This is a genomic window from Arthrobacter sp. TmT3-37 (genome assembly GCF_054510835.1).
In genome coordinates, this window is the sequence record NZ_JBTNDU010000001.1 from 505,743 (window position 1) to 560,385 (window position 54,643).

The 54,643-nt window shown below is 69.9% G+C and carries 52 protein-coding genes and 1 pseudogene (1 of these 53 running past the window's edge); 17 read left to right on the forward strand and 36 right to left on the reverse strand.

Features of this window, described 5'->3' with window-relative positions:
• The 4 genes from ACX80U_RS02405 to ACX80U_RS02420 all read right to left on the reverse strand — a co-directional run.
• Positions 1–748: the 5' portion of a carbohydrate ABC transporter permease gene (locus tag ACX80U_RS02405; RefSeq protein ID WP_459267279.1), read on the reverse strand. Its footprint begins 182 nt before the window's first position; the window shows 748 of its 930 coding nt (coding positions 1–748); its start codon is at positions 746–748; the stop codon falls past the left edge of the window.
• Between the two features lie 3 nt (positions 749–751).
• Positions 752–1,702 carry a carbohydrate ABC transporter permease gene (locus tag ACX80U_RS02410; RefSeq protein ID WP_459267280.1) on the reverse strand — a complete coding sequence of 317 codons (951 nt, stop codon included), beginning with the start codon at positions 1,700–1,702 and terminating at the stop codon, positions 752–754.
• A 105-nt stretch (positions 1,703–1,807) separates the two neighbouring features.
• Positions 1,808–3,157 carry an ABC transporter substrate-binding protein gene (locus ACX80U_RS02415; protein ID WP_208740284.1) on the reverse strand — a complete coding sequence of 450 codons (1,350 nt, stop codon included), beginning with the start codon at positions 3,155–3,157 and terminating at the stop codon, positions 1,808–1,810.
• Between the two features lie 287 nt (positions 3,158–3,444).
• The gene (locus tag ACX80U_RS02420) at positions 3,445–4,461 is read right to left on the reverse strand and encodes a LacI family DNA-binding transcriptional regulator (protein WP_133081117.1); all 1,017 of its coding nucleotides are present in this window, start codon (positions 4,459–4,461) and stop codon (positions 3,445–3,447) included.
• Positions 4,462–4,604: 143 nt separating this feature from the next.
• Between ACX80U_RS02420 and ACX80U_RS02425 the strand changes: the two genes are divergently transcribed.
• The gene (locus ACX80U_RS02425) at positions 4,605–5,879 is read left to right on the forward strand and encodes an FAD-binding protein (protein WP_459267281.1); all 1,275 of its coding nucleotides are present in this window, start codon (positions 4,605–4,607) and stop codon (positions 5,877–5,879) included.
• A 31-nt stretch (positions 5,880–5,910) separates the two neighbouring features.
• Here the strand turns inward: ACX80U_RS02425 and ACX80U_RS02430 are convergent, their stop codons facing one another.
• Together ACX80U_RS02430 and yczE are read right to left on the reverse strand one after the other, a co-directional pair.
• Entirely contained in the window at positions 5,911–6,774 is an 864-nt protein-coding gene (locus tag ACX80U_RS02430; protein ID WP_208740283.1) for an MBL fold metallo-hydrolase, read from the reverse strand.
• A gap of 90 nt (positions 6,775–6,864) precedes the next feature.
• Entirely contained in the window at positions 6,865–7,491 is a 627-nt protein-coding gene (gene yczE / locus ACX80U_RS02435) for a membrane protein YczE (protein ID WP_459267282.1), read from the reverse strand.
• A 61-nt stretch (positions 7,492–7,552) separates the two neighbouring features.
• Between yczE and yczR the strand changes: the two genes are divergently transcribed.
• Entirely contained in the window at positions 7,553–8,965 is a 1,413-nt protein-coding gene (gene yczR / locus ACX80U_RS02440; protein ID WP_459267283.1) for a MocR-like transcription factor YczR, read from the forward strand.
• A 16-nt stretch (positions 8,966–8,981) separates the two neighbouring features.
• Here the strand turns inward: yczR and ACX80U_RS02445 are convergent, their stop codons facing one another.
• A complete protein-coding gene (locus tag ACX80U_RS02445) occupies positions 8,982–11,510 on the reverse strand; it encodes an excinuclease ABC subunit UvrA (protein ID WP_459267346.1) in 2,529 nt (842 codons plus the stop codon).
• A gap of 162 nt (positions 11,511–11,672) precedes the next feature.
• Between ACX80U_RS02445 and ACX80U_RS02450 the strand changes: the two genes are divergently transcribed.
• Positions 11,673–11,948, forward strand: coding sequence for a hypothetical protein (locus ACX80U_RS02450; protein ID WP_459267284.1), 276 nt, complete (start codon positions 11,673–11,675; stop codon positions 11,946–11,948).
• 9 nt (positions 11,949–11,957) lie between these two features.
• Here the strand turns inward: ACX80U_RS02450 and ACX80U_RS02455 are convergent, their stop codons facing one another.
• Genes ACX80U_RS02455 through pdhA form a run of 3 tightly spaced genes read right to left on the reverse strand, consistent with a single transcriptional unit; the run spans position 11,958 to position 15,701 of the window.
• Positions 11,958–13,460 carry a dihydrolipoamide acetyltransferase family protein gene (locus ACX80U_RS02455; protein ID WP_459267285.1) on the reverse strand — a complete coding sequence of 501 codons (1,503 nt, stop codon included), beginning with the start codon at positions 13,458–13,460 and terminating at the stop codon, positions 11,958–11,960.
• Between the two features lies 1 nt (position 13,461).
• Positions 13,462–14,541: an alpha-ketoacid dehydrogenase subunit beta gene (locus ACX80U_RS02460; RefSeq protein ID WP_459267286.1), complete on the reverse strand. Its 1,080-nt coding sequence runs from the start codon at positions 14,539–14,541 to the stop codon at positions 13,462–13,464.
• A complete protein-coding gene (pdhA, locus tag ACX80U_RS02465; protein ID WP_459267347.1) occupies positions 14,538–15,701 on the reverse strand; it encodes a pyruvate dehydrogenase (acetyl-transferring) E1 component subunit alpha in 1,164 nt (387 codons plus the stop codon). The genes ACX80U_RS02460 and pdhA overlap by 4 nt, the downstream gene beginning before the upstream one ends.
• A 241-nt stretch (positions 15,702–15,942) precedes the next feature.
• Here pdhA and ACX80U_RS02470 point away from each other — a divergent pair, with 241 nt between their 5' ends.
• Entirely contained in the window at positions 15,943–16,386 is a 444-nt protein-coding gene (locus ACX80U_RS02470; RefSeq protein WP_459267287.1) for an Lrp/AsnC family transcriptional regulator, read from the forward strand.
• Between the two features lie 90 nt (positions 16,387–16,476).
• Here ACX80U_RS02470 and ACX80U_RS02475 read toward each other — a convergent pair whose 3' ends face one another.
• Positions 16,477–17,457, reverse strand: coding sequence for a GlxA family transcriptional regulator (locus tag ACX80U_RS02475; RefSeq protein ID WP_459267288.1), 981 nt, complete (start codon positions 17,455–17,457; stop codon positions 16,477–16,479).
• Positions 17,458–17,598: 141 nt separating this feature from the next.
• Between ACX80U_RS02475 and ACX80U_RS02480 the strand changes: the two genes are divergently transcribed.
• The gene (locus tag ACX80U_RS02480; protein WP_459267289.1) at positions 17,599–18,237 is read left to right on the forward strand and encodes an isochorismatase family protein; all 639 of its coding nucleotides are present in this window, start codon (positions 17,599–17,601) and stop codon (positions 18,235–18,237) included.
• Positions 18,238–18,300: 63 nt separating this feature from the next.
• On the opposite strand, the gene ACX80U_RS02485 is transcribed toward ACX80U_RS02480, so the two are convergent.
• A complete protein-coding gene (locus ACX80U_RS02485; protein WP_459267290.1) occupies positions 18,301–19,671 on the reverse strand; it encodes a HEPN domain-containing protein in 1,371 nt (456 codons plus the stop codon).
• Between the two features lie 122 nt (positions 19,672–19,793).
• The gene (locus ACX80U_RS02490) at positions 19,794–20,249 is read right to left on the reverse strand and encodes a hypothetical protein (RefSeq protein ID WP_459267291.1); all 456 of its coding nucleotides are present in this window, start codon (positions 20,247–20,249) and stop codon (positions 19,794–19,796) included.
• Between the two features lie 80 nt (positions 20,250–20,329).
• Here ACX80U_RS02490 and ACX80U_RS02495 point away from each other — a divergent pair.
• Positions 20,330–20,989: pseudogene (locus ACX80U_RS02495) on the forward strand (dihydrofolate reductase family protein).
• A gap of 406 nt (positions 20,990–21,395) precedes the next feature.
• On the opposite strand, the gene ACX80U_RS02500 reads toward ACX80U_RS02495, so the two are convergent.
• The 8 genes from ACX80U_RS02500 to ACX80U_RS02535 form a co-directional block, all read right to left on the reverse strand.
• A complete protein-coding gene (locus tag ACX80U_RS02500) occupies positions 21,396–22,175 on the reverse strand; it encodes an enoyl-CoA hydratase/isomerase family protein (RefSeq protein WP_459267348.1) in 780 nt (259 codons plus the stop codon).
• A gap of 53 nt (positions 22,176–22,228) precedes the next feature.
• The gene (gene paaE, locus ACX80U_RS02505; RefSeq protein ID WP_459267292.1) at positions 22,229–23,359 is read right to left on the reverse strand and encodes a 1,2-phenylacetyl-CoA epoxidase subunit PaaE; all 1,131 of its coding nucleotides are present in this window, start codon (positions 23,357–23,359) and stop codon (positions 22,229–22,231) included.
• Positions 23,359–23,868, reverse strand: coding sequence for a 1,2-phenylacetyl-CoA epoxidase subunit PaaD (gene paaD, locus ACX80U_RS02510; RefSeq protein WP_279628580.1), 510 nt, complete (start codon positions 23,866–23,868; stop codon positions 23,359–23,361). The genes paaE and paaD overlap by 1 nt, the downstream gene beginning before the upstream one ends.
• Entirely contained in the window at positions 23,862–24,686 is an 825-nt protein-coding gene (gene paaC, locus ACX80U_RS02515; RefSeq protein ID WP_133081133.1) for a 1,2-phenylacetyl-CoA epoxidase subunit PaaC, read from the reverse strand. The genes paaD and paaC overlap by 7 nt, the downstream gene beginning before the upstream one ends.
• The gene (paaB, locus tag ACX80U_RS02520) at positions 24,683–25,030 is read right to left on the reverse strand and encodes a 1,2-phenylacetyl-CoA epoxidase subunit PaaB (RefSeq protein WP_133081134.1); all 348 of its coding nucleotides are present in this window, start codon (positions 25,028–25,030) and stop codon (positions 24,683–24,685) included. The genes paaC and paaB overlap by 4 nt, the downstream gene beginning before the upstream one ends.
• Complete coding sequence (paaA, locus tag ACX80U_RS02525) at positions 25,031–25,996, reverse strand: 1,2-phenylacetyl-CoA epoxidase subunit PaaA (RefSeq protein ID WP_459267349.1); 966 nt, start codon at positions 25,994–25,996, stop codon at positions 25,031–25,033.
• Between the two features lie 94 nt (positions 25,997–26,090).
• On the reverse strand, positions 26,091–26,495 hold the full coding sequence (locus ACX80U_RS02530) for a DUF7793 family protein (protein ID WP_133081136.1): 405 nt from the start codon (positions 26,493–26,495) through the stop codon (positions 26,091–26,093).
• Positions 26,496–26,634: 139 nt separating this feature from the next.
• Positions 26,635–27,090, reverse strand: coding sequence for a helicase associated domain-containing protein (locus tag ACX80U_RS02535; protein WP_459267293.1), 456 nt, complete (start codon positions 27,088–27,090; stop codon positions 26,635–26,637).
• A 134-nt stretch (positions 27,091–27,224) separates the two neighbouring features.
• Between ACX80U_RS02535 and ACX80U_RS02540 the strand changes: the two genes are divergently transcribed.
• Both ACX80U_RS02540 and ACX80U_RS02545 read left to right on the forward strand, forming a co-directional pair.
• Positions 27,225–27,836: a TetR/AcrR family transcriptional regulator gene (locus ACX80U_RS02540; protein WP_133081138.1), complete on the forward strand. Its 612-nt coding sequence runs from the start codon at positions 27,225–27,227 to the stop codon at positions 27,834–27,836.
• A gap of 289 nt (positions 27,837–28,125) precedes the next feature.
• On the forward strand, positions 28,126–28,935 hold the full coding sequence (locus ACX80U_RS02545; protein ID WP_459267294.1) for a type IV toxin-antitoxin system AbiEi family antitoxin domain-containing protein: 810 nt from the start codon (positions 28,126–28,128) through the stop codon (positions 28,933–28,935).
• A 99-nt stretch (positions 28,936–29,034) separates the two neighbouring features.
• Here the strand turns inward: ACX80U_RS02545 and paaZ are convergent, their stop codons facing one another.
• Genes paaZ through ACX80U_RS02565 form a run of 4 tightly spaced genes read right to left on the reverse strand, consistent with a single transcriptional unit; the run spans position 29,035 to position 34,023 of the window.
• Positions 29,035–31,122, reverse strand: coding sequence for a phenylacetic acid degradation bifunctional protein PaaZ (gene paaZ / locus ACX80U_RS02550; protein ID WP_133081140.1), 2,088 nt, complete (start codon positions 31,120–31,122; stop codon positions 29,035–29,037).
• Between the two features lie 14 nt (positions 31,123–31,136).
• Positions 31,137–32,078 (reverse strand): 3-hydroxyacyl-CoA dehydrogenase family protein, encoded by a 942-nt coding sequence (locus tag ACX80U_RS02555; RefSeq protein WP_459267295.1) that lies wholly within the window; start codon positions 32,076–32,078, stop codon positions 31,137–31,139.
• Entirely contained in the window at positions 32,075–32,815 is a 741-nt protein-coding gene (locus ACX80U_RS02560; RefSeq protein ID WP_459267296.1) for an enoyl-CoA hydratase/isomerase family protein, read from the reverse strand. Before ACX80U_RS02560 ends, ACX80U_RS02555 begins: the two co-directional genes overlap by 4 nt.
• Complete coding sequence (locus ACX80U_RS02565; protein ID WP_459267297.1) at positions 32,815–34,023, reverse strand: acetyl-CoA C-acyltransferase; 1,209 nt, start codon at positions 34,021–34,023, stop codon at positions 32,815–32,817. Before ACX80U_RS02565 ends, ACX80U_RS02560 begins: the two co-directional genes overlap by 1 nt.
• A 208-nt stretch (positions 34,024–34,231) precedes the next feature.
• On the opposite strand from ACX80U_RS02565, the gene ACX80U_RS02570 reads away from it, so the two are divergent.
• A complete protein-coding gene (locus ACX80U_RS02570) occupies positions 34,232–36,436 on the forward strand; it encodes a S9 family peptidase (protein WP_459267298.1) in 2,205 nt (734 codons plus the stop codon).
• On the opposite strand, the gene ACX80U_RS02575 is transcribed toward ACX80U_RS02570, so the two are convergent.
• From ACX80U_RS02575 to ACX80U_RS02595, 5 genes are read right to left on the reverse strand one after another with little or no spacing between them, the layout of a single operon-like run.
• Positions 36,367–37,446 carry a LacI family DNA-binding transcriptional regulator gene (locus ACX80U_RS02575; protein ID WP_133081145.1) on the reverse strand — a complete coding sequence of 360 codons (1,080 nt, stop codon included), beginning with the start codon at positions 37,444–37,446 and terminating at the stop codon, positions 36,367–36,369. The genes ACX80U_RS02570 and ACX80U_RS02575 overlap by 70 nt on opposite strands.
• Entirely contained in the window at positions 37,446–38,915 is a 1,470-nt protein-coding gene (locus tag ACX80U_RS02580; RefSeq protein ID WP_459267299.1) for a GH1 family beta-glucosidase, read from the reverse strand. The genes ACX80U_RS02575 and ACX80U_RS02580 overlap by 1 nt, the downstream gene beginning before the upstream one ends.
• Entirely contained in the window at positions 38,912–39,826 is a 915-nt protein-coding gene (locus ACX80U_RS02585) for a carbohydrate ABC transporter permease (RefSeq protein WP_133081147.1), read from the reverse strand. The genes ACX80U_RS02580 and ACX80U_RS02585 overlap by 4 nt, the downstream gene beginning before the upstream one ends.
• Entirely contained in the window at positions 39,823–40,812 is a 990-nt protein-coding gene (locus ACX80U_RS02590; protein WP_459267300.1) for a carbohydrate ABC transporter permease, read from the reverse strand. The genes ACX80U_RS02585 and ACX80U_RS02590 overlap by 4 nt, the downstream gene beginning before the upstream one ends.
• A gap of 3 nt (positions 40,813–40,815) precedes the next feature.
• Positions 40,816–42,108, reverse strand: coding sequence for an ABC transporter substrate-binding protein (locus ACX80U_RS02595; RefSeq protein WP_133081149.1), 1,293 nt, complete (start codon positions 42,106–42,108; stop codon positions 40,816–40,818).
• Positions 42,109–42,555: 447 nt separating this feature from the next.
• Between ACX80U_RS02595 and ACX80U_RS02600 the strand changes: the two genes are divergently transcribed.
• From ACX80U_RS02600 to ACX80U_RS02625, 6 genes are all read left to right on the forward strand, one after another.
• Positions 42,556–42,987 carry a PaaI family thioesterase gene (locus ACX80U_RS02600; RefSeq protein WP_459267301.1) on the forward strand — a complete coding sequence of 144 codons (432 nt, stop codon included), beginning with the start codon at positions 42,556–42,558 and terminating at the stop codon, positions 42,985–42,987.
• Positions 42,984–43,850 (forward strand): SGNH/GDSL hydrolase family protein, encoded by an 867-nt coding sequence (locus ACX80U_RS02605; protein ID WP_459267302.1) that lies wholly within the window; start codon positions 42,984–42,986, stop codon positions 43,848–43,850. The genes ACX80U_RS02600 and ACX80U_RS02605 overlap by 4 nt, the downstream gene beginning before the upstream one ends.
• Positions 43,851–44,006: 156 nt before the next feature.
• The gene (locus tag ACX80U_RS02610; RefSeq protein WP_133081152.1) at positions 44,007–44,444 is read left to right on the forward strand and encodes a VOC family protein; all 438 of its coding nucleotides are present in this window, start codon (positions 44,007–44,009) and stop codon (positions 44,442–44,444) included.
• 61 nt (positions 44,445–44,505) lie between these two features.
• Complete coding sequence (locus tag ACX80U_RS02615) at positions 44,506–45,459, forward strand: 1,4-dihydroxy-2-naphthoyl-CoA synthase (protein WP_459267303.1); 954 nt, start codon at positions 44,506–44,508, stop codon at positions 45,457–45,459.
• A 7-nt stretch (positions 45,460–45,466) separates the two neighbouring features.
• Entirely contained in the window at positions 45,467–46,597 is a 1,131-nt protein-coding gene (locus ACX80U_RS02620; RefSeq protein WP_459267304.1) for an AMP-binding protein, read from the forward strand.
• 50 nt (positions 46,598–46,647) lie between these two features.
• Entirely contained in the window at positions 46,648–47,532 is an 885-nt protein-coding gene (locus ACX80U_RS02625; protein WP_133081155.1) for a 1,4-dihydroxy-2-naphthoate polyprenyltransferase, read from the forward strand.
• Positions 47,533–47,664: 132 nt separating this feature from the next.
• Here ACX80U_RS02625 and ACX80U_RS02630 read toward each other — a convergent pair whose 3' ends face one another.
• Positions 47,665–47,970: a DUF4229 domain-containing protein gene (locus tag ACX80U_RS02630; protein ID WP_133081156.1), complete on the reverse strand. Its 306-nt coding sequence runs from the start codon at positions 47,968–47,970 to the stop codon at positions 47,665–47,667.
• Positions 47,971–48,000: 30 nt separating this feature from the next.
• Here ACX80U_RS02630 and ACX80U_RS02635 point away from each other — a divergent pair, with 30 nt between their 5' ends.
• Positions 48,001–48,447 (forward strand): PLDc N-terminal domain-containing protein, encoded by a 447-nt coding sequence (locus ACX80U_RS02635; protein ID WP_133081157.1) that lies wholly within the window; start codon positions 48,001–48,003, stop codon positions 48,445–48,447.
• Positions 48,448–48,823: 376 nt separating this feature from the next.
• Here ACX80U_RS02635 and ccsB read toward each other — a convergent pair whose 3' ends face one another.
• The 5 genes from ccsB to ACX80U_RS02660 all read right to left on the reverse strand — a co-directional run bounded on the left by ccsB (position 48,824) and on the right by ACX80U_RS02660 (position 53,784).
• Complete coding sequence (gene ccsB, locus ACX80U_RS02640) at positions 48,824–49,855, reverse strand: c-type cytochrome biogenesis protein CcsB (protein WP_459267305.1); 1,032 nt, start codon at positions 49,853–49,855, stop codon at positions 48,824–48,826.
• Complete coding sequence (resB, locus tag ACX80U_RS02645) at positions 49,852–51,573, reverse strand: cytochrome c biogenesis protein ResB (protein ID WP_244185875.1); 1,722 nt, start codon at positions 51,571–51,573, stop codon at positions 49,852–49,854. Before resB ends, ccsB begins: the two co-directional genes overlap by 4 nt.
• A gap of 60 nt (positions 51,574–51,633) precedes the next feature.
• Entirely contained in the window at positions 51,634–52,413 is a 780-nt protein-coding gene (locus tag ACX80U_RS02650) for a cytochrome c biogenesis CcdA family protein (protein WP_459267306.1), read from the reverse strand.
• Between the two features lie 33 nt (positions 52,414–52,446).
• Entirely contained in the window at positions 52,447–53,016 is a 570-nt protein-coding gene (locus ACX80U_RS02655; protein ID WP_133081570.1) for a TlpA family protein disulfide reductase, read from the reverse strand.
• A gap of 90 nt (positions 53,017–53,106) precedes the next feature.
• Positions 53,107–53,784 carry a histidine phosphatase family protein gene (locus tag ACX80U_RS02660; protein WP_133081159.1) on the reverse strand — a complete coding sequence of 226 codons (678 nt, stop codon included), beginning with the start codon at positions 53,782–53,784 and terminating at the stop codon, positions 53,107–53,109.
• 159 nt (positions 53,785–53,943) lie between these two features.
• On the opposite strand from ACX80U_RS02660, the gene ACX80U_RS02665 reads away from it, so the two are divergent.
• Positions 53,944–54,501: a YceI family protein gene (locus ACX80U_RS02665; protein ID WP_133081160.1), complete on the forward strand. Its 558-nt coding sequence runs from the start codon at positions 53,944–53,946 to the stop codon at positions 54,499–54,501.
• Positions 54,502–54,643: the final 142 nt, after the last annotated feature.

Consider the following 54,643-nt stretch of genomic DNA (forward strand, 5'->3'; position numbering starts at 1 on the left):
GCAGCGGGTCGCTGAGCACCGCCAGCGGCAGGAAGAAGTTGTTCCAGGTCCCGACGACGGACAGCAGGAGCACCGTGACGATGGCCGGACGCAGCAGCGGGAGCGCGATCTGGAAGAACGTGCGGATCTCGCCCGCGCCGTCGATCCGTGCGGCGTCGAGGAGCTCATCGGGTACCGCCTCCTGGGCGAAGACCCGCATGAGGTAGACACCGAAGGGGCTGAGCAGCGACGGCAGGATGACGGCCCAGATGGTGTTCACCAGGCCCACCGAGCTCAGGAGGACGAACGTCGGGATGACGAGCGCCGTCAGGGGCACCATGACCGCACCGAGCAGGATGCCGAAGAAGGCGGCCCGGCCGCGGAAGTTGTACTTGGCGAAGCCGTAGCCGGCGAGGACCGCCAGGACGGTGGCACCCACGCCGCCGGAGATGGCGTAGAGGAACGAGTTGCCGAGCCAGCGCCAGTAGATGCCGTCCTGCCGTTCGAACAGGCCCTGGAGGTTGCTGAAGAAGTGGAATCCGTCGTCGAACCAGAGCGGGCCGCCGGATCCGCCGAACAGGCCTGCCGTGTCCTTGGTGCTCGCGACCGTCAGCCACCAGAGGGGGGTGATGAAGTAGATGACGAGCATCAGCAGGAAGATGTGCGAGCCGATGCGCGGGCCGCCGTTGCGGGCCCGGTTGCGGGCTGCCGTGCCGCGTGTCTTCCGGCCGGCGTCCTGCTGCTGGGGGGTGTCTGTGACGAGTGCCATGGCTTATTTCAGTCCGCTCTGCTTGCGGGTCAGGAAGAGGAAGATGAAGGAGAAGACGAACACGACGATCCCGAGCGCGAACGAGATGGCGGAGGCGTAGTTGAACTGGCTGTAGGAGAAGGCCAGCGTGAACGCATACATGTTCGGTGTGTACGACACCGGGATGGCTCCCTGCGCCACCCCCCTCAGGACCTGCGGTTCGGTGAAGAACTGGAGGGTGCCGATCAGGGCGAAGATGACCACCATGACCAGCGACGACGAGATCATGGGGACCTTGATGCGCAGGGCGATCTGCCGGTCGGAGGCGCCGTCGAGCACCGCCGCCTCGTAGATCCCGGGGTCGATACCTCGGAGTGCCGCGTAGATGATGATCATGTAGTAGCCGGCCCACTGCCAGGTGACGATGTTCACGAGGCTGCCGAAGATGTTGTCCTGTGCCAGGAATTCCGGCGCGGCGAGTCCGAAGAGGCCGAAGATGCTGCTGGCCGGACCGAACCGCGGGCTGTAGAGGAAGCCCCACATCAGGGCACCGATGACGACGGGGATCGCGTAGGGGATGAAGATCATCAGGCGGGAGAACTTCGAGGCCCAGGTGGCGAGGTTGTCGAGGACGAGGGCAGCGACGAGGGCCACGAGCATCTGGGCCGGGATCATGACCAGGGCGAACTTCGCCACTGTTCCGAGGCCCTCGAGGAAGATCGGGTCGGAGAACGCCTTGAGGTAGTTGTCTGCGCCGACGAACTTGTTGCCGGTCGCGAGGGTGCTGGTGAACAGGCTCATCCGGAACGCGAAGACCAGGGGCAGGATGAGGAAGGTCAGGAAGATGAGGGCGAAGGGCGCCACGAACAGCCATCCCCAGCGCTGCCTGCGCCGGTAGTTCCTGTCGGGACGGTGCTTGACCTGCTGGGGGGCCTCGGCGCGGTGGGACGACGTCGGCGCGGTGGTCGTAGCCATGAAATGTCTTTCCTCGGGCTGGCGGTTGTCACGGTGGATCGGTCCCCTCGGGAGCGGACCGGGCGGGGAGGTGCCCACGGTCTAGGTGGGCACCTCCCCGGACGGCTACTTCACGGTGAAGCCCTGCTCGGTCGCGTACTGCTCGAGCGATGCCTGGAGGTCGTCGAGCGCCTGGCCGGCGTCCTTCTCGCCCTGCACCATCGCGTAGAGCTGCTCGGTGAGCTGGTCGTAGGCGTAGTTCTGGAACGGGCTGAAGGTCGCTCCCTCGTAGCCTGCAGCAGCATCGAGGAACACGTCCTTGTTGATCTGCTGTCCGCCGAAGAACTCGTACTCCTTGTCGGCGAACTCCGGGGAGTCGAGGACCGGTGCGTAGGACGGGAAGAGTGCTCCCTTGTCCACACCGAGGTTCATGCCCTCCTCGTTGCCGAAGATGCCCATGGCGACCTTCGCAGCGAGCTCCTTGTCCTTCGCCTGTTCCGTCACGGCGAAGGTGGAGCCGCCCCAGTTCACCTGGACGGGGTTGGCAGCGTCCCACTGCGGGAGCGGTGCCGCGCGCCAGACGGCGGTCGGATCGGCGTCGGACAGCCCCTGCAGGTAGCCGGGACCCCAGGCCGCGGCGAGGTAGACGGCGTAGGAGCCGTCGACGAGCTTGGTGTTGTAGTCGGCGGTGAAGGCGTCGTCGGTCGCGACGAGGCCGTCCTTCACGAGGCCGTCCCAGTACTCCAGGACCTTCTTGGCACCGTCGTCGTTGACGTTGATGCCGATCTCCTGCGGGTTCGCGGAGTCGTACTCGAACGGCACGGACCCTGCCTGGGCGAAGAGCGCCTGGTTGAAGGCGCGGCCGTTGGTCGGGAAGTCGCCGATGACAGCGTCGCTGCCGGATTCCTTCAGCTTCCGGGCCGCTGCCTCGAACTCCTCCCACGTGGTGGGAACCGCGATGCCCGCGGCGTCGAAGAGATCCTGGCGGTAGATCATGCCCATGGGTCCGCCGTCGACGGGGATGGCGTAGACGGCGTCGCCGCTGCTCGCGTCTTCCCAGGCGCCCTCGGCGTAGTCCGCCTTGACGTCGTCGGCGCCGAATTCGGTGAGGTCCACGAGCGCATCGCGGATGGTGAAGCTGGAGAGCACCTCCGATTCGAGCTGGATGACGTCGGGGGCACCGGAACCGGACTCGATGGAGGTGGAGAACTTCGTGTACTCGTCGTTGCCCTGGCCCGCGTTGGTCCAGCAGATCTGGACGTCGTCGTTGGCGTTGTTGAACTGGTCGACGACCTCGTTGAACGCGGGGTACCAGGCCCAGACGGTGACCTGGGGCGCCTCGGCGTTGACGATGGTGTTGGTGCAGGAGGCTTCCTCGGAGCCGCCGCCGCCGCTTCCGCTTCCTCCGGAACAGCCGGTCAGTGCTACGGCAGTGGCGGCGACGATGCCGGCCGTTGCCAGGAACTTGGCTTTCATATCTCTTGCTTCCTCTCGCGGTGGGATTCCACCGTGGTCCGCCCCGAGGGGCGGCCGGTCCGGGTGCTGCAGGGAGGACGATCACCGGGGCACAGGTGCTGCGCCCGCTCGAATCTTCCTTGATCCGGGTCCGCCGTCCTGCAGTCCACCTCCCTGGGAGGGGGCTTCCGCAAGTGTCGGTTCCGTGGTTTACATCGTTGTAGGTAAACGATGTAGAAAAAAGCATGCAGAGTGGGGACGGTACCTGTCAAGCATCCGGCGGGATATTCTCGATTGCGGCAGGAGCGTCAGGCGGGAAGCGCCGAAGACTCCCGTTCGATGACCTGGAACCGGGCCTCGAACTCCCGGGGCGGCGTCTCTCCGTCCCGTCCGGAGATGCGCTCCTGCAGCACACGCACGGCCGTGTCCGCGATCTCGTCCCGGCCGGGGTCGATCGTGGAGAGGGTGGGCAGTGAATACCGACCCTCGTCGAGGTCGTCGAACCCGATGACGGCGACGTCATCGGGAATCCTCCTGCCCGCCTCCTGCAGGACGCGCATCGCCCCGAGGGCCAGGGTGTCGTTCATGCCGAACACGGCGTCGAACGCGACGCCGGCCTCGAGCAGTTCCCGCATGGACCGGGCACCGTTAGCCCGGTGCCAGAACGTCGTATAGGCCACGAGTTCGGGCTCGAACGCGATGCCCGCCTCCTCGAGGGCCTGCCGGTAGCCCTGCAGCCGAAGTCCCGCCGAGCCGATGACCTCGCCCTCGTGCGCACCGACGACGGCGATGCGGCGCCGCCCCTTGGAGAGCAGGTGCGCGGTCGCCGCCCGCGCCGACTCCACGTTGCTCATGGTGACGTGGTCGGTGGGGCCGCCGAAGATCCGCTCACCGAGGAGGACGAGCGGGAAGTTCACGTTCAGATGGTGGGCATCCTCGTTCGACATGCCGAGGGGGCTGAACAGCAGGCCGTCGGTCATCTGGAGCCGCGGGCTGGAAAGGATCTCGAGTTCGTGGGAGCGGTCCCCGCCCGTCTGCTCGATGAGGACCTTGAGTCCACGGCGCTCGGCAGCCTTGATGATCGAACCCGCGAGTTCGGCGAAGTAGCTCAGCGAGAGCTCCGGGACGGCGAGACCGATGACGCCGGTCCTGCCCGAGCGCAGGCTGCGCGCCGAGAGATTGGGGCTGTAGCCGAGCTCGGCGATGGCCTCCATGACCCGCTGCTTCGTGTCGGCGCGGATGTGCTGGTAGTCGTTGATGACATTGGAGACGGTCTTGATCGAGACACCGGCCGCCAGCGCAACGTCCTTCAGTGTGGCCGCCATGCCGCTCCCTCGATCCACCCGTGATGCCCTGTACGCCACGCGTGAGGTGAGTCTACAACGTTGTAGGATAGGCGGGCACCCTGTGCGGACGGAGTGCGCAGCACCTCTCCCATCGTCGCGACACCGGGCAGACAAGGACCACCATGATCGAGGAACAGGTACGGGACCGGCTCAACTGGGCGGGCAATTACGAGTACCGCGCCCGGACGATGGAGCACCCCACCTCCCTCGCGGAGCTGCAGCGTGCCGTAGCCGGAGCCGACCGCGTCAGGGCACTCGGCTCGCGCCACTCCTTCAACGACATCGCCGACACCCCGGGGACCCTCATCGCCCTGGACGTCCTCGATCCGGGGGTCGAGATCGACGCCGACGCGCTCACCGTCACGGTTGCGGCGGGCGTGCGCTACGGCGTCCTCGCGGAACACCTGCAGCGGCACGGCTTCGCGATCCACAACCTGGCCTCGCTCCCCCACATCTCGGTCGGCGGCGCCATCGCCACTGCCACCCACGGCTCCGGGAACGCCAACGGCAACCTCGCCACCGCCGTCGTCGGGCTCGAGCTCGTGACGGCGTCCGGCGACGTGCTCACCGTGGCCAAGGGTGACGCCGACTTCGACGGCATGGTGGTGGGCCTCGGTGCGCTCGGCGTCGTCCATCGCGTGACCCTGCGCATCGAACCGTCCTTCGACGTACGCCAGGACGTGTTCACCGAGGTGCCGTGGGACGCCGTCCTCGCGGACTACGACGCCGCGACCTCCTCCGCCTACAGCGTCAGCCTCTTCACGGACTGGTCCAGCGACACCATCGGGCAGGCCTGGCTCAAGACCAGGACGGACAGCGGTACACCGGTACCCGAGACGTTCTACGGGGGTGCGCCGGCGGACCGGGCATACCACCCGGTACCGGGCGTCGCCGCGGACCACTGCACGCAGCAGCTCGGCGTTCCCGGACCATGGTCGGACCGGCTCGCCCATTTCCGCCTCGCCTTCACACCCAGCAACGGCCAGGAACTGCAGACCGAGTACCTCGTGGGTCGCGAGCACGCCGTCGAGGCCATCGAGGCCATGCGTGCCCTCGCACCCAGGATCACGCCGCTGCTGCTGGTCTCGGAGGTGCGGTCGATGGCCGCGGACGAGCTCTGGATGAGCAACAACTACCAGCGGGACGGCATCGGCCTGCACTTCACGTGGAAGCCGCTGCAGCCGGAGGTCGAGGCGCTCCTGCCCGAGATCGAGGCCGCACTCGCACCGCTGTCGGTCCGCCCCCACTGGGGCAAGCTGTTCCTGGCCGGCGCGGACCAGCTCGCACCCGCCTATCCCCGGTTCGACGACTTCCGCAGGCTGGCCCTGCGCCTGGACCCCTCGGGTAAGTTCCGCAACGATTTCCTCGACCGGACGGTCTTCGGCACCTCCGCCTGAGGCCGCTCGGCGCGCCGTCGTGCGCGCGTGCCTAGTGCTTGCGCGCCAGCCACTTCCAGTGCGCCAGGGTCCGCAGGCGGATCAGCAGGGCCCGCGACTGCTCGGGGCCGTAGGGCAGGATCGGGATGGCCTTGGTCATGTCCACGGACGCCTCGTCCATGGCGAGGCGCGTCACGCGAACCGCGCTGCGCATCTTGTTCATCTGGGTGACCACCTCGGCCACGGAGACCGGCCGACCGTGCCCGGGTACGAACACGTCGTAGAGATCCTCCAGCGCCACCATCTTGCCGAGCGTCCGCACCCAGTCCGTGGGGAAGGAATCCTCGAAGGCCGGGTCGCCGCCCTCCTCGACGAGGTCGCCGGTGAAGAGGACGTTGCCCGCGCCGACCAGGAGGTCGTGGTCGGTGTGGCCCCGGCCCAGGTGGAACAGCGTCACGGACACGCCGCCGAGGTCCAGGTCCGCGGGCTTGCCCTCGACGAGCCGGTTGGCCGGCAGGAGATCGGTGGAGTCGCCGTCCGCCGCCCCCATCGCTGGCTCGACGGCGGCGACCAGCGCACGCTGCTCGTCCCCGTGCTCCGCCTGCACCGCGCTGCAGCGCGACGTCGCCCAGAACTCCTCGACACCCTGGGAGGCGAAGTAGCTGTTGCCGAAGAAGTGGTCCGCGTGGGCGTGGGTGTTCACCACGATCAGGGGCAGCGCGGTGACGTCCCGGATGTGCCGGAACACCTCCGCGGCGCCCAGGGGACCCGCACCGGTGTCGACGACGAGCGCCCGCTCCGTGCCGACGACGAGCCCCACGTTCAGTCCGAACCCGGCGGTGCGCAGCACGTGGATACCCTCTCCGAGTTCGCGCCAGGGGCTGCGGGTCTCGGTGCTGGGGACATCGGTGGTCATGGGATCCTCTCGGTGGCGGCAGGACTACCAGTCTAGGTCCGCGCCCGTCCTCCACCCGAGAGGCTCAGGCGCCGGAAAGGACGCCGGCGCTCAGGAGCCCGCGACCACGGCCTCGCGGGCCGGGCGGGGACGCTCGGGGATCCGGAAGAGCGGCAGTGCGACATTGACCAGCGGACCGATGAGGAGGGCGAACGCCACCGTGCCGAGACCCACGGACCCTCCGAGCAGCCAGCCGAGCAGGAGGACCGTACCCTCGATCGCCGTGCGGACGAGCCAGATCGGCAGCCCGAACCGCTGGTGGATACCGGTCATGAGGCCGTCGCGGGGGCCGGGGCCGAGGCGCGCGCCGATGTACAGGCCGGTCGCCACGGCGAGGAGCACCAGCCCGCCCGTGAAGAGCAGGACCCTGGCCCACAGCGCGTTCGGCTCGTCCAGGAGCGCCAGTCCCACCTCGGCGCTCGGACCGACGAGCAGGACGTTGAGGATGGTGCCGATGCCGGGACGCTGCCGTAGCGGTATCCAGAGCACCAGCACGATTCCGCCGATGATGTTGGTCATGAAACCGAACGGGATGCCGGTCTGCAGGGAGCCGCCCTGGCTCAGGACGTCCCAGGGCGACACCCCGAGCGTTGCCCGGATCATCATGGCGAGCGAGAAGCCGTAGAGGAACAGGCCGAGGAGGAGCTGCAGCCCGCGCCGGGCGCCGAGGAACGTCATGGTCCCAGTAGAGCCTCTGATTGGCCGTACATCAAGATGCCAATTGTGGGATGGTGGCCCCATGATGGTTCTCCCCGCCCGCCGCCTCGCCGCCGAACTCGGTTCCTGGCGGACCGTCGGCCCCGCCTACGCCGCCCTGGCGGACCGTATCCGGCTGCTCACCCTCGACGGGCGGATCCCGCTCGGCACCCGGCTGCCGGCGGAGCGTGAACTCGCGGCGCAGCTCACCGTCAGCAGGACCCTGGTCGCGGCGGCCTACGCACGGCTGAGATCGGCCGGATACCTCGAGAGCACGCGCGGCTCCGGAAGCGTCGTGACCATGCCGGGGCGCGGGGCTCCCCCGCAGGACGACGGCGGCGCCGCCGTCGTGCTCGACTTCAGCAAGGCGGCACTGCCGGCGGCACCGCAGGTCGGTGAGGCCGCGGCCAGGGCATCACGCGAGCTTCCCGCCTACCTCAACGGGAACGGTTACGACCCGCTCGGCCTGCCGCGGCTCCGGCAGGCCCTCGCGGACCGGTACTCCGCCCGGGGCCTGCCAACCCGGCCGGGGCAGATCATGGTCACCCTCGGCGCCCAGCACGCCATCTCCCTGCTCGCGCGCACCCTGATGGGGCGGTCCGACACGGCGCTCGTGGAGGCACCCAGCTACCCGCACGCCTACGAGGCCCTGAAGTCGGCCGGGCGCCGCCTCGTCCCCGTCGCGGTCGATGCGCACCGGGGCTGGGACGAGGACGGCCTCGAGCAGGCCTTCCGACGGACCCGGCCCGCGCTGGCGTACGTCATGCCCGACTTCCACAACCCCACCGGCGCGGTCATGCCGGCCGCGCAGCGCGCGCGTCTGATGGCCGCCGCCACGCGGGAGGGGACGGTGGTGATCGCGGACGAGACGATGGCGGAGCTGACCATCGACGGCCGGTCCGAACTCCCCCTCGCGGCGCATGGTCCGGCCGTGCTGACCGGTTCGATGGGCAAGACCGTCTGGGGCGGACTGCGCATCGGCTGGATCCGTGGCGAGGAGGACCTGATCCAGCGGCTCGTGCAGTTCCGGTACGCATCCGACCTGGGCACCCCCATCCTCGAACAGCTCATGGCCCTCGAGATGCTCGGGACGTACGACGAGCTCCTCCGGTTCCGCGCGACGCAGCTCGCCGCGGGCCGCGGGCACCTCGAATCGCTGCTGGCCGATCGGCTGCCCGGGTGGGAGGTCCCCCACGTGGCGGGCGGCCTGTGCACGTGGGTGAACCTCGGTGCACCGGTCAGCTCGCAGCTCGCCCTGGCCGCCCGGGACCGGGGCCTGCTCCTTGGGGCCGGTCCACGCTTCGGCATCGGCGGGGTCTTCGAGCGCTTCCTCCGCGTCCCCTTCAGCTATCCCCTCGAGGACACCCGGCGCGCCGTGGACATCCTCGCCTCCGCCTGGCAGTCCCTGGATCCGGCGGTCGAGGTGCAGGACGACTTCGCCCCGGCCCTGGTGTAGGAGACCGGTCCCGCCGTCACGACGCCCGCTGTCGTTCCCCGAGATGGGCCGCGAGGTAGGGCGCGGTGATGCTCGTGCCCGGGTCGAGGGCGGCGAGATCCCTCGGAGTACCGGTGGCGACGATCCTCCCTCCGGCCGAGCCTCCGCCCGGGCCGAGGTCGATCACCCAGTCGGCGGCCGCCACGACGGCCATCGTGTGCTCCACGACGACCACCGTGTTGCCGGCGTCCACGAGCTTCCGCAGCTGGGCGAGGAGCAGGACGACGTCAGCCGGATGCAGCCCCGTGGTGGGTTCGTCGAGCAGGTAGAGCGTGTGGCCGCGCCGAGCACGCTGCAGTTCGGTGGCCAGCTTGATGCGCTGGGCCTCTCCGCCGGACAGCTCGGTGGCCGGCTGGCCCAGCCGCAGGTACCCGAGCCCGACCTCGCGGAGCGTGGCGAGGGAGCGGGCCGCGCCCGGGACGGCGCCGAGGAAGACCGCCGCGTCGTCGACCGTCATCCCGAGGACGTCGGCGATGCTGCGTCCCTCGAGGGTGACCGCCAGGGTCTCCTCGTTGTAGCGGGCACCGTGGCACGTGGGGCAGGGCCCGTAGCTGCCGGGCAGGAAGAGCAGCTCGACCGACACGAAGCCCTCGCCCTGGCAGGTCTCGCACCGGCCGCCCTGCACGTTGAAGGAGAACCGGCCGGCTCCGAAGCCCCTCGCCGTCGCCTCGGGCGTCGCCGCGAAAGCCTTCCGCACGGCGTCGAAAAGGCCCGTGTAGGTGGCCAGGTTGGAACGCGGTGTCCTGCCGATCGGCTTCTGGTTCACGCTGACCAGCCGGTCGATGGATTCCAGCCCCCGGATGTTCCCGACCGCGGTGGAGGCATCACCGGCGTCGTCGCCCGCCTCGCCGTCCGCCGGCGTGTCGTTGCGGACGTGCCGTCCGACCGCGTCGGCGAGGACCGCGCTCACCAGGGTGGACTTGCCGGAACCGGAGACACCGGTGACGGCCGTCAGGACGCCCACCGGGATGTCGGCGTCGAGCCCCGCCAGGTTGTGGCGGTGGATTCCCTCCAGCCGCAGCCAGGCCGAGGGCGTCCGTGGCTCGGCCTGCGCGGCGTCGGACGGTGCTGTCCCGGACAGGAACGGGGCCGTCAGTGATTCCGGGACATCCGCGAGCCCGTGGACGGGACCGCTGTAGATGATGGTGCCGCCGCCCTCCCCGGCGAGCGGACCGACATCGACGATCCAGTCCGACCGCCGGACCACGTCCATGTTGTGCTCGACCACGAAGACGGTGTTCCCCGCGTCCTTCAGGGCTTCCAGCACGGCGAGGAGCGGCTCGACGTCGGCGGGGTGCAGTCCGGCCGACGGCTCGTCGAGCACGTAGACGACACCGAAGAGGCCGGACCGGAGCTGCGTGGCGATCCGCAGTCGCTGCATCTCGCCCGGGGAGAGGGTCGGCGTCGCCCGGTCGAGGCTGAGGTACCCGAGGCCGAGGTCGACCAGGACGTCCAGCCGCTGGACGAGGTCGCGACTGATGGTGGCGGACACCTCCGTGCCCTCCCCCGACGTGGAGGACCGGTGGGCGGCCGAGGGATGCTCGATCGTCGCCGCCGGCTCGAGGTGGGCGGCCAGATCGGCGAGCGGCAGGGCATTCGCGTCCGCGATCGTGAGTCCTCCGAACGTCACGGCGAGCGCTTCGGGACGCAGGCCGCTGCCCCCGCACAGCCCACAGGGCCCGGACACCATGAAGGGCAGGACGCGATCGCGCATCTGGGGGCTCTTGGAGTCGTGCAGCGTGTGCATGACGTAGCTCTTCGCACTCCAGAAGCGTCCCTTGTAGGGCTTCGCCACACGGTCACGCTGGGGCGTCACCTCGACAACGGGCTGCTCGTCGGTGAACAGGAGCCAGGTCCGCGCCGCCTCCGGCAGGTCCCGCCACGGCACGTCGATGTCGTGGCCGAGCTCACTGACGACGTCGCGGAGGTTCTTGCCCTGCCATGCACCGGGCCAGGCCGCGATCGCACCCTCACGGATGGACAGGGACGGGTCCGGGACGAGCGTCTGCTCCGTCACGTCGCGGGCTATGCCGAGCCCGTGGCAGCGGGGACAGGCTCCTGAGGCCGTGTTGGGTGAGAAGGCGTCCGACTCCAGCCGGACTGCTGCGGCCGCCGGGTACGTTCCGGCCCGTGAGTACAGCATGCGGAGGGAGTTCGAGATGGTGGTGAGGGTCCCCACGGTGGAGCGCACGCTCGGAGTGCCGCGGCGTTGCTGCAGGGCGACGGCGGGAGGAAGCCCGGTGATCGACCCGACGTGGGGGGTGTGCCCCTGCTGGATGAGCCTGCGCGCGTAGGGCGCGACGGATTCGAGGTAGCGGCGCTGCGCTTCCGCGTAGATGGTCCCGAACGCGAGCGAGGACTTCCCCGAGCCCGAGACGCCCGTGAAGGCGACGACGGCGTCCCGGGGGCAGTCGACGTCGATCCCGCGCAGGTTGTTCTCGCCGGCACCCCGCACCCGGACGAAGCCGTCCCGCGTGCTCGTCGTTCCGTCAGGGGCAGCATTCATCGACTCGATCACCAACCCCACCCTACGGTCGTCCGGGGACGCTGCCCGCCGGGGGACCCGCCGCCGACGGGCGGATCATAGGACGGCGGCCACCCGAGCGGAAGGCCGCTGCCCGGTATTCACGGCATCGACCCCGCGGGACCCGGCTCCTAGGGTGGAGTCATGGCTGACATCAATGAAGAGTTCCCGACGCTGGACGACCTCAACCCCGACAACGACGCCCTGCCTCGTCCGTCACGGGCGACGCACGGGAAGTCCGACGACCACGTGGACGACGACGCCCTGGCCCTGGCGACCGAGCGTGAGGAAGTGGCCCTGGGCCTGAAGGACTACGTCCCGGAGGATGTCCCGCCGGCCACGGATCCCCTGCCGGAGGAGTCCTCCCCCGAGGCAGACCTCGCCCAGCGCGGGCTGCTCGGGAACCCCGACGACGCCTGAGTCCGACCGCTACAGGTCGGCGAGCATCCCTCCCGGGTTCTCCAGGGCGTCCGCGACGAAGCGGAGGAACCCGCCCGCCGTACCGCCGTCACACACCCGGTGGTCGAAGGCCAGCGTCAGCTCGCTCACCTTCCGCACGGCGAGAGCGCCGTCGACCACCCAGGGTCGGTCGATGATCCTGCCCATGCCGAGGATGGCCGACTCCGGATGGTTGATGATGGCCGCGCTGCCGTCGACGCCGAACACCCCGTAGTTGTTGAGGGTGAACGTGCCGGAGGACAGGTCCGTCGGCGTCGCCCTCCCCTCGCGGGCCAGGGTAGCGAGGCGGCGGATCTCGGCGTCGAGCTCGCGTGCCGACAGGGTGTCCGCCCGGCGGACGCTGGGAACCATGAGCCCCCGGTCCGTCTGCGCGGCGATGCCGAGGTTGACTCCGTCCACGCGCACCACTTCCTGCGTGCCGTCGTCCGCGGTGGCGATCCGGCTGTTCAGCTCCGGATACCGGGCGAGGCCTGCGACCACGAAGCGTGCCACGAAGGCCAGGATGCCCGGGACGGCATCGGGCATGCGGCGCTTCATCGCCTCGCGCAGCTCGACGAGGGGCGTGACGTCGACGTCGACCCAGACGGTCGCCTCGGGGATCTCGCGCCGGCTGCGGGTCATCGCGTCCGCGATGGTGCGGCGTACTCCGCGCAGCGGGGTGCGCTCGAGGACGGTGAGCCCGGAGCGGGTATCGGGCGGGGAGGACGTCCGCCCGGGAGCGGCGTCGACGGCCGGCCCGGGCTCCGGGCTGCTGGGCGGTCCATCCGTTCGCGCCGCGATGGCCTGCTCGACGTCGCGGCGCAGGATGAGCCCTGCCTCCCCCGTTCCGCTGATGGCGTCGAGGCGCAGCCCACGGTCCCGGGCCAGCTTGCGGACCAGCGGGGACACGCAGATCGGAGCCCTGCCGCCGGCGGGTGCCGGGGATGGCACCGGTTCGGCCTGGACGGTCGTCGTTGTGGGGGCAGGTGGGGTTGCGGCAGCCCGGGCAACTGCCGCGGCTTGCTTGCGCGGACGCGTCCGCCCTCCGGCGAGACCGCCGGGGGTGCCGTAGCCGATCAGCACGTTCCCCGACCCGCCGGCATCGACGGGCGGAGCGTCGTTCCCGCTGGTGGCCGACGTCGGGACGCCCGCGTCCTCCCGCAGGGCGGCCGCGGCATCCGCGACGGCCTCCCCTCCGGCGGCGGCCGGATCGGGGACCGGCGTCTCGGAACCTTCCGGACGGACCGACAGGAAGGGCGCTCCGACGTCGAGCACCTCGCCCGGCCTGCCGTGCAGCACGGCCACGGTGCCGGCGAAGGGGGACGGGACCTCGACCACGGACTTGGCGGTCTCCACCTCGGCGACGGGCTGGTCGACGGCGACGGTATCGCCCTCCGCGACGAGCCAGGACACCAGCTCCGCCTCGGTCAGGCCCTCCCCGAGATCGGGGAGCGCGAAGACGAGGAGTTGCGGGCTGACGGTCGGTGCGCTCATGTCAGTCCTCCCACTGCAGGTCATCGACGGCGTCGAGGATGCGATCGACGCTCGGCAGGTAGAAGTGCTCGAGCTTCGGCGAGGGATACGGGATGTCGAACCCCGTGACCCGCAGCACGGGTGCGGCGAGCGAGTGGAAGCAGCGTTCCTGGACCCGCGCCACGATCTCCGAGGCCACGGACGCGAAGCCCGGGGCCTCGGCGACGACGACGGCCCGTCCGGTGCGGCGGACGCTCTCGCACACCGTCTCGTCGTCGAACGGGACGATCGAGCGGAGGTCGATGACCTCGATCGACCGGCCCTCCTCGGCGGCGGCCGCGGCGGCGGCGAGGGCCGTCGGGACGGACGGACCGTAGCTGATGAGGGTCGCATCGGTACCCTGGCGGGCGACGACGGCGCGGCCGATGCGCCGGGGTGCCTCCCCGTCGTCGAACGTCCGGCGGAGTTCGGCGAGGTCCACCTCCTCCTTGGACCAGTACAGCTTCTTCGGCTCGAGGAACACCACCGGGTCCGGGGAGGCGATGGCCTCCCGCAGCATCAGGTAGGCGTCGTGCACGGTCGCGGGAGCCAGGACGGTGAGGCCGGGTGTGTGGGCGTAGTAGGCCTCGGAGGAGTCGCAGTGGTGCTCGACGCCGCCGATGCCGCCGGCGTAGGGGATCCGGATGACGATGGGCAGGCGCACCTTCCCGCGGGTGCGGTTCGGCATCTTCGCGACGTGGCTGACCACCTGCTCGAACGCCGGGTAGGCGAACGCGTCGAACTGCATCTCGACGACCGGCTTCATGCCGTTCATCGCCATGCCGACGGCCATTCCCATGATGCCCGCCTCGGCGAGCGGCGTGTCGAAGCAGCGCTCCTCCCCGAATCTCGCCGTCAGGCCGTCGGTGATGCGGAAGACCCCGCCGAGGGTGCCCACGTCCTCGCCGAACATCAGCACCGCCGGATCCGCCTCCATGGCATCCGCGAGGGCGGCATTGAGGGCCCTGGCGAAGGTCGAGGTGGTCCTGGCCGGTGGTGTGGGGACGGATCCGGCGACGTGTCCGGCGCGGTCCGCGGCGGGAGCCTCCGTGGTCTGCGTCATCGCTGGCCCCCCTGGTCCCCGGCGCCGTCGGCGGGCGCATCCGGCGCCGCGCCGCGCGCCAGTTCCTCACGCAACTGCTCGGCCTGCTCGCGCAGCTGCGATGTCTTCTCCGTGTAGACGTATTCGAAGAGCTCTGCCGGGTTCACCTCTACCTCCGTGTTGAGTCCCGTGCGGATGGCGGCGGCGATCGCGTCGGCCTGGTCGGCGAACGCCTGCTCGCCCTCGTCCGTGAGCAGGTTCAGGGCCCGCAGGTAGGTACGCATCCGCAGGATCGGATCCCTGGGCACCCAGCGTTCCACGTCGTCGGCCGACCGGTAGCGCGTAGCGTCGTCGGCGTTGGTGTGGGCCTGCATGCGGTACGTGTGGGCCTCGATGAGGGAGGGACCACCGCCGTCGCGGGCGCGGTCGACGGCGGCTCCGAGCACCGCGAGCAGGGCGGCGAGATCGTTGCCGTCCACGCGCTCCCCCGGCATCCCGTAGCCGATGGCCTTGTGCGCGAGGGAGGGGGCCACCGTCTGGTTCTTGAGCGGCACGGAGATGGCGAACTCGTTGTTCTGGATGAAGAACACCACGGGGACGTGGAACACGGCGGCGAAGTTGAGGGCCTCGTGGAAGTCGCCCTCACTGGTGGCGCCGTCGCCGCACATCGCCAGGACCACGGTGGGCTCGCCGCGCAGCTTCGCCGCGTGGGCCACCCCGACGGCGTGCAGGAGCTGGGTGGCGAGTGGTGTCGCCTGCGTCGCGACGCGGTGCTCGTACGGGTCGTACCCGCCGTGCCAGTCTCCGCGCAGCAGCGTGAGGACCTGAAGGGGATCCACCCCCCGCGTGATGACGGCGACGGTGTCGCGATAGGTGGGGAACAGCCAGTCCTCGGCCCCGAGGACGACGGCGGCCGCCACCTGGCAGGCCTCCTGTCCGTGGGAGGAGGGGTAGACGGCCATGCGCCCCTGGCGCACGAGGGCGTTCGCCTGGTCGTTGATGCGGCGGCCGGCGACGAGGCGCCCGAAGGCGCCGAGCAGCTGCTCACCGTCGGGCAGCGGGTACCTGTCGTCGTGGTTGTGCTGTCCGTCCGGGTCCACCAGCTGTACCGGCTCCGCCGAGGGCAGCAGCGCCCGGTCGGCTGCCGGTGCGGCACCGCCGTCGGACGCTCCCCCCAGCATGCTGCCGCGGCCACCATTCGTTGCCGTACTCATCCCGCCTCCATCATGTGCCGCTGCGGCGGCGCTCCTACCGTGCGCCGGGCGATAGCTCCGGCACTGGATGCTGTGTAGGTCAAGTATGGTCAGCAGCCACCTTTTGTATCCACGGAGTCCGCAAAGTGTGGATCATCACGGTCGAAAGCGGATATTCTGTGGACGAATAGGTAAGTGTGACCTGCATTACGCGGAGGAGCGTGGACACGTGGTGGATGGCCCCCTCGACGACGTCGATCGGAAGATCCTCGCCGAGCTGACCAGGGACGGCCGGCAGTCGGTCACCTCCGTCGCCGAGCGGGTGCACATCTCGCGGGCGCATGCGTACTCACGCATCGCGAGGCTGACCGAGGACGGCGTCCTGACGCGGTTCACGGCCATCATCGATCCCGCCAAGGCCGGCCTGCGGTCGTCCGCCTACGTCACCCTGAAGGTGCGGCAGCACTCCTGGCGCGAGCTCCGGGACATCCTCAGGAACATCCCGGAGATCCACCACATCGCCCTGGTCGGAGGTGACTTCGACGTGATCCTGCTGGTGCGGGCGGAGGACAACGTCGGGTTGCGGCGCGTGATCTTCGACCAGCTGCAGTCGATGCCCGGGGTGCTCGACACCCAGACCTTCCTCGTCTTCGAGGACCTCGACACCCGCTGACCCCCCCCTTCCCCCGGTGCCCGTCCCCCGGGAACGACCCCGCCGGCCGGCGGGATCGCACGGGGATCCCGCTGCGTGTCGTGCTTCCGCTCAGCGCGGGAGGTCGCCGCCGGGCACATCAGCGGTCCGACGCGTCGAGAAGTGGCGCCGGTAGGCGGTCGGGGTGGTCGAGAAGGTCGCCGCGAAGTTCTGCCGGAGGGTGACGGCGTTCCCGAAGCCGCAGGTCGCCGCGATCTGGTCCACGGACAGCTCGGTCGTCTCCAGGAGCCTCCGGGCGGCGTCGAGGCGGCGCGAACGGATCCAGGCCGACGGTGTCGTGCCCGTCGCCGTGCGGAACGCACGGACGAAGGTGCGGCGGCTCATGTGCGCCTGGCCTGCGAGCCGGTCGATGGGAAGGGCCTCGCGGAGGTGCCCCAGGATCCATTCGAGGAGGTCCGCGATCGGATCGCCGGCCAGGCTCCGGGGAACCGGGTGCTCGATGTACTGGGCCTGGCCGCCCTCACGGTGCGGGGCGACGACGAGACTGCGGGCCACCCGGTTGGCGGCATCGGCCCCGAGCCGCTCGCGCACGAGGTGGAGACACGCGTCCAGGCCGGATGCCGTGCCCGCCGAGGTCATGACGTCCCCGTGATCGATGTAGAGCACGGCCCGATCGAGGGTGATGTCCGGATGCCGTCCGGCCAGTGTGTCGAAGGCCTGCCAGTGCGTCACGGCGCGCCGGCCGGACAGCAGTCCGGCATCCGCCACCGCGATGGCCCCGAGGCACAGTCCGAGGACCGGTGCGTTCCGTCCGTGGGATTCCTGCAGCACGGTGCGCAGGACCTCACTCACCCCGCGGCCGTCGTCGAACCAGGAAGGGACCACCACGATGTCCGTCTCGGCAGCGACACCCGGTCCGGAGATGCCTGCCAGCTGGTAGCCCTCCGCCGTGAGTACTGAGCCGGGCCTGTCGGAGAACAGGACGGTCGTCCACTCGGCGAGGCCCTGGCGCGTGACTTCGTCGAACACCATCTGCGGCACGGCGAGATGGAACATCGTGACGCCGTCGAACGCGTACACAGCGATACGCATGCGCACCTCCCCGATTGGCCCGGATCCATCGTAACCGGGCCTGCGTGCCACTCGCTCCGCGCTGCCACCGGAGGAAGGATGGACTGCAGGTCCGTCAGCGACCGCAGACCAGCACCACCATGAGCCAGGAGAAACGTCCCCATGAGCACCCCTCGCCGCGCCCTCGTCCTCGTCGATGTCCAGCAGCAGTACTTCGCCGGCCCCCTCGAGATCCAGTACCCCCCGCACCAGCAGTCCCTGCCGCGTATCGCGGCGGCCGTCGATGCCGCTGCCGACGCCGGGATCCCGGTCGCGGTCATCCAGCACACCGCCGGCGAAGGCGCTCCGGTCTTCGCCCCCGGCACACCCGGCTTCGCCCTGCACCCCGAGATCGAGGGCCGGCGCACCGAGGCGTGGAAGGGCGTGGTGAAGCAGTACGGCTCCGTCTACGCGGACACGGACCTCGCCGGCTGGTTGCGGGAGAACGACGTCGACACGGTCACCCTCGTCGGGTACATGACCAACAACTGCATCCTCGCCTCAGCTGTCGAAGCCGAAGCCCTCGGGCTCTCCACCGAGGTCCTCGCCGACGCGACCGGCGCCATCAACATCGCCAACGATGCCGGTTTCGCTGATGCGAAGACCGTCCACACGACACTGCTCGCGCTGCTGAACTCCAACTGGGCGGCCGTCGCCACGACCGAGGCGTGGACCACGGCCCTCGCCGCGCATCAGGCACTTCCGGGAAGTGACCTGGGCAGTTCCGCGACGGCTGGAACTGCGCGCACCGCCCGGTCCTGACGCGACGGGCCGACGGGAACGGACTATCGGCTGTGCTCTCCTGCGCCCTGCGTCCCTCGCTGCTCAGGCCGGCCTGCCGCGGCTGCCCCTGACGGAGGTGCGGAATGCAGCGAGAGCGGAGAATCCCGGCCATAGCCCTGTCCGATCGATGCGGGCGAGTGCGGCGGAGAACCCGGGCGATTGCGCGAGGTGCGACGGGAAATCGTAGCCAGGGTTGAGTTCGAGCAGGATCCGCAGGAGCAGGGCCCAGCGGCTGCTCTCCGCTGCCGCGTCGTAGAGGGCCGTCGGCGGCTCGTCGAACTCGATGGCCAGGTGATGGCTCTGATGATCGCGGATCCTCGTCACCATCGCGATCCACTGCACCAGGTCGGGGCCGAAGAGACCGGGAACCATGAGTCGTACGGGTTCGAGCAGTTCGCGAGCCCGATCCTGGTAGGTCATCTGGTTGAGGTGCCGCAGGGTCTCCCTGAAGACTGCGTGCGCCTTGTCCTCGTCGGGGAATCCTTCCGCGAGCAGTACCTCCACGCCTGCCTGTCGCGCCTGCCTCGCTGCACGCTCCACGGCGCGCTGGCCGACGCCCTCGAAGCGGACCCCCTCCAGGTACAGCCGACGATGAAGGCCTTCGAGTGCTGTTGCCAGGACCAGGGCGTCGAGCTGCCGGGGTCCCGTCGGGCCGGTGAGGAGGAACGGCACGGGATCGACGATGTGCGCGAGGGGTATCCAGGCGGCGAACACGGCCACGGAGAGATCCTGGACCGGCAGGAAGCTGCTGCGAGCGAGGGGAACGGGCTCGCTGCCTCGACTCCGAAGGACACACCAGCGGTTCCCGACACGTACCTCGGTGTGGGCCACTCCTGGAACGTCCTGGCCGCTCCACAGACCCAGGAGCTGGCTGCAGGAGTGCTGCACCTGATGACGCAGCCGCCGGAGTGGTGTCGCCCTGCCGGCGGAGAACTGGAGACCCGCCCCGTCGTCGGAACCCCATCCTTCGAGGACTCCCGGGATCGAGCCGGCGACCGGCTCCGAGGACTGTTCCCGCCGGAGGGCCGCACCCACCGGCAGAAGCCAGGTCCACCTGATGCCGGCAACGAGGTCGCGGTCACCGCGTACGTGTGCTCCCGCGAGGGACATGGAGCCGTGGAACGTCTGCTTCACCGATGACGGGGGCAAGGACGGAGCCTCCACGACGGCATCGAAGAGGGTGACGGGTCGGCCGTCCGCAAGAGAGCCCAGGATGTCCCGGGGTACGGGATCGGCGACGTCATCCGGGTCTCCGCCGGGCGACACCCTGTCGGGCCCCGACCCGTCCGGTTGCTCGGGCCCGAGGATGGGGCCGTCGAGTTCGAGCACGAACGAGCCGTCCCGTTCGAAGCGCAGGACTCCGGGCACCAGATGGTCCAGGTCCAGTCCGAAGCGTCCGGTGAACTCGCTCATACGCCAGTATGCCCGCCGGTCCGCGGTACCACGAGTGCCGGAGGGGGATGGTGCGGGGCAAGCAGCCCGGGATTCCCCGTTCCGCGCCGCATCGGACCCGTGCGGGCCCGGACCGGAGGTGTCTATCCGGTCAGTGGGGTGCGCTGGGACACCCAGATGGAGCCGACGAAGGTCAGGTACTCGTCATAGCAATCCCTCGTCACGTCATCGGCAGGGGGGCCGTCGCCGGTGAAGGAGGACTGGAAGCCCAACTGCTTGCCGTCCTGCTCGATAGGTCCGACGCCCCATCCCTTCTCCTGGACGCAAGCGCGGGTCGCGCCGACCGCGTCGCGGTACTCGGTAGCGGTTACCACCAGATCCTCCAGGATGGCCTTCTGGAACCCGCTGGCACTCTCCCGCATCTCGAGCTTCTCGTCCTCGGAGAAGGACGGGACGGTGCAGCCGGTCAGCAGGAGAGCGGCCCAGCCGACAGCGGCGACTCCCCATCTGTTCCCCATGGGAGCATCCTGCCCCATGGGGCGGGCAGCGTCCATCGTCGGCCCCGTGACGGGCAGCTCACCACGCGGTTCCGTGTACATCGCGGCGTCCTTCTGTCATCGTCGGTCGTGCATCGACCACCATCCGGCGGCCGCGCACGGCAAGCACCCCAGGAGATGACATGTCCCTCGTCCGCGTGCACAACTTCTCGGTCTCCCTCGACGGCTTCGGCACCGGTGAGGGCCAGCGGCTCGACGCACCCTTCGGTCACGCAGATTCACGGTTGATGGAGTGGGCGGTCGAGACGCGCACCTTCCGCGACCTGGGCATCCACGGAGAATCAAAGGGGTCCCTCGGTGTCGACGACGCGTTCGCCGGCGCGTGGCGGCCCGGGATCGGCGTGTAGATCATGGGCCGCAACAAATTCGGCCCGCACCGCGGCCCCTGGGAGGACGAGGAATGGAAGGGCTGGTGGGGTGATGACCCCGTCTTCCACACCCCGGTCGTCGTCCTGACCCATCACCCCCGGCCGGCACTCGAGATGGACGGCGGGACGACCTTCTTCTTCGTCGACGCCGATCCCGTCTCGGCGCTCGAGCAGGCCCGCGCCCTGGCCGGTGACCTCGACGTCCGGATCGGTGGGGGTGTCCGCACGGTCCGGCAGTTCCTCGAGGCCGATCTGATCGACCACCTGCACATCGTCCTCGTCCCGATCGTCCTGGGGCGGGGCGAGCGGCTCTGGGACTCGCTCGAAGGACTCGAACAGCGCTTCGACATCGAAGCGACCCCTTCCCCGCAGGGGGTCGTGCACCTGGTCTTCACCCGGCGTCCGACCCGCTAGGACCGCGTCGGACGGAGCGTCAAACCGTCGTTCCAGCGCATCCCGACCGGGCGGGACCCTTCCGCTCCGCCCGGTCGGGACATGCTCGCACGGGTCTGGCCGCCCGCCCTGCTGGTGCTGGCCGACTGGATGACCGTCCACGTCGTGCGGCTGAGGAGTCGCAGCGGACACGTCCTGCTCTACCCGCCTGCCTGGGCGGCGGTTGCGAGAAGGTCCGCGGGGCGGCGGAGGCCACGGCCTCGCCCACGCACGGTCGGCTGGTCGACGTCGGCGGACACCGCCTGCACCTGGACCGCACCGACTCGGGCAGCCCGACGGTCGTCCTCGAGCCGGGTGCGGGCGGAACGGCAGCCGAAGTGGAACGGACAGCGTCGTCCATGGCACGCGACACCCGGCCCTTCCGGCGTCAGGCTCCGAAGCGCGGCGCCCGCTTCTCCCGGAATGCCTCCAGGCCCTCGCGGTAGTCGTCGGAGGCGCCGAGGACGCCCTGCACATCGTTCTCGCCGCTGATGGCCTGCCACAGCCCGAGGCGCTCGTCACGGATCCGGCCGACCAACTGCTTGGAGGCGACGAGGGCCTGCAGCGGTCCGCGGGCGGCACGGGCAGCCTTCGTCCGGGTCAGCTCGAGCAGGTCGGCCGCCGGTACCGCACGGCTGAAGAGCCCGCCGGCCACGGCCTCGGCGCCGGTCAGGAGATCCCCCGTGTACATGAGGTCGAGGGCGCGGTGCGGACCGAGCCGCTCCGTGAACAGCCAGTGCCCGCCCGAGTCGAGGGCGAGGCCGAGGTTGGCGAACGGGGACCCGATCTTCGCGTTCTCCGCGAGGTAGACGACGTCCGTGGCGATCAGCAGACCCAGCCCGACGCCGAGGCACGCACCGTGGGCGGCAGCGAACGTCGGTGCGGGGAACTCCGCCATCTTCCGCAGCAGCGGCGTCAGGGCGGCGTCGAGGAAGCGATGGGCGTCGTCGGCCCCGGGTTCGATCGAGCCGAGATCCCGGCCTGCGCAGAAGGCGCGCCCCTCGCCCCGCAGGACGAGGGCCCGGACCGTGCCGTCGTGGACCCCGGCAGCGGCGTCGTCGTAGGCGGCCGAGAGGTCGGCGAGCGCCGACTCGTCGACGGCGTTGAGCCGGTAGGGGGCGTCGAGGACGATCTCCGCGACGCCGTCCGCGACGGCGAGCCGGATCATGCCGGCGCCGGTCCCGGCCGGCGTCGTGGTCGGTGATGCAGGCATGGTTCCTCCTAGGCGTCGTAGTCGACGGAGACGGAATCGCTGGTCGGGTGTGCCTGGCAGGTGAGGACGAACCCGTTCGCCACCTCGTCGGGTTCGAGGGCGTAGTTCTCCTCCATCTCCACCGTCCCCTCGACGACCTTGGCGCGGCAGGTCCCGCAGACCCCGCCCGCACAGGCGAACGGCACGTCGGGCCGCACGCGCAGCGCCGCGTTGAGGATGGACTCGCGCGCGTGCGTGGGGCTCTGGACACTCCCCTTCAGCCCGTCGAGGTTGAAGGAGATGCTGTAGTTCTGGCCGGCGTCGGCCGGGGCCACGGGGCGTCCGATGCTCCCCTCGGGCCGGGTGGGCTCGCCCGTGGTGAACAGCTCGAAGCGCACCCTGTCCGCCGGCACGCCGCGCTCCGCGAGCGAGTCGCGGCACAGCTGCACGAGTTCGAAGGGGCCGCAGAGGAACCACTCGTCGACGCGCTCCGCAGCAAGGACGGAGCCGAGCAGTCTCTCCAGCTTCTCCGCGTCGATCCTGCCCGTGAGCAGCGGCGAGATGCGCTGTTCACGGGACAGGACGTGGTGCAGTGCGAAGCGCGAGGGGTAGCGGTCCTTCAGGTCAGCCAGTTCCTCGAGGAACATGACGTCCATCGCGGCCCGGTTCGCGTAGATGAGATCGAACCGGACGTGCGGACCGGCGGCCAGCATGGACCGGGCGATCGAGAGCACCGGGGTGATGCCCGACCCCGCGGCGACGGCTACGAGCGAGACGGCCGCCTGGCCCGGCGTGGTGCGCGGCGTGAACTGTCCGAGCGGACTCATGACCTCCACGGTGTCCCCCGCCTTCAGGGACTCGTTCACCCAGGTGGAGAAGATCCCGCCGAGATCGCGCTTCACTGCGACGCGGAGCTCCCCGGGGCGCGGGTCGGCGCAGATCGAGTAGCTGCGGCGTACCTCCTTCGGTTCGCCGTCGACGTCGAGCGTCGCGCGAAGGGCCACGTACTGGCCCGGCAGGTAGTCGTAGCGGTCCTGCAGTTCTTCCGGGACGTCGAGCGTGACCTCGACGGCGTCCTCCGTCAGGCGGCGGACCTCCCGCACGGTCAGGCTGGAGAAGGCGCTGCGCCGCTTCGTCGAGGGGGCGAGGACAACTGCCATCAGTGCACCTTGAAGTAGTCGAAGGGTTCCCTGCAGTCGTTGCAGACGTACAGGGCCTTGCAGGACGTGGAGCCGAAGCGCGTCATCTCGCGCGTGTTCAACGAGGAGCACTGGGGGCACTTGACGCTCAGGCCGATCCGCACGGGACCGGCTGCCGCCGTGCCCGTGGGGGGCGCGATACCGTACTCCGCGAGCTTGGCCTTGCCGCCGTCGCTCATCCAGTCCGTGGTCCAGGCGGGCGCGAGGACCAGGCGGACCGCGACGTCGTCGTACCCGGACGCGCGGAGCGCCGTGGTCACGTCGTCGCGGATGGCATCCATCGCCGGGCAGCCCGAATAGGTAGGCGTGATGGTGACGACGGCCTGCCCCGTCTCCGTGACGTGCGCGTCCCTCAGCACACCCAGGTCCTCGATGGTGAGGACGGGGATCTCCGGGTCGCAGATGGTGGCCGCGATGTCCCAGACGGCGGCATCGGCAGCGGTCCGGCGCAGGTCCGTCAGCGCTACCACGACGCACCGGGATGCTCGCGGGCCAGCACCTGCATCTCGGCGAGAATGTACCCGAGGTGCTCGCTGTGGCGTCCCGACCGGCCGCCACCGACGGCACCGGGGACGGCGGGGCGCTCGAGGTCCGCCTCGTCGAGGACCGCCTGGATCGCCGCGTCGAAGGGCGCGCGGAGGGTGCTCGGGCGGACCCCCGCGCCGTCTACCTCGTCGATCAGGGGGTGGTCGGCGAACAGTTCGTCCACGTAGGGCCAGGTGAGCTTGAGGCCGGCGATCATCCGGCGGCGCGACTCGTCGGTACCGAGCGCGAGGCGCAGGACCCACTGGATGCTGTGGTCGCGGTGGTAGTCGACCTCCTTGACGGCCTTCGCGGCGATCGCGGCGATCGTCGCGTCGGTCGAGTCCACGAGGCGGGAGTAGAGCTCCCACTGGTAGAGCGAGACGACGAGCTGCCGGGCGATCGTGCGGGCGAAGTCCCCGTTGGGCTGCTCGACCAGGTGCACGGAGCGGAACTCGGGCTCCCGCCGGAAGTACGCGAGGTCGTCCTCGGTCCTGTCCCACGCCCGTCCGGCGTAGGTGAGGAAGGACCGGGCGTGGCCGATCTGGTCCAGTGCGATGTTGGCGAGGGCCACGTCCTCCTCGAGCTCCGGTGCCCGGGAGATCCACCAGCCGAGCCGCTGGGCCAGGATCAGCGCGTCGTCGCCCAGCCCGAGCGCGTACTGCCCGACGGCGTCGCCGGGCCTGGTGTCCAGGAGCGCGATGTCCTCGGGCCGCAGTGCGTTGCCCGGCGTGATGCGCGTGGCACTGGCGTTCGCCTCGCTCACAGGTGCTTCACTCCCTCGCTCTTGGTGTAGTACGTGGCGTGGCGGTAGTCCTTGCCCTGCGGTGACTCGAAGAAACGGTCCTTCGCATCGGGATCGCTGGTGATGATGGACGACGCCGGGACCACCCACAGGCTGACGCCCTCGTTGCGCCGCGTGTAGAGGTCACGGGCGTTGCGGACGGCCATCTCGGCGTCGGGGGCGTGCAGCGACCCCGCGTGGACATGCGAGAGGCCCCGGGACGAACGGACGAACACCTCCCACAGCGGCCAGGCGGCGCGTGTCTCCTGCGGGCCCGACGCCGGTGCCTTCGCGCCGTCGTCGCCCGTCGTCGATCCGCCGGTCATCTAGGCCGCCTTCCCGTGCTTCAGGGCCTGCTTCTGCGCGTAAGCCGCTGCGGCCTCGCGGACCCAGGCGCCTTCCTCGTGGGCCTCGCGGCGCCGCTCCATGCGCTGCGCGTTGCAGGGCCCACGGCCGGCGAGGACCTCCTTGAACTCGTTCCAGTCGAGGGGTCCGTGGTGCCAGCGCCCCGTCTCCTCGTCGTAGCGCACGTCCTTGTCCGGCAGCTCGAGCCCAAGGACCTTGATCTGCTCGACCATCATGCCCACGAAGCGCGAGCGTAGCTCGTCGTTGGAGAAGCGCTTGATGTTCCACTCCATCGACTTCTGCGAGTTGGGCGAATCCTCGTCCGGGGGCCCGAACATCATGAGTGAGGGCGTATACCAGCGGTCGACGGCGTCCTGCGCCATCGCCCGCTGGGCGGGGGTCCCGTTGGCGAGCTCGAGGAGGATCTCGAACCCCTGCCGCTGGTGGAACGACTCCTCCTTGCAGATGCGCACCATCGCCCGGCCGTACGGGCCGTAGGACGCCCGGCACAGCGGGACCTGGTTGCAGATGGCGGCTCCGTCGACGAGCCACCCGATCGCGCCGATGTCGGCCCAGGTGAGGACGGGGTAGTTGAAGATGCTCGAGTACCGGGCCTTGCCGGCGATCAGGTCCTCGGTCATCTGGTCCCGGGGCGTCCCCAGGGTCTCGGCGGCCGAGTAGAGGTAGAGGCCGTGACCCGCCTCGTCCTGGACCTTCGCCATCAGCACGGCCTTGCGCTTGAGCGACGGTGCGCGCGTGATCCAGTTCGCCTCCGGCTGCATGCCGATGATCTCGGAGTGCGCGTGCTGGGAGATCTGGCGGGTGAGCGACTTGCGGTAGTCGGCCGGCATCCAGTCACGCGGCTCGATGCGTGAGTCCTGCGCGATGAGGTCGTTGAACAGCCTCTCGCCCTCGACGTCGTGGTCCGTGTGCGTTCCTGCGTTCATCGCTGTAGCCGTCATCGTGCCTACCTCGCTCATCTGGACCGCCCGGCTTATTTACCGACCGTTCGTTCAGTATAGGGAGGTCGGCGAGGGGCAGTCAACGGAACCGGGGGTCCGCGAACGGCAGATCGGCCTCCACCAGGAAGGCGCGCAGCCACGCGAGCGCACTCGCTTCGGAGGTGAAGTACCGGGTGGGATGGATGGCCCTGCACGCGCCCGCGGCCAGCACCTCGTCCATGGGCCCGTCGCCCAGGAGGGCGGCCGCCACGACGAGGGACTCGGCATTGAAGACGGCGCGCGCACCGGGGGGAAGGGCGACGATGTTCGTCATGTCGACGAGGATCGCGTAGGGGCGTCCACGGGAGAGGCGGCGGCTGGCGGCGAGGACGGAGTACGCGTCCTCGGGTGTGATGCACGCTCGCTCGATCCACTCCAGGTGCTGCAGGTCGTCCGAGACCAACGCCACCGTGGCTTTGCCGCCTGCCGCCATCAGGCTCTCCATGGTTCTCCCTCGGGCGACGCAGACCGCCCGGAGCTCCCCTCGACGTCGGGGTAGCCTGTCGCGAACGCGCCGCCGATGAGCCGAAAATACCACCGGCCCGCTCTCTGCGTAAGGGCGGCGCCGAGGCGGGACCCGGGATTCAGCCGACGTGTGCGAGGGACGGGGCCCGGTCGGCACCGGCGGCGTCGAGGATCGCGCGGAGTGCGACGGCGACGTCCGCATCCCTGGTGCCCCCGGTCGACTGCGCGTGCAGCCATGCCGCCAGGCGCTTCTCGCCCGCCGACTTCGGCGCCGCCAGGGACGGCAGGCGCCCCTCCTCCTCGAGGAATTCAGCGATGCTCGCGATCTTCAGCCAGGCCACGCCGCCCTTGGTCGGCCCGCCCTGCGTCGGGGACGCCAGGAGCCCGGCGGCACGCAGCTGCTCCGTGCGGTCAGCGGAAAGCCGACCCGCATGCGCCGATCTGCGCTGCTCGTCGAGCCAGAGCGCGAGCCGATGCTCGCCGGGGACCGCGGCACGGACAGCGGGTTTCCGGCCCTCGAGGGCCAGGAAGGTTGCGAGCGCTCGCAGTCGGAGTTCCCAGGATGTGGTCGGCACGGAGGCGCCCTCTCGGAGGCGGGTCAGGATGTTGTAGTAAGCATACGCATTATTAGACAAACTAGTGATTCTTGGTGCGCTGCGGCAGGTCCGGGGGCGCGGGACCGACCGAACGGTCGTGTAAAAATGGCGGTATGACTGTCGCCGGGCCCACTCCGATCCCTACCCGTCGCGGGCGGCCGGGCTACGACCAGCAGTCGGTCCTGGCGGTCGCCGTCGCCGCATTCAACCGCCACGGGTACGAGGCGACGTCGATGGGAATGCTGGCCGAGGAACTCGGCATCAGCAAGTCCGCCATCTACCACCACGTGCCGTCGAAGGGCGACCTCCTGCGGCTGGCCCTGGACCATGCCCTGGGCGGTCTCGAGTCGGTCCTCGAGGATGCGCGGGCGAGTGCGGGCCCGGCGGACGAGCGCCTGGAGTTCGTCCTGCGCGGGACCATCGCCGTCCTCACCGAGCGGCTGCCCTTCGTGACCCTCCTGCTGCGGCTGCGCGGCAACACGGATGTGGAGCGGGATGCCCTCGACCGGCGCCGGACCTTCGACCGCACGGTGGCGGGCCTGGTCGACGCCGCCCGCCACGAGGGATCCATCCGGGGCGACATCGACCCACGGACCACCACGCGCCTCATCTTCGGGACCATCAACTCGATCGTCGAATGGTACAGGCCGGGCGGTCCCCTCTCGGCGGACAAACTGGCCGACGACGTCATCGTCATGGTGTTCGACGGGCTGCACCGGCGCTGACCTGCTGCGCCCTGGCTGCTGCCTGCTCCTTCCTGCTTCCTGCTTCCTGCTTCCTGCTTCCTGCTTCCTGCTTCCTGCTTCCTGCTACACGCTGCTGCCTGTTCACAGCGCTGCTGCCTGCTCCTTCCTACTACACGCTGCTGCCTGCACGTTCCTCCCACCGACGGGCTCCGTTCGGTGGGCGTTCCCGAACATGCCCACCGATCCACCCCGATCAGTGGGCACACGTGTCGTCCACATAGACCCGCACCACGAGAGCCGCACCCGGCCGAGGCATCATGCTGCTGCCATGGACGTCGTCGCGCTGCTGGCCCGATCAGGCGGAGTCGCGCGAGCACGCGATCTCCTGGCAGCAGGCGCCTCCCCCGCCCTCCTCACCAGGGCGGTGCGGAACGGCGTCGTGCTCCGGGTCGCCCGTGGCGTCTACGCCCTGCCGGACCACGATGCCGGAGCGCGGACGGCGCTGTCCCTGGGCAGCGAGCTGGGATGCATCAGCGCCGCGCAGCTCCGGGGGCTATGGGTGCTTCGTCCACCCCGCCTGCTGCATGTCACGGCCGACTCCGGGCATGGGATCGACAGTGACCGGGTGCGGGTCCATCGTGCTGCCCGTCCCGTCTCCGACCTCACGGTGTGCCTGCAGGTGATGCGCTGCCTCCCCGAACTCGATGCCCTGTGCATCGTCGAGTCCGCCGTGGTCCGCGGCTCGGTGTCGCTCGAGGACCTGCGGGGGCAGGCCCTCGGGCGCAGATCCGGCTCCGTTCGCCGGATCGTGGGATCGGTGGACCCGCACGCCGAGTCGATCCTGGAGACGGTCGCCCGGTACCACCTCCTCAGGGCCGGCTTCCAGGTCTCGTCGCAGGTGCACATCCCGGGGGTGGGCCGCCTCGATCTCTTCGTCGACGGCATTCTCGGCATCGAGGCCGATGGACGGCAGCACCACAGCGACCGGCGGGAATTCAAGGAGGACCGCCGCCGGTGGAACATCCTCACCACCCGGGGAGTCCCTGTCCTCCGCGTGACCCGGAGCCTGCTCTTCGATGCTCCCGGGCAGTTCCTCCAGCTCGTACGGGCCACCCTCGCGACACGTTCCTCCCACTGATGGGGGCCGTTCGGTGGGAATGTCCGACCATGCCCGCCGACTCGCCCTGATCAGTGGGAGGAACCCGCCGTCAGCCCGGCCGTACGGGCCCACCCGCCGCTACTTCTGCACGAGGGTCAGGACGTCGTAGGTCGCCACGATCTCGTCGTCCTGGTTCTGCAGGACGGCGTCCCAGGCCACCTCGCCGTACTCGTCCGTCTCGCGCGGCGTGATGCGCTTCGCGGTCAGGGTCACACGGATCGAGTCGCCCGCGGCGACGGGCGTGATGAACCGGAGGTTCTCCAGCCCGTAGTTGGCGAGGACGGGCCCCGGAGCGGGGTCGACGAACAGGCCCGCACCCCAGGACAGCAGCAGGTAGCCGTGCGCCACGATCCCGGGGAAGAAGGGATTGGCGGCCGCCGCTTCCTCGTTCGTGTGGGCGTAGAACGTGTCACCTGTCGTCTCGGCGAACGCGGTGATGTCCGCCAGCGTCACCTCGCGGAGCTCAGAGCGCACGGCGTCGCCGATCCGCAGCGCCGCGAGGTCCTTGCGGAACGGGTGGACGTCGTCGAACCGGCGGTCCGCGCCCGTGTGCCACTCCCCCGTGATGGCGGTGAGCATGTTCGGGGATCCCTGCACCGCCGTGCGCTGCATATGGTGCAGGACCGAGCGCATGCCGCCGAGTTCCTCGCCGCCGCCCGCCCGTCCCGGGCCGCCGTGCACGAGATGCGGCACGGGCGAGCCGTGCCCGGTGGACGTCCGGGCGTCCTCGCGGTTGAGGATCAGCACGCGACCGTGGTGCGCGGCGATCCCCATCACCAGCTCCTGGGCCACCGCCGGATCGTTGGTGCACACGGTCGCTACGAGGGACCCCGAGCCGAGGGCCGCCAGGTGCACGGCATGGGACAGATCGGCGTAGCCGATGACGGACGCGACCGGCCCGAACGCCTCGACGGAGTGGAGGGCGCCTGCCTCCACGTCCTCCCAGGTGAGGAGCAGGGGCTCCATGAACGCGCCGCCCGGAACCGTGCCCCGGGTGTTGTCGGCACGCAGCACCTCCGGCGCGTCGAGCGATCCGAACGCGACGGCCCCACCCGAGGCCAGTAGTTCCCGCACCGAGCCGTGCACGCCCTCGAGCTGCTCGAGCGAGGCGAGCGCCCCCATGGTGACCCCTTCGGCGCGCGGGTCGCCGAGCGTGACCCGCGACCGGATGCGATCGCCCGCCGCGCGGACGACGTCGTCGACGAGGGCCTCGGGTACGATGGACCGACGGATACTGGTACATTTCTGGCCGGCCTTGACGGTCATCTCGGTGACCAGCGATTTCACGAAGGCATCGAACTCGGGGGTTCCGGGAACGGCGTCGGGGCCGAGGATGGCCGCATTCAGCGAGTCCGTCTCGCACGTGAACCGCACGCCGCCGCGGGCCACCGAGGGGTGGGACTTCAGGTGGTTCGCGGTGGACGCCGAACCGGTGAAGGACACGAGGTCGCGATAGTCGAGGTGGTCGAGGATGTCGCGGGCGGGCCCGGAGACGAGCTGCAGGGAGCCCTCGGGGAGGATCGCCGAGCCGATGATCAGCTTCACGACGGCCGCCGCGAGGAAGCCCGTGGGCGTGGCGGGCTTCACGATGGTCGGCACACCGGCGAGGAACGCGGGAGCGAGCTTCTCGAGCATGCCCCACACCGGGAAGTTGAAGGCGTTGATCTGGACGGCGACGCCCGGTATGCGCGTGTGGATGTGCGTTCCGAGGAACGAGCCGTCCTTGGACAGCACCTCGGGCGGGCCGTCGACGATGACGTGGGAGTTGGGCAGCTCCCGGCGGCCCTTGGACCCGAAGGTGAACAGGACGCCGATGCCGCCGTCGATGTCCACCATGGAGTCGACCTTCGTGGCTCCGGTCTTCGCGGACAGCTCGTAGAGCGGCTCGCGGTGCGCATTGAGGTGCTGCGCGAGCTCCTTGAGCTTCAGTGCGCGCTCGTGGAAGGTGAGGCGGCCGAGGGCCGCCTGCCCCGTGGTCCGCGCGAACCGGACGGCGGCCGCGGTGTCGATGCCGGCCGTGCTGACGACGGCGAGTTCCTCGCCCGTGCTGGCATCACGGACCACCGTGCCGTCGCCCTCCGCTGCCGAGCGGTCGGGGGTCCACCAGGCGTCCTCGAGGAAGCTGGGGACGACGTCGATCTGTACTCGTTCCGGGGCGGTTGTCATGGTCCGCTCGCCTTTCACTCGTGCTGCTGGAACGCCGGGCGCGTGCCGGCCTGTTCCTGTGGGGTCAGGTCCTGCCGGGTCGGGGGGACGGGCGGCGGCGGGGCGTCGTCCCAGTCGAAGAAGCCCTGGCCGCTCTTGCGTCCGAGCCGACCCTGCGCCACCTTCTCGCGCAGGATCGCGGGTGGGGCGAAGCGTGGACCGAGCGTGGATTCGAGGTACTCCGCGATGCCGAGGCGCACGTCCAGTCCCACGATGTCGGTGGTGCGGAGCGGACCCACGGGGTGCCTGTAGCCGAGGACCATCGCCGCATCGATGTCCTCCGCCGTCGCCACGCCCTCCTCGAGCATCCGCATGGCCTCGAGGGCGAGGGCGACACCGAGCCGCGAGCTCGCGAACCCCGGGGTGTCACGCACGACGACGGGCGTCTTGCCGAGCGCGTCCACCCAGGACCGCGCGGCCGCTTCGAGCGCCGCTGACGTCCCCGCTCCGAGGACCACCTCGATCAGGGTCGACGCCGGGACCGGGTTGAAGAAGTGGAGTCCGCAGAACCGCTCGGGCCGCTGCAGCACGGCCGCGAGCGCGTCCACGGACAGGGACGAGGTGTTCGTCGCGAGCCAGGCGGCGCCGTCGAGCACGTCCTCGACCGCCCGCAACGCCTGCCGCTTCAGGCCGAGGTCCTCCGGGACCGCCTCGACGACGAGCGAGCAGGGCGCGAAGGCGGCGTAGTCGGTGGAGACGGAGATCCGTGCGGACAGCCGGTCGAGGTCCTCCGTCGTCGTCCCGCGCTCCACGCTGCGCGCGAGGGCCTGCGTCACGCGCCCGAGCCCGGCCGACGCGGCCTCCTCGTCGCGCTCGACGACGACGACGTCGGACCCGGCGAGGCAGAAGGCGTGCGCGATGCCCGCGCCCATCCGCCCGCCACCGAGTACGCCGACACGGGTGGGGAATCCGCTCATGAGCCCTTCTTCCGGTCCAGGAACCGCTGCATGCGGTCGAACTTCGCCTCGGATTCGAACAGGACGGCCTGCGCCAGCTGATCGATCAGGGGATGGGCCTCCCGTGGGGCATGGAACACGCTCTTGGTGATCCGCACGGCCAGCGGGTCCTGCCGGCCGATCCGGTCCGCGAGGTCGTGTGCGGCCGGCAGGAGGTCCTCCGGGGCGTGGATCGCGGTGACGAGCCGCGCGTCGAGCGCCTCCTCGGCGGTCAGGATGCGACCGGCCAGGAGGATCTCCAGTGCGAGGGGCTCCCCCACGAGCTCCCTGAGGCGCCAGGTCGCGCCGGCAGCCGGGAGGATGCCGAGGCCCGTCTCCGGATTGCCGATCCTCAGGCGGGGCGTGCCGAGCCGGAAGTCGGCGGCGAAGGCGAGTTCCGCTCCGCCGCCGAGGGCATAGCCGTCGAGGGCGGCGATGACGGGCATGGGGAGGGCGGCGATCCGCGCGAAGAGCGTCGAGTTGATCCCTGCGAGGGCGTCGTCGCGCCGCCGCTCCCGCAGCTCGGCGATGTCGGCGCCCGACGCGAAGACGCCGTCGGACCCCAGGAGGATGAGCGTGCGCGGGGCGCGCTCGAGGTCACTGCAGACGGTGTGGAGTTCGTCGACCATCTGCCGGTCGATCGCATTGCGGACCTCGGGCCGGTGCAGTTCGACGACGAGCCGCGCCTCCCCCTCGGTGACCCGGAGAGCGGCGGGCATCAGACGGCCTCCACGAGCAGGGCCGTGCCCTGCCCCACGCCGACGCACATCGTCGCGAGGCCGAGGCGCCGCGCGGGGCCGGACAGTTCGCGCTCGAGCCGGCCGAGCAGCGTGACCGCGATCCGGGCGCCCGACGAGCCGAGCGGGTGGCCGAGGGCGATCGCGCCGCCGTCGCGGTTGACGATCTCCTCGTCGAGGCCGAGGCGGCGGATGCATGCGAGCGACTGCGTGGCGAACGCCTCGTTGAGTTCGACGGCGCCGAGGTCGGCGACGGACAGGCCCGTGCGCTCGAGCACCCTGTGCGTGGCCGGGACCGGCCCGATCCCCATGATCTCCGGCGGGACGCCCGCGGACGCGCCCTCGAGGATGCGCGCACGCGGCGTCAGGCCGTAGCGCTCCACGGCCGCTTCGGAGGCGACGACGACGGCGGAGGCGCCGTCGTTGAGCGAACTCGAGTTCCCGGCCGTGACGATGCCGTCCGGCCGGACGACGGGTCGCAGCTTCGCGAGGACTTCCAGGGTGGTGTCCTCGCGCGGCCCCTCGTCGGTGTCCATGGAGAACGAGGTCCTGCCGCGGTTGACCTGGACGGGCACGATCTCGTCGTCGAATCGTCCCGCCTGCATGGCGGCGAGGGCGCGCTGGTGGGAGCGCAGGGCGAACGCATCGGCGTCGTCGCGCGTGATGCGGTCCAGGGCCGCGAGTTCCTCCGCCGTCTCGGGCATCGAATAGGTGGCCTTGTCCCGTGCGGCGAGCAACGGGTTCGTGAAGCGCCAGCCGATCGAGGTGTCGAAGACGGCGCCGGGCCGGGCGAAGGCCTTGTCCGGCTTCTCCATCACCCACGGGGCGCGGCTCATGGATTCGACGCCTCCGGCGACGACGACGTCCGCCGCCCCGGCCCGGACCATGTGGGATGCCATGATGATGGCCGAGAGGCCGGAGGCGCAGAGCCTGTTGACGGTGATACCGGGAACGCTGTCGGGGTAGCCGGCGAGCAGCGAGGCCAGGCGTGCCACGTTGCGGTTCTCCTCCCCGGCGCCGTTGGCGTTGCCGAGGATCACCTCGTCCACGGTGGCGGGGTCGACTCCGGCGCGCTGCACGACGGCGGAGAGGACGAGGGCCGCAAGGTCGTCCGGGCGGACGCCGGAGAGGGCTCCGCCGTACCGGCCGACGGGAGTGCGGACACCGCCCACCAGGAAAGCCTCGGCCATGGTCGTCTCCCTCGTCGTCGTGGTCCTGCCGGCGAATTACCGAACGTTCGTTCTGTAAAAGCCTGCTCCAGAATTGCACGCCCGTCCGGCCGGGTCAACCGGCCGCTCCCGGACGCGCCGGCGCGGCACCCGAAGGGGCTGCGGAGGGACGGTGGAGGGCTCCCCCGGGGGTCGGTGGGGCCCTGGCGGCAGTGGCGCCGGTGGCAAGATGGGAACCATGACCGCTGATGCCACCGCACTCGTCGTCCCCGTCCCGCCCCCGGCCAGCAAGGTGCCCCATGTGCGCACGCACCATGGCGACACCTTCGTCGACTCCTACGAGTGGATGCGCGACAAGGAGAGCCCCGAGCTGATCGACTACCTCCAGCGCGAAAACCGGTACGCGGAGGCCGTCACGCGCCACCAGGAACCGCTCCGCGAGGCCATCTTCGGCGAGATCAAGGAACGCACGCAGGAGACCGACCTCTCCGTCCCCGCCCGCAAGAAGGGGTGGTGGTACTACTCGCGCACCGAGGAGGGGAAGCAGTACGGCATCCAGTGCCGCGTGGCCGCGGAGGACACCGGGGATCTCGGCCGCGACTGGACGCCGCCCGAGGTGGTTCCCGGCCGGCCCGTCGAGGGCGAACAGATCCTCCTCGACGGCAACGAACTCGCCGAGGGCAAGCCCTTCTTCTCCCTCGGCGGCCTGTCCGTCACGGAGGACGGCACGCTGCTCGCGTACAGCGAGGACAACGCGGGTGACGAGCGCTTCACGCTGCGCATCAAGGACCTCGGAACGGGCGAGCTCCTCCCCGACGAGGTGCCGGACGTCTTCTACGGACTGTCCTTCGCCCCCGACGGGACGCGCGTCTACTACACCGTCGTCGACGACTCCTGGCGCCCCTACCAGGTGCGGGTGCACACCCTGGGCACGCCGGTCGAGGAGGACGCCGTCGTCTACCAGGAGGACGACGTCGCGATGTGGACCGGCTTCGAGGTGTCGGCCGACCGCACGCAGCTCCTCATCAGCATCGGGTGTTCCGAGTACAGCGAGTACCGTGTCCTGGACCTCGCGGATCCCGGGGCCGGACTCACCACGCTGGTCCCCCGCGACGAGCGCATCCTGTACGACGCCGAGCCGGTCACCATCGCGGGCGTGCCGCACTACCTGCTGACCCACGACCGCGACGCGAAGAACTCCATGGTGAGCCTCGTGGCGGCGTCCGAATTCGCCAGGCCGCTCGCCGACCAGGAGTGGACGACGGTGCTCGCCCACGACGACGCCGTGCGCGTCAACGGCCTCACGGTCACCCGCACGCACGTGGTGCTGTCGGTGCGGAAGGACACGATCGAACGGGTGCAGGTCCTCCCCCTCGCCGGCCTGGGGACGCCGGACCAGGGGCAGCCGACGGAACCGGACTTCGACGAGGAGCTGTTCACGAGCAACCTCGCCAACGCCGAGTTCGACTCCCCGATCATCCGGCTGTCCTACGCCTCCTACCTCACGCCGCCGCGCGTGTACGACTACGTCCTCGAGGACGGCACGCTGGCACTCCGCAAGGAGACGGAGGTGCGCGGCGGCTACGACCCCGCCTCCTACGTCGCGGAGCGCCAGTGGGCGCCGGCCGCGGACGGCACCCTGATCCCGCTCTCGGTCGTCCGCCGTGCGGAACTGTCCCCGGACGGCACGAACCCCGCCGTCATCTACGCCTACGGCAGCTACGAGGCGAGCATGGACCCTGCGTTCTCGATCGCCAGGCTGTCGCTGCTGGATCGGGGCATCATCTACGTCACCGCGCACATCCGCGGCGGCGGCGAGATGGGTCGCAGCTGGTACGACCAGGGCAAGAAGCTCGCGAAGAAGAACACCTTCACCGATTTCGTGGACGCCACCACGTACCTCGCCGACTCGGGCTGGGTGGACGCCGGCCGCATCGCGGCCATGGGCGGATCGGCGGGCGGGCTGCTCATGGGCGCCGTCGCGAACCTCGCACCCGAGAAGTACCGGGCCATCGTCGCGCAGGTGCCGTTCGTCGACGCCCTGACCACGATCCTCGATCCCGAGCTGCCCCTCTCGGCGCTCGAGTGGGAGGAGTGGGGGAACCCCATCACCGATGCGGAGGTGTACCGCTACATGAAGGAGTACACGCCCTACGAGAACGTCCGCCCCGTGGCCTATCCGCGCATCGCGGCGGTCACGAGCTTCAACGACACCCGGGTGCTCTACGTCGAGCCCGCCAAGTGGGTGGCGCAGCTCCGCGAGACGACGACCGGCAGCGAGCCGATCGTCCTCAAGACGGAGATGGACGGCGGCCACGGTGGAGCGAGCGGACGCTACTCCCGCTGGCGCGACGTGGCCTGGGACTACGCGTTCGCCGCGGAGGCGGTGGGCGCCACCGCGGTGCTGGCGCGCTCCACCAGCTCCGTGGTGTAGATGACGGGCTCCGGGTGCGAGCCCGGGGCCTCGATCTCCTCGAGCAGCATGGTGCCGGCCTTCACGGCCATCCGGACCATGGGCTGGGTGATGGTGGTCAGGGGTGTCGGCGCGGTCTCTGCCACGGCATGGTTGTCATAGCCGACCAGCGCGATGTCCCCCGGGACCGTCCTGCCCGCCGCCTGGACGACGTCGAGCACGCCGAGCGCCATGAGGTCCGAGGCCGCGAAGATCCCGTCGATCTCGGGGTGCTCGGCGAGCAGCCGGCGAGCCGCGGCCGCGCCGCCGTCCGTGGTGAAGTCCGCGTGGACCACGGGACCGTCGGGAAGCCCTGCGTCGGCGAGACCGGCTCGCCAGCCGCGGAGGCGGTCGACGGCGGCGGTCATGTCCGCGGGGCCGGCGACCGTGGCGAGGCGCCGTCGCCCGATGCCCGCGAGATGCTGGGCGGCCAGGCGCCCGCCCCCGACGTTGTCGGTATCCACATAGGTGACGTCGAACGCCATGTCCCACGGCCGTCCGATGAAGATGGTGGGAAGGCCCGTCTCGGCCAGGGATCTGGCCCAGGAATCGGCCTTGTGGTGCGAGACCACGATGGCGCCGTCGACGTGCCCGCCCCGCAGGTAGCGCAGGGTGCGGGACGAGTCGTCCTCGGTCCGCGACATCAGCAGCACCAGTTGGACGTCGGTCTCCCGGAGGGCCTCCGTGATGCCGGTGATGACGACGGCGAAGAAGGGATCCATCATGACGCGGACGTCCGGCTCGGGGATCACCAGGGCGATCGAGGAGGTCCGGCGGGTCACCAGGCTGCGCGCAGCACGGTTCGGGATGTACCCGAGGGCGACGACGGCCCGGTCCACGGCCGCCTGCGCCTCGGGGCTGACCCGATCGCCGCCGTTGATGGCCCGGGACGCCGTGGACCGCGACACCCCGGCCGCCACGGCGAGGTCCTCGAGCGTTGGGCTCGGGCGGGCCGTGGTCGGGCGCAGCGACCGGGGCGGCGACGTGTTCATCACCTCGACAATACGGCACCGGCCTTCTCGGCGTCCGGCGACGACGGGCGCTCCGGCAGCTGGTTCGAGGCCGCGAGCCGCGCGTACCAGAGGGCACTCGCCTTCGGCGTCCGTTCCTGGGTCTCGTAGTCCACGCGCACCAGACCGAACCGCTGGTGGTACCCCCAGGCCCACTCGAAGTTGTCCATGAGCGACCAGGCGAGGTAGCCGCGCAGGTCGACGCCGTCGTCGATCGCGTCCTTCATGGCGCGGACGTGGACATCGAAGAACGCGAGGCGATCCTGGTCGTCCACGAAGCCGGACCCGTCCGCGGTGTCGTCGTACGCCGCGCCGTTCTCGGTGATGTAGAGGGGGATGCCCGCGGGCCCGGTGTACTCGTCCTGCAGCCGGTTGAGCAGGCGGCGGAGGCCCTCGGGCTGAACCTCCCAGTCCATCGCAGTGACCGGCAGGCCGCGCGGGACGGAGCGCACGCCGTGCGCGGCGACGTAGGGCGAGGAGACCGGGCGTTCGAGGGGGGCATGGCCCTCCTGGGGCGCGGCCTCGTCCGACGGCGTCTTCGTCACGGCCTCGCCGTGGTAGTAGTTCACGCCCAGGACGTCGATCGGCGTTGCGATGATCGCGAGGTCGCCGTCCCAAATCGCATCCGTCAGGCCGAGGTGCTCGACGTCCCGGAGGAGGTCCTCCGGGTACTCGCCGCGCAGCACGGGATCGACGAAGATGCGGTTGAACTGCCCGTCGATCCGGCGCGCGGCGTCGCGGTCCGCCTCGCTGGAAGGATCGAGCGGATCGGCAACCGTGAAGTTGAGCGTGATGCCGAGCGTCGCGTCCGCGTCGCGTCGGCGGAGCTCCTGCGTCGCGAGTCCGTGCCCGAGGAGCAGGTGATGGGCAGCGGCGAGGGCTGCCGTGGGCTCCTGCCGTCCGGGTGCGTGCACGCCGGCTGCGTAGCCGAGGAACGCCGCGCACCAGGGCTCGTTGAGGGTGGTCCAGATGCGGACGCGGTCACCGAGCGCCTCGTGCATGACCGCCGCGTACTCCGCGAACCGGTAGGCCGTCTCCCGGTTCGTCCAGCCGCCCTCGTCCTCGAGTGCCTGCGGCAGGTCCCAGTGGTACAGGGTGAGCCATGGCTTGATGCCGGCTTCGATGAGCTGGTCCACGAGGGTGGAGTAGAAGCGGATGCCCTCGATGTTCGGGGTCACCCCGTCCGGCATGCAGCGCGACCACGAGGTCGAGAAGCGGTAGGCCTGCAGGTTGAGGCTCTTCATCAGTGCGACGTCGTCGGCCGACCGGTGGTAGTGGTCGCAGGCCACGTCGCCGTTGTGTGCATCCGCCACGGCTCCGGGGACACGGGTGAAGGTGTCCCAGATGGAGGGTCCCCTGCCGCCTTCCCGGGCGGCGCCCTCGATCTGGTAGGCGGCTGTCGCCGCTCCCCAGAGGAAACCCTCGGGGAAGGTGATGTCGGTGCTGCTCATCCTTTGACTGCTCCTTGCATGATTCCTGAAACGAGTTGACGTCCCGCCACGGCGAAGAGGAGCAGGAGCGGGATGGTGGAGAGCACCGCTCCGGCGAGCACGATCGAGTAATCGACGAAGTGCGCGGCCTGGAGCAGCTGCAGCGCCACCGGGAGGGTGGGGTTGGACGGATCCAGCACGATGAACGGCCAGAAGAAGTTCGTCCAGGTGGCGACGAACGTGAACAGCGCGAGCATCGCCGCAGCCGGTCGGGCCGCGGGGAGACCAACGTACCAAAAGGCCTGGATCATGGAGGCACCGTCGATCCGGACGGCCTCGATGAGCTCGTCCGGCAGGGCATCCCGCAGGTACTGGGTCATCCAGAAGACGCCGAACGCCGTCACGATGCCGGGCACGATGACGGCCCAGAGCGAGCCGGTCCAGCCGAGCTTCGCCATCACGATGAACAGCGGCACCACGCCGAGCTGGGTGGGCACCGCCATCGTGGCGATCACGAACACCAGCAGGCCCTTGCTGCCCCGGAAGCGGAGCTTGGCGAAGGCGAAGCCGGCGAGGGTGGAGAACAGCACCACGGATGCCGCCGTGACGGTGGAGACGATGATGCTGTTGCTGAGCGCCTTCCAGAACGGGATGCTGTCCAGGACCGATGCCGCGTTGGCCAGGAAGTTGCCGCCCGGGATCATCGGCACGCCCTTGCTGATGACGGAGCTGTCATGGCTGCCGACCAGGAAGGACCACCAGAGCGGGAACACCGAGCCGAGGATGACCGCGCCGAGGAACCCGTAGGTGAGGAACCCGGGACGGCGCATGGTCCCGCCGGGTGCACCCCGGCGTCGCGCGCCGAGGCCCCGCTGGGCGGCGCGGGCCGCGCCCTTCCCTGCGGTCTGCTCGATCATGGGGATGGAGCTCATCGTCGGCCTCCCTGGTTCGCGATGCGGCGGGTGATGAGGAAGTTGGCCATCGCGATCACGACGATGATCAGGAACAGGAGCCAGGCGACCGCCGAGGCCCTGCCGAAGTTGCGCTGGCCCCAGCCGAGCTCCCAGATGTACATGGTCAGCGTCTGCCATTGCCGGTCCGCCCCGCCGAGACCCGCCTGGTCGAAGACCCGGGCCTCGTCGAAGATCTGCAGTCCGCCGATGGTGGCGGTGATGACCACGAAGATGATGGTGGGGCGCAGCATCGGCACGGTGACGGAGAAGAACTGCCGGAGGCGTCCGGCGCCGTCGATGGTCGCCGCCTCGTAGACGTCCCGGGGGATGGCCTGCATGGCGGCGAGGAAGATCAGCGCGTTGTACCCGGTCCACCGGAAGTTCACCATGGTCGCGATCGCCGCGTGGCTGGCGAGTGAATCGGAGTGCCAGCGGACCGGGTCCAGCCCTATCCCCGTCAACAGCTCGTTGAACAGGCCTGCCTGGTCAGCGAAGAGGTTGTTGAAGATCAACCCTACGGCCACGGGGGCCGCCACGAAGGGGACGAGGACGCCCATCCGCCAGAACGTCCTGGCTCGCAGGTTGGCGTCGAGCACCGCGGCGATGGCGATGGCGAGGACGACCTGCGGGACGGACGAGAGGAGGAAGATGCTGAACGTATTGCCTACCGCGTTCCAGAAGAACGGCTGCGCGAGCACGAACTCGTAGTTCTCCAGTGCCGTGAAATCGCCCTGGCCCCCGATGAGGTTCCAGCTGTGGAGCGAGACCCATGCCGTGTAGAGCAGGGGGAACAGGCCCGTGATGGCGAAGAGCAGGAAGAACGGTGAGATGTAGAGATACGGAGACAGCTTGACGTCCCACTTCGACACCTTCTGGGAGAAGGCCAGGCGCTTCACGCGAGTCTCGCGTGAGGTCCGCCGATTCGTGTTGGGAGGTGGGGATTGGACCCGGTCCGTGACGGCCATCGGCTACAGAGCGCCCACAGCGGTGGTGAACTTCTCCCAGGAGGAGGCGGGGTCATCGGTCTCGTCGACGTCGACACGGGTCAGGGCCTGCTGCATCGCATCGTTGATGGCGAAGTACTTGGGGCCCTTGAACGGCGTGACCTCGACGGCGGTGGCCCGATTGGCGAGAATCTGGCCGGTGGGTGCGTCGTTGAAGAACGGATCGACCTGTCCCTGCAGCTCCTCGCTCTCGAGCGCCTCGACCTGGCTGGGGAACGTGCCCTTCGACTCGAAGGCCTTGATCTGCTGCTCCGGGGCGGTCAGCCACTCGGCGAGCTTCTTCGCCTCGGCCTGGTTCTCGCCCTGGGTGGGGACGGTCAGGTAGGAGCCGCCCCAGTTGCCGCCGCCGCCGGGGAAGACATCGGCGATGTCCCAGCCCTCGACGCCCTCGGCGTTGCCCTCGATGACTCCGAGCATCCAGCCCGGGCAGAGCTTCGTGGCGAACGCGTCGGACTGGAAGCTCGCCACCCAGTCGTCCTCCCACTGCGTGAGGTGCGCGGAGAGCCCGTCCGTGACGGACGCCTGGAGGACCTGCTCGTAGATGTCCTTGACCTCGGGGTTCTCGGTGGCGATCACCGTGCCGTCGTTGTCCTCGTAGGCGTTCTGGACCTGGTTGATCATGCCCTGGTAGGTGGCGCCGGCGGAATCGAACCACGCCACGCCGTCGCTGGCGGCCACGAATTCCTTACCGGCGTCGAAGTAGTCCTGCCAGGAGCCGTCGAGCAACGCGGCGACGGACTCGCGGTCGCTGGGCAGCCCGGCCTTCTCGAACAGGTCGGCCCGGTAGCACACGCCCTGGGGGCCGGCGTCGGTGCCGTACCCGATGAGCTGTCCGTCCTCCGTGGTGGCGGCTTCCGTCTTCCAGTCGAGCCAGCGGCCCTCGACGGCCGGGTCGGTGAGGTCGGCGAACTGGTCGGGGAACTCGAGCAGCTCGGGCAGCCAGTCGACCTCGATGCCTTCGATGTCGGACAGCCCGGACCCTGCGGCCAGACGGGTGGTGAGATTGTCGCGGGCCTCGTTGGAGGTGGCGGCCTTCTTGTGATTGATCGTGACGTTCGGGTTGAGCTGCTCATACTCCTCGAAGAGCTCCTCGTAGCCGAATTCGTTGAACGTCCCGACGGAGAGGGTGACGTCGTCCGTACCGGTCTCGCCCTCGACTCCGGCGTTGTCCGAACCGCCGGATCCACAGGCGGTGAGGGCCAGGGCGAGGCATGCCGCCGTAGCGGAAAGTGCGGTGATGCGTGCTCTGCTGTGCACGGTTGACTCCTTTGTCAGCTTGATTCCGCCGCCGGTTGCAGCGGACTCGGGTGAGCATCCCTGGCGGACGCAGTGTCCGGACGGGTTCGGGCCGGGGCCGATCCTGTCGGCGGCCTCCGGTGGGTTGGCGGCGGCGGGTTGCGGGAGCACCCGGAGCCCGCCGCCGACGCGGGATGATGATGTCGGCGGGATCGCCGTCCTCCGGCAGATCAGTTCCGGTGGGAGCGCTCTCACGACGTGCCACTCATCCTGACTGTGACGTACGGCACTGTCAAGTGGGAGCGCTTCCACCAGCGCGAGATGGGAAAAAGCTGGACTATCGCCGCAGGTCAGACGCCGATCACGGTATCGGACGTGACCCTATTGTTATGTGGCGGCGGTACCGGCGGACGTGCCGCCGCTAGAGTTGCGCTCACCGGGTACCCGACCACGAGGAGTTCACAGGCGATGAGCCAGGAGTCTTTCCCCCCATGGACCATCACGCTCGGCGAGCTCGACGAGAAGATGGGTGTCGTGATCCTGGAGCAGTCGGCGGAGCGCGTCGTCGCGACGATGCCGGTGGAGGGCAACCGACAGTCCTTCGGCCTCCTTCACGGAGGGGCGTCGCTCGCGGTCGGAGAAGCCGTAGGCTCCTGGGCGGCGGTCATCCATGCCTCCACCCTCGGGAAGACTGCTGTAGGGGTGGACGTCTCCGCGACGCACCACCGCGGCGCCCGCGAGGGAACGGTGACGATCACCGCCACGCCGATCCAGCTCGGCCGCACCCTGACCACGCACGAGGTGCTGCTGACCGACGACGCCGGGCAGCGGCTCTGCACCCTCCGCATCACCAACCTGCTCCTGGACAAGCCGCATTCCGCGAGTACCGTTAGGCCATGACTTCCGCCACGCGTGCCCGCAGGACCCGTTCCACCCGATTCGTCGCCCTCGCTCTCGCGACGTCGGCGGCGCTGGTCGGCGGGGCCGCCGGCCCCCCCGCAGCCGCACCCAAGGCACCCCTGTCGTATGTTGCCCTCGGTGACTCCTACGCGTCAGGATTCGGTGCCGGCTCGTACGTCAACGGCTGCGGCCAGTCGCCACTCGGACTGCCCGGGATCCTCGACGGGAAGAAGCAGGTCGACCTGGTCGCCGATGCCACCTGCGCCGGAGCGAAGGTCGTCACGGAGCCGGGCGGCGCCGTCGACCTCCCGGAGCAGGTGGCGGGCACGACCGCCGCCCGAGCACTGTCGGCGGACACCGATCTCGTGACCATCTCGGCAGGCGGCAACGACGCTGGCTTCGGGGAGGTCGCAGGGGTGTGTGCAACCCAGTCCCCCGCGATCTGCGCACAGTTCATCGCGGCCAAGAACGCCGCCGCGCTCCCCGTGCTCGACCGCACCCTCGATGCCCTGTACGACTCCATCGACGCGGCGGCCCCGAATGCCACGGTGGTCGTGACCGGCTACCCCCACCTGTTCTCCCCCGAGTTCGGGACCCCGGTCATCCCGATCGCCTCGCAGACCGCGTTCAACGCGGGCACCGATGCCCTCAACGCCGTGATCCGCACCCAGGCCGAGACGCACGGCTTCACCTTCGTCGACCTGGTCCCGAAGTTCGAGGGCCACGGGCTCGGCTCCACGGACCCCTGGATCACCTTCCAGGCAGGAGCCTCCGACAACCTGCATCCCACCGCGGAGGGCTACAAATCCGGGTACTACCCCGCGGTACGCAGTGCCGTGAACTTCTCCCAACTGCAGCGCTAGGGGCTCCGTCCGCCGGGCGCGCGGGGGTCCGGCGGAGTCACCGGGACGGCTGCCGACGTCGACCGCACACCCCTCGTGCACGTCCGGGACGCTCCCCCGACACCTTCCGCCGGCCCGCCCCTTCAGAAACAGGGCTGGTGGGCCTACCCTGTCGCCATGCCCTTCTCCATCCAGATCTCGATCGACTGCACGGACCCGCACGCCCAGGCGGACTGGTGGGCGGAGACCCTCGACTGGGTCGTCGAACCCACCGACGAGGCGTTCCTCGACCGGATGATCGCGGAGGGCTTCGCCAGCGAGACGGACGTGATCGTCCACAGCGGCAAGCGGGTCTGGAAGGACGGAACGGCGATCTGCCGGGCCGACGACGTCGGCCGGGCCGGCCGGGAGCGCATCCTGTTCCAGCCGGTCCCCGAACCCAAGGTCGCCAAGAACAGGGTCCACCTGGACATCAACCTCGGCGGAGCCGACCGGGACGAGCAGCGGACCCGGCTCGAGGCGCGGGGCGCCCGCTACCTGGCACGGCACTCCCAGGGACCGCACGCCTGGTACGTCATGCTCGACCCCGAGGACAACGAGTTCTGTATCGCCTGACGCCCCCGTACGACGCCGGGGGCGGGACGGGTCGGCGCCGTTCCGCCGCTAGACTCGACGGGTGACTTCAGAGCTGCCCGCCAAGGTATCCGACATCTTCGACCCGACCCGCTGGCGGGTCGTGGCGGGTTTCGACGACTTCGCGGACATGACCTACCACCGCCAGGTGGAGCGCGACGCCGACGGCGCCGTGGTGCGCGACCTCCCGACCGTGCGCATCGCCTTCGACCGTCCTGAGGTCCGCAATGCGTTCCGCCCGGGTACCGTCGACGAGCTGTACCGCGCCCTCGACCACGCCCGCATGACGCCCGACGTCGCGACCGTGCTGCTGACCGGCAATGGTCCCAGCCCCCGCGACGGCGGCCACTCCTTCTGCTCGGGAGGCGACCAGCGCATCCGGGGCCGTGACGGATACCGGTACGCGGAAGGCGAGACCGGGGAGACGATCGATCCTGCCCGTGCAGGGCGCCTCCACATCCTCGAGGTGCAACGGCTCATCCGGACCATGCCCAAGGTCGTCGTCGCCGTCGTCAACGGCTGGGCGGCGGGCGGTGGCCACAGCCTGCACGTCGTGGCGGACCTGACCATCGCCTCGGCGCAGCACGGCCGGTTCAAGCAGACCGATGCGACCGTCGGCAGCTTCGACGCGGGATACGGGTCGGCCCTCCTGGCCCGGCAGATCGGGCAGAAGAGGGCACGTGAGATCTTCTTCCTGGCGCGCGAGTATTCTGCGCAGGACATGGTGGAGATGGGCGCGGTGAACGAGGCCGTGGACCACGAGGAACTCGAGGTGACGGCGCTGGCCTACGCGGCGGACATCGCCCGGCAGAGCCCGCAGGCGATCCGCATGCTGAAGTTCGCCTTCAACCTCGCCGACGACGGACTCGCGGGCCAGCAGGTCTTCGCCGGCGAGGCGACACGCCTGGCCTACATGACCGACGAGGCGGTGGAGGGGAGGGATGCCTTCCTCGAGAAGCGTGCGCCGGACTGGTCCTCGTTCCCCTACTACTTCTAGGAGCCACGTGGAACTCCTTCCCGTGCACACCCCCGAGGGCTTCGACCCGCTGGGACTGCTGAAACCCCTCGCCGCCGCACTCTCGGGCGAGGGACCCGCCGTCGCGCCCCATGTACTGCCGGGCCAGGTCTTCGACGGCACCCTGCCGAACGACGAGATCGCTGCCGTCATCAGCACGTCGGGATCGACGGGGACACCCAAGCAGACGATGCTCAGCGTCGACGCGCTCGCTGCCTCGGCGATGGGCACCGCGTTCGCGCTGAAGGCCGAGGGCCAGTGGCTGCTCACCCTCCCCGTGCACTACGTGGCCGGGTTCCAGGTCCTCGTCCGCTCCCTGTACGCCGGCACCCAGCCCTGGGTCATGGACACCTCCGCCGGCTTCACCGCAGAGGCCTTCACCGATGCGGCCGCCGAGCTGACGGACCGCGTCCGGTTCACCTCGCTGGTCCCCACGCAGCTCCACCGCCTGCTGGCCGATCCGTCGCCGGAGACGCTGAGGCTCCTGCGCCGCTTCGATGCCATCCTGCTCGGCGGGGCGCCCGCCGGGACCTCCCTGCGGTCCCTCGCGCGCAGCCAGGATCTGAAGATCGTCGAGACCTACGGCATGAGCGAGACCTGCGGCGGCTGTGTCTACGACGGGACCCCGCTCGACGGCGTCGAGCTCCGCTCCGTGGACGGGCGTCTCCGCATCGGCGGGGCGGTCCTCGCCGACGGTTACCTCGATGCGCCCGCCCTCACCGAGGAGAAGTTCGTGTTCAACTCGGGGCGGCGCTGGTTCGTCACGGACGACGCCGGGGACGTGGCACTCGACGGCGCCGTCACCGTGCACGGACGGCTCGACGACGTCATCATCACGGGTGGGCTGAAGGTCTCCGCCATAAAGGTGTCGGACGTCATCCAGGCCCTGCCCGGCGTCGAGCAGGCCATCGTGCTCGGTATCCGGAGCGAGGAATGGGGCGCTGCCGTCGCGGCCGCGATCGTGGGCGATGTCGACGCCGAGGTGATCCGCCAGGCTGTCCACGTCGAACTCGGGGCACACGCCGTCCCCAAGTCCATCGTCACGCTCGACGCCTTCCCCCTGCTGCCCGGCGGCAAGCCGGACCGCCGCACCGTCCGCTCGCTCCTCGAACGCGCCTGAGCGTCCGAGGACACCAGAAGCACCACCGACCCGACCAGAAGGAACCTCCCGTGGCGACTGCCGCTCAATGGCTTGAAGGAGCCCGTCCCCGCACCCTCCCCATGGCCCTCGCACCGGTGATCATCGGCAGCGCGGCCGCGTTCGGCCTCGGATCCTTCAAGCCGCTCAACGCAGTGCTCGCCGCGATCGTGTCCGTGCTGCTGCAGGTGGGCGTGAACTACGCGAACGACTACTCCGACGGCATCCGCGGGACCGACGACGAGCGGGTGGGTCCGCTCCGCCTGACCGGATCGGGGGTGGCCCAGCCCCGCCAGGTGAAGCACGCCGCCTTCGCGTGCTTCGGCCTTGCCATGCTGGCCGGGCTGGCGCTGGTGATCCTGGCCCAGGCCTGGATCCTCCTCCTGGTCGGGGTGGGCTGCATCGCGGCCGCCTGGGGATACACGGGAGGGAAGAACCCCTACGGGTACCTCGGCCTCGGTGATCTGTTCGTCTTCGTCTTCTTCGGGCTGGTCGCCACCCTCGGCACCACCTTCACCCAGGCGGACCAGCTCAGCGCCGCCGCCTGGATCGGTGCGGTGAGTACCGGCCTGATCGCCATGGCGCTCCTGATGGCCAATAACGTCCGCGACATCCCGACGGACAGCGTGGTGGGCAAGAGGACCCTCGCCGTGCGACTCGGTGATCCGGCCGCCCGCATCAGCTACGTCATGATGCTCGCGGCGGCGGTCCTGCTGCCCCTGTTCCTCAGCTACGACTACCCGTGGGTGCTGCTGGTGCTGCTGCTGATCCCGGCGTGCCTCCAGCCGAGCTGGTTGATGCTCACGGGCAAGAAGCGCGGGAGCCTGATCCCGGTGCTGAAGCAGACGGGCCTGATCAACCTGGCGTTCAGCCTCCTCTTCACGGCAGGCATCGTCGTCACGACGGTCCTCGCCTAGGCGGAGCCGGCCGGACCGCCCGAGGGTGCCGGCGGGGTGCCGGCGGGCCGCCTTCGGCAGCGTTGCCGTGCGGCTGTCGTCCCCCGGGACCGACGCTATGTTCCGCGTCGGCCGGCGCCCCGAGACGGCCTGTCAGGCAGCGGTGCCGCGCGGCTTCCGGTCCGCATTGACCGGGGTGTTGGGATCCAGTGCGTCCTCGGCCGCTGCGTCGTCGAGCTCGACCGCGGACCGCACGGGCGGCGCGCCGGGCGTGAAACGCCGCTGCAGGGTGGCGGCGGCGGCGTCCCGGAGGGTGCGGAAGAACAGGTACGTCACGCACCAGGCGAGGATCGCGGCCACCACCGCCGACAGGAACAATCCGAGGCCCAGCAGCACGCACGCCACGTAGAACACGACGATCAGCAGCAGGCGCAGGGCGGTGAATTTGAGGAAGGCCACGCTCCAAGTTTACTCGCCTACAATTGGCGCATGCCCCGCCTCCTGCTCTTCGCCGCGATCCTGGGGGTCGCCGTCGTCATCTATGCACTGATCGACTGCGTCATGAGCCGAAAACACGAGGTGCGGAGCATCTCGAAGACGGCGTGGTTCGTGACCATCCTCATCCTGCCGCTCATCGGGGCCGGGATGTGGTTCCTGTTCGGACGTCCTCGCAGCGAGGGTCCCTCCGGTCCGCGGCGTCCGGCTCCCCGCACGCCCACCGCGCCGGACGACGATCCGGCCTTCCTCCAGAACCTCGAAGCGCAGCGCCGCCAGCGCGCCCGCGAGCAGGAGCGCCGCCGCCGCGAGCAGGAGCAGAAGGAACGCGAGGCCAAGGCCGGCGAGGCCGGCCGGGAGACTCCCCCGAAGGACGACAAGCACGACGGCGAAGGCAACGACGACGCCGGGTCCGGTTCCGCGGGAGCCCACCACCCCTGACACCCTGCGTCCGCCTGCCAGGCCTCTGCGCCGGTGCCGAGAGCCCTCGCACCCCCTGATCGCGGGCGGCCGCTGGGCAGGTCCGACAGGTCGCGCGGCAGGCAGGACCGTCCCATGCGCCCGATCCCGTAGCACCCACAGATCGCGAACGACCGGTGGGCATGGTCGATCATGCCCGCGGATCGGACCTCATCAGTGGGCGGAAACCGAAGCCGCCCTTCGGGCAGGACCGACGGCGCGACCGACGGACACCCCGGCCGCACGCCATGCTCCCTGCTTGTACCCCCGCCGGAGGGGGCGCTCCCGGACACGCGAGAGCCCCGCGGCATCCACCGCGGGGCTCTCCCGTTCCGACCGGCCGATACGCGGCCCGCGCCTACACTCCCGAGTAGCTGTGGAGCCCCGAGAAGTAGATGTTCACGATCGTGAAGTTGAAGACGATGCAGAGGTACCCGACGATCGACAGCCAGGCGGCACGCGTGCCCGTCCAGCCACGCGTGGCACGGGCGTGGAGGTAGCCGGCGTAGACGGTCCAGATCACGAACGTCCAGACCTCCTTGGTGTCCCAGCCCCAGTAGCGGCCCCATGCCTGCTCGGCCCAGATGGCGCCCGCCATGAGGGTGAAGGTCCAGCCGACGAACGCCACGGCATTGAGCCGGTAGGACAGGTTCTCGAGGCTCAGCGCGGAGGGCACGAGGCGGAGGAACCGCGCGGTGTCCGCCTTGCCGGCGAGGAGTTTGGCCTCGCGGGAGGTCTGCAGGAGCTGCAGCACGGACATGGCGAACGTGATGGTGAACAGCGCCGAGGACGCCACGGCGATGGAGACGTGCACGATCAGCCAGTAGCTCTGCAGGGCGGGGATCAGGCGGGCGACCGGCGTGGGGAAGCCCACGGTGGCGGCGCAGAGCATGATGACCACGAGTCCCACCACGAAGGAACCGACGAACCGCAGATCCTTGCGGGTGAGCGTGATGAGGAAGATGGCGGCGACGAGGAAGGCACCCGTGGTGCAGAACTCGTACATGTTGCCCCAGGGGACACGGTGCGCGGCGATCGCCCGGGTGAGGACGGCGGCGCCGTGGACGACGGCGGCCAGCACCGTCAGCGAGACGGCGATGCGCGCTGAGCGGCGCCGGGGCCCCGACCCGTAGTCCATCGAGGCGTCCGCCGTCGCCGGCGATCCTGCCGCTGCCGCGATCGAACTCCCGCCTCGTGCGCCCACGCCCGCGAGGGACCGGGCCGGCGCCGCCTGCTCGTCCGCGAGCCGCGTCTCGAGGCTGCCGATCGTGGAGCTCGACTTCACGAGGTCGAGCACGAAGAAGACCAGGGCCACCACGTAGGCGATCGAGGCCAGCAGCATGAAGAGCTCACTGACCTGCCCGAGCTCGGCATTGACTGGTGGTGTCATGACTTGTCCTTTGCGTTGGTGTGCGACTGCCCCGTGCCGGCCGGTGCGGCGTCCTGATGACTATGGTCCCCCGCGCTGCCGGTGGGGACCAAGAAGCGATCCGCCAGCAGCTTCTCGACGGCTGCGCCTTCCGCCGGCAGGCGGTGGTCCTCACCGCGTGCCAGCAGCCCGTACTCGACCATGAGGCGCCCGTCCGGGTGCTCGCCGGTGCGCACCCAGAGCCTGCGGCGCCCGATGAACAGGGACGCCGAGAGTCCGAGCAACGCGAGTGTCGAGAAGACCAGTGCGCCCAGCTCGCCGGGATCGTGGTGGATGTCGAGGGCGACGTAGCGCTTGAGCCCGTCGAAGGTGACGGAACCCTTGCCCTCGGGCAGGTCGTACGTCTGTCCGACGCCGAGCACGATCCCGCCGTCGTCGTTGTTGCGGCTGTTGAGCTCGGTGAGGTTCTCGGTGTCCAGCACGTAGACGTTCTCGGGCGTCCCGTCGTCGAGCCCTAGGTCCCCGTAGTAGGAGTTCAGGTTCAGCTGCGGGTTGAAGGGGTCCGGGTCCCGCGAGAAGGAGACCCCCTTCTCGTCCACGAAGGCGGTGGGCAGGAAGAACCCGACGAAGCCGAGCTGGTCCGGCTTCGCGTCCGGGGCCTTGATGACGATCAGCGAGGTGTAGAGGCCGTCGGACGGGACCGAGACGACGGGGCCCTGCTGGGCGATGTTCCCCTCGCCGTCACGCACGGTGACGACGGGCGCGTAGCCGTTGCCGACCAGGTAGACGTTGGTGCCGCCGATGGTGATCGGCGCGTTGACCTTGAGGACCTGCTGCGCCTCGTCCTCGCCCGGTCCGTCCTGCGTGGTGACGTTCGCCGTGAAGTCGAGCGGCTGGCCGTAGTGGCTCTCCTGCTCGCGGTCGAAGCGCACGTCGAACGAGTCGAGCCGGATCGAGTACGGCTCCAGCTGATCGTCGGAGAAGTTGGAGCCCGGGCTGAAGCTGTCGTAGCCGATCAGGGTGTTCACGAAGCTGTCGCCCTCGACGATCACCTTCTGGCCGTTGTAGCCGAAGAGCCCGCCGACGGCGACCGACACCAGGACGCCGATGAGCGAGGTGTGGAAGACGAGGTTGCCGAGCTCCTTGGCGAGGCCGCGTTCGGCGCCGACGGAGGGGCGGTCGGTCCCGGCATCGCGCACGTCGACGCGGTAGCCGCGCTTCCGCAGGACCGCGGCGGCCTGCTCGGCGGCGGACGACGGCGTGAGGCCGGCATCACGCGCCCGGTCGGCAGGAACCTCGAGCGTGCCGTACACGGGCAGGCGGGAGAGCCGCTTGGGCGTACGTGGCGGCGTGGAGCGCACGGCTCGAAGATGCGCGATCGCCCGGGGCACCACGCAGCCGATGAGCGAGATGAAGAGCAGGAGGTAGATCGCCGAGAACCAGACGGACGAGTAGACGTCGAACAGCTGGAACCAGTCCAGCACGGGCCCGGTGTCCGGGTTGTCCTGGATGTACTGCGTGACGACGGCGGGGTTCGCCGGGCGCTGGGGGAACAGCGAGCCGGGAACGGCCGCCACGGCGAGCAGGAGCAGCAGGAACAACGCCGTGCGCATGCTGGTCAGCTGCGTCCACGCCCACCGCAGGGTGCCGAAGACGCCGAGTGAGGGCAGGACGACGTCGGCCCTGGCGCCCGGGGCGCCTGCCGTGTCCCTCGTATCCTGTGAGACGTCCTGCTTCACTGTGCCCTTTCCGAATGATGTCGATTGTTCGCGTGCGTGTCCGGCGGATGCCACCGGTAATCAGATCGGCAGGACCACGTTGCCGATCAGGAGGTCCTGCAGCTGGGTGATCCAGAAGTTCCAGATGCCGGTCACCATGAGGACACCCACGAGCACCAGGAGTCCGCCCCCGGCCCGCTGCAGCAGGAGCCGGTGCTTCCGGAAGAAGGCGAGGGCCCCCATGCCGCGGCGTACGCCGAGTGCGATCAGCAGGAACGGAAGGCCCAGGCCCAGGCAGTAGACGAACGTGAGGACCGCGCCCTTGAGTGCCGTCGCGTCGTTCCCGGAGATCGCCAGGAGTTGGACCGCACCGAGCGTGGGGCCGATGCACGGCGCCCAGCCGAGCCCGAAGGTCACACCCAGCAGGGGTGCCCCCAGGAGGCCGGCGGGTACCTTCGCATGGACGCGGCTCTCGCGCTGGAACCAGGAGAGACCGCCCATGAACACGACGCCCAGCAGGATCACGACGACGCCGAACACCTGGATGAGCCACCCCTGGGACACCCTCAGGAAGGCGCCCAACTGCCCGAACAGGGTCCCGTAGGCCATGAAGACGACCGAGAAGCCGAGCACGAAGAGCCCGATCCCGGCCAGCATCCGTCCCCTCTTCTGCTTCTCGAGGTCGACGCCGGTCAGGCCCGTGACGTACCCGAGGTACCCGGGGACCAGCGGCAGGACGCAGGGGGAGGCGAAGGACACCAGACCGGCCAGGAGCGCGACCGGCAGGGCGAGGAGCATGGAGCCGTTGAGCACGGCGTCGGCGAAGGCGTTCCCCGCGGCGAGGGGAACGTGTCCGGCCATGGCCACCGTCATGGACGGGACGCGGCGGGCGCGCTACTCGGCGAGGGCATCATGGATCAGGGCCTTGAGGGTACCGCGGTCGGCCAGTCCGAGGATCCGGGCGGACACCCGCCCCTCCCGGTCGAGGACGATCGTCGTGGGGACGGCCTGCGGCGGGACGTACTGGGTCATGCCGAGCAGCACTCCCCCGTCCTTGTCATCGAAGCTCGCGTAGGGGATGCCGAAGCTGCGCTCGAACGCCTCTGCGGTGGCCTGCTCGTCACGGATGTTGACGCCGTAGAACGCTGCGCCCTGCGGCGCGTACTCGTCGTGGAGCGAGACGAGGTCCGCGGCCTCCTCCCGGCAGGGTGCGCAGGCGGCGTACCAGAAGTTGAGCACGGTGACCTGGCCGTCCCAGTCGGCGCTCGATACGTCCGTCCCGTCGAACAGGGTGCCGGAGACCTCGACGGGCTCACCGCGGTCCGCGGCCGCGTACTCCGTGACGGAGCCGTCCCCTGCGATGTAGTTCTTGCCGTCACCGGCCGCGGCCTGCTGTGCGAGCGGGTCCTCGGCGGCACAGGAGGTGACCACCAGGGAAACCGGCAGCACGACGGCGAGCGCCATGCCCAGTTCGAGCAGGAGGCGGCGCTTTGGGGGACGGGCGGTTGGTGTCACAGCTTCTTCCGATGATTTCTACGACGTGTAGTAATTCTATTACGCCCCGGGGACATTCGCCGCACCGGGCAGCAGGTCGGCGCAGGGCTCGGCGTAGCGCACGCGGCGAACGGAGTCACCCTCGAAGTCGAGCGACGTGACGGACGTGAGGGTGCACTCGCGCTGGCGCGGGTCGTGCCAGAGCCGGCGATGCTCAGCGGCGAGCCGTGTCACCCAGATGGGCAGCTGGTGGCTGACGAGGATCGCCTCGGCGGGACGGTCCGCCCCTCCGCCCTCCGCGAGTTCGAGGGCGCGGCGGCGGGCGTCGTGCACCCCGAGCATCACCCGCGCCGCCTGCTCGGCGTAGGGCTCCCCCCAGGACGGCCGGAACGGATTGACGAGCAGGGGCCAGTACCTCGGCTGGCGGAGCCTGCTCTTGATCCTCGACATCCCCTCGAAGCGGTTCTCGGCCTCGATGATGCGCTCATCCGTGGCGATCTCCAGGCCCAGCGCCTCGGCGAGGGGGCGCGCGGTCTCCTGGGCCCGCGTCAGGGGTGAAGCCACGAGGTGGACGATGTCGGCACCCTCGTCGCGGCGCTGCTCGAAGTGACCCGCCACCTGCAGGGCCATCTGGCGGCCCAGTTCGGAGAGGTGGAACTCCGGAAGCCTCCCGTAGAGGACGCCCTCGGGGTTATGGACCTCACCGTGGCGCACCAGGTGGACGGTTGCTCGCTGCATGGGTCCAGTTTCCCGCATGTCCCCGCACGACGGCCAATCGGGGCGCAGTGGACACCGGTACATTTACTTGAACATTCCACCGATCTGTGGAATAAAACATGCATACGCATGCTTCTATCCACTGTAAGCGTCGCCACCACCACTTCTCAGGAGTTCATCATGACTGTCCCCTCAGGCCTCACCTCCGGCACCTGGTCCTTCGATCCCGCCCACAGCGAGGTCGGATTCAGCGTCCGCCACGCCGGTATCAGCAAGGTCCGCGGCTCGTTCAAGGACGTCGATGCGTCCCTCACCGTCGGATCCTCCCTCGAGGATTCCAGCATCACGGCGACCATCAGGACCGCGTCGTTCACCTCGGGCGACGAGAACCGCGACGGGCACGTCAAGGGCGCCGACTTCTTCGACGTCGAGCAGTTCCCCGAGATGACCTTCGTCTCCACCTCCCACACCGGCTCCGGCGAGACCTACGAGATCCACGGAGACCTCACCATCCGCGGGATCACCAAGGCGGTCGTCCTCGACGCCGAGTTCAACGGCGTGGCCGTGGACCCCTTCGGCGCGACCCGCGCAGGCGTCTCCGCCTCCACCACCATCTCCCGCAAGGACTTCGGCCTGACCTGGAACGCAGCACTCGAAGCGGGCGGCGTCCTCGTCGGCGACAAGGTGACCATCACCATCGAAGCCGCCTTCGTGGCTCCCGCCGTCGTCACGGTCTAGTCCCGCATCCCGGCCGCCGGGCCGGCCGGCAGCACGCTCACGGCCGACGTCGTCCCCTGGACGGCGTCGGCCGTTGCCGTCGGCCCCTGTCCGCGGCCGCGGCCGACGAACTAGGCTGACGATGACCGCATCCACGAAAGGC

Excerpts from the sequence above, each read along its gene's own strand:
- ACX80U_RS02460 (WP_459267286.1), bottom strand. The coding sequence starts at position 14,541 with ATGACGCAGACCACGGAGGCTCCCGCCGCGGACCGCGCCGGACACGTC.
- ACX80U_RS02605 (WP_459267302.1), top strand. The coding sequence starts at position 42,984 with ATGACTTCCGCCACGCGTGCCCGCAGGACCCGTTCCACCCGATTCGTC.
- ccsB (WP_459267305.1), bottom strand. The coding sequence starts at position 49,855 with ATGACACCACCAGTCAATGCCGAGCTCGGGCAGGTCAGTGAGCTCTTC.
- ACX80U_RS02560 (WP_459267296.1), bottom strand. The coding sequence starts at position 32,815 with ATGCCCGCCGCTCTCCGGGTCACCGAGGGGGAGGCGCGGCTCGTCGTC.
- ACX80U_RS02600 (WP_459267301.1), top strand. The coding sequence starts at position 42,556 with ATGAGCCAGGAGTCTTTCCCCCCATGGACCATCACGCTCGGCGAGCTC.
- ACX80U_RS02425 (WP_459267281.1), top strand. The coding sequence starts at position 4,605 with ATGATCGAGGAACAGGTACGGGACCGGCTCAACTGGGCGGGCAATTAC.
- ACX80U_RS02610 (WP_133081152.1), top strand. The coding sequence starts at position 44,007 with ATGCCCTTCTCCATCCAGATCTCGATCGACTGCACGGACCCGCACGCC.
- ACX80U_RS02415 (WP_208740284.1), bottom strand. The coding sequence starts at position 3,157 with ATGAAAGCCAAGTTCCTGGCAACGGCCGGCATCGTCGCCGCCACTGCC.
- ACX80U_RS02545 (WP_459267294.1), top strand. The coding sequence starts at position 28,126 with ATGGACGTCGTCGCGCTGCTGGCCCGATCAGGCGGAGTCGCGCGAGCA.
- ACX80U_RS02650 (WP_459267306.1), bottom strand. The coding sequence starts at position 52,413 with ATGGCCGGACACGTTCCCCTCGCCGCGGGGAACGCCTTCGCCGACGCC.
- ACX80U_RS02490 (WP_459267291.1), bottom strand. The coding sequence starts at position 20,249 with ATGTACACGGAACCGCGTGGTGAGCTGCCCGTCACGGGGCCGACGATG.
- ACX80U_RS02530 (WP_133081136.1), bottom strand. The coding sequence starts at position 26,495 with ATGGAGAGCCTGATGGCGGCAGGCGGCAAAGCCACGGTGGCGTTGGTC.
- ACX80U_RS02500 (WP_459267348.1), bottom strand. The coding sequence starts at position 22,175 with ATGATCCGGCTCGCCGTCGCGGACGGCGTCGCGGAGATCGTCCTCGAC.
- ACX80U_RS02455 (WP_459267285.1), bottom strand. The coding sequence starts at position 13,460 with ATGAGCGCACCGACCGTCAGCCCGCAACTCCTCGTCTTCGCGCTCCCC.
- yczR (WP_459267283.1), top strand. The coding sequence starts at position 7,553 with ATGATGGTTCTCCCCGCCCGCCGCCTCGCCGCCGAACTCGGTTCCTGG.
- ACX80U_RS02540 (WP_133081138.1), top strand. The coding sequence starts at position 27,225 with ATGACTGTCGCCGGGCCCACTCCGATCCCTACCCGTCGCGGGCGGCCG.
- pdhA (WP_459267347.1), bottom strand. The coding sequence starts at position 15,701 with ATGCTGGGGGGAGCGTCCGACGGCGGTGCCGCACCGGCAGCCGACCGG.
- paaE (WP_459267292.1), bottom strand. The coding sequence starts at position 23,359 with ATGGCAGTTGTCCTCGCCCCCTCGACGAAGCGGCGCAGCGCCTTCTCC.
- ACX80U_RS02555 (WP_459267295.1), bottom strand. The coding sequence starts at position 32,078 with ATGAGCGGATTCCCCACCCGTGTCGGCGTACTCGGTGGCGGGCGGATG.
- ACX80U_RS02660 (WP_133081159.1), bottom strand. The coding sequence starts at position 53,784 with ATGCAGCGAGCAACCGTCCACCTGGTGCGCCACGGTGAGGTCCATAAC.
- ACX80U_RS02590 (WP_459267300.1), bottom strand. The coding sequence starts at position 40,812 with ATGGCCGTCACGGACCGGGTCCAATCCCCACCTCCCAACACGAATCGG.
- paaB (WP_133081134.1), bottom strand. The coding sequence starts at position 25,030 with ATGACCGGCGGATCGACGACGGGCGACGACGGCGCGAAGGCACCGGCG.
- ACX80U_RS02575 (WP_133081145.1), bottom strand. The coding sequence starts at position 37,446 with ATGAACACGTCGCCGCCCCGGTCGCTGCGCCCGACCACGGCCCGCCCG.
- ACX80U_RS02485 (WP_459267290.1), bottom strand. The coding sequence starts at position 19,671 with ATGAGCGAGTTCACCGGACGCTTCGGACTGGACCTGGACCATCTGGTG.
- ACX80U_RS02430 (WP_208740283.1), bottom strand. The coding sequence starts at position 6,774 with ATGACCACCGATGTCCCCAGCACCGAGACCCGCAGCCCCTGGCGCGAA.
- yczE (WP_459267282.1), bottom strand. The coding sequence starts at position 7,491 with ATGACGTTCCTCGGCGCCCGGCGCGGGCTGCAGCTCCTCCTCGGCCTG.
- ACX80U_RS02585 (WP_133081147.1), bottom strand. The coding sequence starts at position 39,826 with ATGAGCTCCATCCCCATGATCGAGCAGACCGCAGGGAAGGGCGCGGCC.
- ACX80U_RS02480 (WP_459267289.1), top strand. The coding sequence starts at position 17,599 with ATGAGCACCCCTCGCCGCGCCCTCGTCCTCGTCGATGTCCAGCAGCAG.
- ACX80U_RS02570 (WP_459267298.1), top strand. The coding sequence starts at position 34,232 with ATGGGAACCATGACCGCTGATGCCACCGCACTCGTCGTCCCCGTCCCG.
- ACX80U_RS02410 (WP_459267280.1), bottom strand. The coding sequence starts at position 1,702 with ATGGCTACGACCACCGCGCCGACGTCGTCCCACCGCGCCGAGGCCCCC.
- ACX80U_RS02580 (WP_459267299.1), bottom strand. The coding sequence starts at position 38,915 with ATGAGCAGCACCGACATCACCTTCCCCGAGGGTTTCCTCTGGGGAGCG.
- ACX80U_RS02655 (WP_133081570.1), bottom strand. The coding sequence starts at position 53,016 with ATGGCGCTCGCCGTCGTGCTGCCGGTTTCCCTGGTGGTCACCTCCTGT.
- ACX80U_RS02565 (WP_459267297.1), bottom strand. The coding sequence starts at position 34,023 with ATGGCCGAGGCTTTCCTGGTGGGCGGTGTCCGCACTCCCGTCGGCCGG.
- ACX80U_RS02475 (WP_459267288.1), bottom strand. The coding sequence starts at position 17,457 with ATGCGTATCGCTGTGTACGCGTTCGACGGCGTCACGATGTTCCATCTC.
- ACX80U_RS02450 (WP_459267284.1), top strand. The coding sequence starts at position 11,673 with ATGGCTGACATCAATGAAGAGTTCCCGACGCTGGACGACCTCAACCCC.
- paaA (WP_459267349.1), bottom strand. The coding sequence starts at position 25,996 with ATGAACGCAGGAACGCACACGGACCACGACGTCGAGGGCGAGAGGCTG.
- ACX80U_RS02445 (WP_459267346.1), bottom strand. The coding sequence starts at position 11,510 with ATGAATGCTGCCCCTGACGGAACGACGAGCACGCGGGACGGCTTCGTC.
- ACX80U_RS02635 (WP_133081157.1), top strand. The coding sequence starts at position 48,001 with ATGCCCCGCCTCCTGCTCTTCGCCGCGATCCTGGGGGTCGCCGTCGTC.
- ACX80U_RS02420 (WP_133081117.1), bottom strand. The coding sequence starts at position 4,461 with ATGGCGGCCACACTGAAGGACGTTGCGCTGGCGGCCGGTGTCTCGATC.
- ACX80U_RS02665 (WP_133081160.1), top strand. The coding sequence starts at position 53,944 with ATGACTGTCCCCTCAGGCCTCACCTCCGGCACCTGGTCCTTCGATCCC.
- paaZ (WP_133081140.1), bottom strand. The coding sequence starts at position 31,122 with ATGACAACCGCCCCGGAACGAGTACAGATCGACGTCGTCCCCAGCTTC.